Raw genomic sequence first — 57,671 nt, forward strand, 5'->3', positions numbered from 1 at the left:
GCAAAATGCTCATAACCAGCTTGAACAGAAGGTCGAGGAGCGAACACGTGAATTACTCCTGGCCAATGAGCGTCTTGTGCAGGAAATAGCGGTGCGCAAGGACACGGAAGAATCCCTGCGCCTGGCGTTCATGGAAATCAAGGAACTCAAGGACCGCCTCCTGGCCGAGAACATCTATCTGCAGCACGAGGTTGCCCGGAAGTTCAACTTTGGCGAGATCATCGGCCAGAGCGGCGCCATCTCGCAAGTCTTCGACAAGATCGAACAGATCGCTCCCCAGAATACGACCGTGCTCCTCCAAGGCGAGACGGGATGCGGCAAGGGAATCGTGGCGAGGGCCATCCATGCCCGGAGTCTGCGCAAGGATCGGCCGATGGTCACCATCAACTGCACGGCGTTGCCGGCAAACCTCATTGAAAGCGAACTCTTCGGGCGTGAAAAGGGTGCCTTCACCGGAGCAAGCGCCAGGCAGATGGGACGCTTCGAACTGGCCGACGGAGGCACTATCTTTCTTGATGAAATCGGCGAGATGCCGATGGATCTGCAATGCAAGCTCCTGCGGGTGATCCAGGACGGCGAATTCGAGCGTTTGGGAAGTCCGCGCACCATCAAGGTCGATGTGCGGATCATCGCGGCCAGCAACCGCAATCTGGAAGAGGAAATCAAGAATGGCAGTTTCAGGGAGGATCTCTACTACCGGCTCAACGTCTTCCCCATCACAATCCCGCCGCTCAGGGCTCGCAAGAAAGACATCCGCCTGCTCGTCGATTTTTTCGTCGCCAAATTCAACAAAAAGATCGGCAGGAAGATCGAAACCATTCCAAAGGAAGCCCTCGAAGCGTTGGAAAATTACGACTGGCCCGGCAACGTGCGGGAACTGGAGAGCGTGATCGAAAGGGCGACCATTATCAGTCCGGGTCCTTCATTGCGGATTCTGGATCATTTCAATGCGCCACTCAAGCCAAGCGAGCCTGCCGGTTCTGACGTAAAGGCCCTGGCGGAACTCGAGCACGACCACATCCTCCAGGTGCTCCGGAAAACGAACTGGCGCGTTGAAGGAAAAAATGGCGCGGCGGCCATCCTCGACATCAACCCAAGCACGCTTCGTGCGCGCATGCGAAAGCTCGGAATTCAGCGCAACAACACGTAACACGGCCAGCACCCGTTTCACCCAGGCCAGTCCTGGCCCTGGCATCGGCCATGGCCCCCTGCGACCGAATTCAATACCCCCACAGCTTCCTCGTCATCTCCAACCTGAACATCATGCACCCCTCCTTACGACAGCACCAGCAAGACCCAAAGGGAGGCATGATGATTTCAGGCGTTCCGTCCTGCGCGGACAGGCTGTCATATACGGCGCCTGCGCCAAATGTGACCGATTCCCGTTGACGGATTTCCAATGCCCGCGCCCATCCCGATCTCCAATATCTTTGCAATCAGGTAGTTGCGTCCAGACAAACGCCCTGTGTCGCAGGCACGAAAGTTGCGATTCAAAATACGCCGCAGTCCACACACACATGGATGCGTGGAATTCCGGGCTGTTCAACATTAACAGGCAATCCTGCTTCCATTCAATCATTCCATCCGGAACCAAACACTCCATGAACGCCTGATCATATCGAAAAAAAAAGGAGGCAGAAACGTGTTACAGAACACAGTATCACCCACCATCGAATCTCTAGCCGAACTGACGGCGGCACATCAACCGCCATGCCTGTCCCTCTACCAACCGACACATCGTCACGGCCCCGAAAACAGACAGGATCTGATCAGATTCCGTAACCTGGTCAAGTCCATGGAGTCATCGCTCAGGACAAAATACCCCGAACCAGAGACCAGACACTTCCTGGAGCCGTTTGAAGCTCTCGGGCTTGATCGCGAATTCTGGAACAACACACTGGATGGACTGGTTGTCTTGAGTGGGGCGGGCGTGTTGCGGGTGTTCCGACTCAGGAGGTCGGTTCCCGAACTGGCCATCGTAGGCAACAGCTTTCACGTCAAGCCCTTGCGGCGTTTCATGCAATACGTCGGCCGCTACCAAATCCTCGGACTGAGCCTGACCAAAATCCAGCTCTTCGAGGGAGACCTGGGCACGCTGGAAGAGATCGAGCCCGCCCGGGGAGTTCCGCGGACACTCACCGAAGCTCTGGGCTCCGAGTTGACCGAGCCTCATCAAACGGTGGCCTCCTACGGCGGGGCTGGAGGAGGCGTCGGCCCCATGCGTCACGGCCAGGGCGGGAAAAAGGACGAGGGCGACAAGGACACGCAGCGTTTCTTCCGGGCCGTTGATCGCGCGGTACTTGAGCATCACTCGCGCCCCTCCGGTCTGCCGTTGCTCCTGGCCGCACTGCCGGAGCACCATCATCTCTTCCGGAGCATCAGCCACAACTCGTTCCTCATGGAGGAGGGCCTCGATCTCAACCCCTTCGTACTGACGTCATCCGAACTGCGCGAACGCGCGTGGGAACTGCTCGAACCCCAGTACCAGGCCTGGCTGGCCTCGCTGCGCGATGAATACGGAGAAGCGCAATCTCGGGGATTCGGCAGCGGCGACCTTGGAGAAGTTTTGAGAGGGGCCACCGACGGACGCGTGTCGAAGCTCATGATCGCATCCGATCGCGAGATTGCCGGTCGAATCCTGGGTGACACTGGCAAGTATGAACTCACGGGCATCAAGGAAGAGAACGCCGCTGATCTGCTCGACGATCTTGGTGAACTGGTGGACAGGATGGGGGGGCAGGTTCTGGTCATGCCTGCCGCGCAGATACCTGGCAAGACCGGTCTGGCAGCCACCTTCCGATACTGACCGGCTGGCTGTCGGGGAAACGCGCCAGACACCGCGTCCACCGAGAGCCAGCTGTCATATTTCGCAGATTCAGATCATATGATGGATCAAATGAACGGACTTACCACCCTATATATTCGACTCAATAATTTAAATAATTAATTCAGTATATTCATACAGTTAATTTATTGATATTCAACGGAACGCTTATTGCTCATATCATTACATCACCAATATATAACAAAAGAGGTGGATATGAAAATTCTCAGATACTTTTCCGTTTTCTTGCTCGCTGGACTTCTCTTTACTGGAACGTCTTCCTGTTTTGCCCAAGGCACAACAGCAACTCCATCTCCTGATGTCGATGGATATGTATGGATGAAGTCAACCGATCCCGAAAAAAAGGCATTCCTGTTCGGAGCAGGAACAGCCGTCGCCCTTGAATACCAGATGCGAGCAAAACGCGCGGAAGAACCGTCCAAGTTCATCAAAGGATGGATCGAGGCTTTTGACAACATGAGTTGGGCGGAAATGGCCTCCAGGCTCGACAATTATTACGAATCGAACCCTGACAAGGCAAACAGGCTGGTATTTGACGTGCTTTGGCATGAAATAATCAAGCCCAACCTCCAAAATTAAGGAACCGGATATGCAAAAAATACTTCTCTCCCTCATGATACTGTTACTTTTGAGCGCTTCCGCCTGCACAAACATGTCCCGCACGCAGCAGGGCGCATTGTCGGGCGGTGCCATCGGAGCCGGAGCGGGCCTTGGAATCAGCGCCCTGACTGGAGGCTCCCTGGGTGCCGGCGCCCTGATTGGAGGCGCGCTGGGCGGAGTCGCGGGCGGCATTTACGGCAATCAGAAATAATGACTTTCAACTGTGCAGCAAGCACTGGAGTTACCATGAACGGATTTATTGAAAAACACAGGCCGGGCATAACACACGGCATATTGCTGCTCGTAACGCTGGTGATGATGTGCATGACCGCAAGCGCCGCGCTGGCAAGAACAGCCGAAGAGATCGACACGCACGCCGACATGACGCTGCAGCGTTTTTACAAAGAGGTGAACGGCGGCAAGGAGATTGCCCAGGAAGCCAAGGCGCTTCTCATTATGTCTGACGTAACCAAGGCAGGCTTTGTTCTTGGCGGGACCTACGGCCAGGGAGCCCTGCGAGCAAACGGCAAGACCACCGGATACTACAATCTCATCGCCGGATCGTACGGGTTCACATTTGGCGCGGAACAGATGGACATCGTCCTCGCCTTCATGACCCAACAGGCGCTCGACGACTTCGTCAAGATTGAAGGCTGGGAGATCGGCGTCACCGGCAACGTCGCGTTCATAGATGTCGGCGGCGGCAAGAGACTGGACACCACTTCGCTCAAAGACCCTGTCGTGGCCTTTGTGTTCAGTCCTGAAGGGCTGATGGTCGATGCGTCCCTGAAGGGCGCAAAGTTCACGAAGCTCAACAAATAAGCTGTCACTTGCCGCACAAGGCAGGATCGTGTGCCCACAGGATGCGATCCCGCCCTGCCCGTGGAAGGAGAAAACAATCATGGGACTCATACTCATCATCATTCTTGTTCTCATATTCCTTGGAGCCTTGCCGACATGGCCCCACAGCAGGAGCTGGGGATATTACCCCAGCGGCGGGTTTGGGCTGATCCTTCTGATCGTGCTCATCCTGATGCTGATGGGAAGAATCTGAAGCACTGCCGGAGAATCTCTCCGACTTGGCCGCCAGTACCCGCATGGCGTTTTTTCCAGGAATTCCTGAAAATTTAGGGGACCACCATGAACACGCAACATTCGACCTACACAAAACTCAAATCGCTGATGGAAATGCTTGAAAGCAAGGACGGCCTGGTCCGTCAGAAGGCGCGGATAGCCCTGGTGGAACTGGACGGCCCCGCCGTCATCCCTCTCTCGGACGCACTGACGCACTCGAAGCTGGATCAGACCCGTTGGGGCGCCGCAAAGGCGCTTGGCGAAATCGTCGATGTCAGATCAATCCCCGCGTTGGTGAACGCACTCGAAGACAAGAATGCCGACGTGGCTTGGCTTGCGGGTGTAGCGCTGCGAAAATTCGAGAAGGCGGCCTGGAAGCTCCTGCTGCAGAAATTGATCGAAAGCGGAGTGGATTCCGTAAGGCTGCGCAACGGAACGCGCCATGTGTTCAGCAGCCAAAAAGAGGAAGGATTCAACGACCTGCTTGAGGAGCTCATGACTGCTCTCGAAGATGCGGCGCTCCCGGAAGCCGGAGCAATCGTCGCAACGGAAATCCTGAAACGCATGCGGATCGAGGACGTGGATGCAGCCTGAGAAATGTGATCAAGCACCCGATGCCCAACCCAGAACCGGTGCATCGCTTTATTCGAGTGCCGCGTACAACATGTTACCGAAGGACAATGGAAATCAGATGATGGAAAATTTCACGAATATTATCAAGATCGTAATGTGCATGCTGCTTTTGACATCACTTTTGAGCTGCGCTGGCACAAGCCAGAGGGAAAGCACCGGTCAGTATGTTGACGACTCCGCTATTACAGCCAAGGTCAAAGCAAGAATATTTGATGAAGACTCTTTGAAGTCAATGCAGATAACTGTGGTGACGTTCAAAGGAGACGTTCAGCTGAGTGGCTTTGTTGATTCCTCACATAATGTCATCAAAGCAGGAAAAATTGCCAGGAATGTTGCAGGCGTAAGATCCGTAAAAAACGATCTCGTGGTAAAATAAGATTTTTTTTTAATTGGCACATTCACTCTGCTCATTCAAACACGGAAAACGACTTGCTGCATGAGCCGCTTTTTCAGGTCCGACAGTTTCCTCGAAATTGCGACATATAGCCTTAATGACATGCTCATAATGCATCTCTGCCGTGGTTTGCGGGCTCTGTCCTCCATTCCTTGTACGATATCGTAGTCGCGAGTCGAAGACATCATCCAGGTTGCAAGAAGACCTGGAGGAAATTTTTTTGTGCTCGTATATTTAGAGCGACCAAAGGTGAAATCTTGCAGTAGCGCCATATGTGACGCTTTCAGCTTCTTTGCTTTTCCCGCATGATATCAGAAACAATATATTTTATTATTTATAATCAACTTGTTGCACAAAATAATAAAGCAATGCCAAGTTTGGCACATTCATTGCGATACACTAATTACCCTCTGGAAACGTGTCGCCTCCCATTTCAATAAAAGTGCGAGGTTGTGAAAGAGCTGAAATATTTTGAATTTTTAACAAAAAAAGGAGAGGTGAATGAAGTCCAGCACAATAAATCAGGCGAAAGGCGTTTTCCATGAAGCCAAAGGCAATATCAAAAAAACCGTCGGAAAGATTATCGACAACCCATCCCTAGAGACCGAGGGGCTAGTGGAAAAAATTGCAGACAAGGCACAGAAAAAAATAGGACAGGTGGAAAAAGTTCTGGACGAATAACAGTCAAACACAGCTTCCTTTCTCCTGTTGACCATCCTGCGCGAGTACGAAGCATGCCGATATAAACAGCAATGCCCGGAGCACGTTAGTTCTCCGGGCATCCAAATACCATAAAATTTGATCATACAGCCTCACGGCAAACAGGAGTGGTCATGAAAACGTTAAGCATAGTCGGAATACTACTGATTGTCCTTGGAATCGCAACCTTTGCTTACCAGGGTATAACCTACACGACCCAGGAAAAAGTCGTTGACCTTGGACCTCTCCAGATGACGGCTGAAAAAACACGGACAATTCCTCTGCCCCCCATCATGGGCGCAATCGCCCTGGCGGGGGGAATCGCCCTGCTTATTGTTGGAAAGAGAAACTCCTGAAGAGAGAAGAACTGAGTTACAATAATATATATGCACACATTCTTACATTTTAATAAATAAGTGAGCAAAAAATTTTTTATACAATTGCTATAATTCTAGTAATTTTATGGCTTCTTGGGATTGTAAGTGGTTATACAATTGGATCATTCATACACATACTTCTTGTTATTGCTGTTATCATAATTTTAGTAAATATAATTCAAGGAAGGAGAATACTTTAGATTTATACAAATAAAATTTTTAATTACATCATAGATAACTCGCAATATTTTATGAAGTACAATGCAAATTCCAGCAGTTGCGATAATTTCCATCACGGGCTGCAAGCAGACGCTTTTACCTAAACCTAAAGCCGGCTCGTGAGAGAGCCTACCTAGGTGGAGATGTTTTATGAAGAGCCGTATCAATCAATCCGGAAATCTGGACCTGCTTCGCAGAAAGGCTGAAGAAATCAGCCGGAAGAGCGAAGCCGGTTCGCCGGAGAGCCATGCCGACGACCCTATCGGAGATGCCTCATGGATGGTCCATGAGCTGCACGTTCACAAAATCGAGCTCGAGATGCAGAATGAGGAATTACACAGGACGCATGAAGATCTTGAAAAAGAGCACGAGCAATATCTGGATCTCTACGACTTTGCTCCAGTTGGATATTGCACCATCTCGGAACAGGGACAGGTCATGGCAACCAATCTCACAGCCACGACAATGCTCGGCATGACCCGAAACAATCTCGTTGGCCAGCACATAAACCGCTTCATCCGTGATGAGGAACAGCACACCTTCTCCCGCAACATACGACAACTTTTTGCAACCGGGGAAGCACAGGACTGCGAACTGGGCATGAAGAAATCTGACGGGACCGACTTTTGGGCCAGCCTCAAGGCGGTCTTGAAGCTGGACATGAACATCCCCGCCTGCCGCATCATCATAAGCGACAGCAGTGACAGGAAAAAAGCCGAGAAGGCGCTGGCCGAGAGCGAACTGCATTTCAGAAACCTGGCCAACTGCGGCCAGGCGCTGATCTGGACTTCCGGAGTAGACAAGCTGTGCGACTATTTCAACGAACCCTGGCTCACCTTCACCGGACGCACTCTGGAGCAGGAGCTCGGCAACGGCTGGCTCCAAGGAGTCCATGCGGAGGATTTTGATCGTTGCATGGCCACCTATGTCTCGGCCTTTGACCGGCGCGAACCTTTCAGCATGGAGTACCGCCTGCGCCATGCCGACGGCGAATACCGCTGGCTGGTCGATCAGGGCACGCCACGCTTCGACTCCGGGGGTGCGTTCGCCGGGTACATCGGCCATTGTCTGGACATCACCTCCCGCAAGCACATGGAAGAGGTGCTCCTGGCCACAAAAAAGGCGGCTGAATCGGCGAATATGGCCAAGAGCGCTTTTCTGGCCAACATGAGTCACGAAATCAGAACCCCGCTAAACGGACTGCTGGGCATGATGCAGTTGCTCGAATTCACGGAGACAAACGACGAACAGCGCATGTACATTGAGATGGCCATCCGCTCCGGGGGCAGACTTACCCGCCTCTTGAGCGACATTCTCGACCTTTCCCGCATCGAGGCCGGCCGGATGCCGTTAGGCGAGCAGCCGTTCAGCCTGTCCGAAACGTATGCCGCCATTACCGAAAGTTTTGGCCCGCTGAGCATTCAGAAGAGTCTGCCTGTTCGCATCGACGTCGCGCCGGACGCGCCCTCGGATGTGTTCGGGGATGAGGTCCGCGTACGTCAGGTACTGTTCAATCTCGTCGGCAACGCCATGAAGTTTTGCGACCAGGGAGAGGTCAGGCTCGAGGTGTCGACGCTGCTTCCCATGCCGCCGGATACCGTTCGCATGCTGTTCTGCGTTTCTGATACGGGAGCGGGGATGAGCGATACGACGATCGAAACTTTGGGTTCCCCTTTTACCCAGGCCAGTAACGGCTTCAGCCGCAAGCATCAGGGCGCAGGGCTTGGAATCTCCATATGCAAGCGCCTTGTTTCCGCGATGGGAGGGACTCTGACCTTTGAGAGTGCGCCGGAGCAGGGGACCAGCGCCTACCTGATGCTCCCCTTCAGGCAGAGAGAGTATTCAATGCTCCCGGATCAGTCTGCCGCCGACTCCGTCTCGCCCTCGCTCCGAATTCTGCTTGTTGAAGACGACGAAACCAGCCGCGTGGCTGAAATGGAGATGCTCAAAAGGATGGGCCACTCCGTGCAGACGGCGAACAACGGGATCGAGGCACTCAGTTGCATGCGTCAGAACACCTTTGATTGCGTGCTGATGGATGTGCAGATGGAGGTCATGGATGGCCTTGAGGCCACCAGGAAAATCAGAACGGACGTCTCCAGTTTTTTTGACCCCACAATCCCCATTGTCGCCATGACGGCATCTGCCATGTCTGGCGATCGAGAGCGGTTCATGATGGCCGGCATGGATGACTACATCTCAAAACCATTCGAACTCAACAATCTTACGGAAGTGCTGGGCGGCATTGACGTCAACGACAGCAAATGACCGGGACCGCCCCGCCTGCACGTCAAACCATGCCTTCGCTACTTTGCTGAAGACAGCGTGCGGTCTTATAAATTTCAACCAGTCTGCAGCCAGGGCAAATCTCATGCTTTCGCTCTAACCCAAGGAGACCACGCGCATGAAGATGAGCAGCAACACAGGCAAGGGCGCCAGTCCACGATTCTGGACGCGTCTGACCGGACGTGGAGCATCCTTGAAAAGTCTCGAAGAGGAGCTTCCCCTCCGGGCGGAACTCTTCAGCGCGGCCCAGATGGAGCTGCACGGCAAGATTCTGGCCAATATGCACCAACTCAGAGGCAAACGCACGCAGGACCGCCTCCTGTCGCGACTGGCCGAAAACGAAAAGGTGTTGCGGGATGTACACCGCCTGCTGACGGAAGACGTCAAGGAAGACCGGCGCATGACTCCGGCCGGGGAATGGCTGCTCGACAACTTCTATGTGATCGAAGAGCAGATCCGCATCGCCGCCAAGCACCTGCCCAAGGGCTACAGCCGTGAACTGCCGCAATTGCGTGGCGGGCAGTCGGCCGGCCTTCCGCGCGTGTACGACCTCGCCCTGGAGGCGATCTCGCACGGCGATGGCCGCGTGGACCCGGAGTATCTGAGTCGCTTCGTGGCCGCCTACCAGAGCGTGACGTCCCTGAAACTCGGCGAACTGTGGGCCATTCCCATCATGCTGCGCCTGGCCCTGATCGAAAACCTGCGCCGTGTTGCGGCCCGCCTCGCCGCACGAAGGACAGACCGCAGCAACGCCGATTATTGGGCCGATCTGATGACCGAGGTGGCCACCACCGATCCCAAGAGCCTGATCCTGACCATCGCCGACATGGCCAGATCCGATCCGCCCATGGACAGTTCCTTTGTCGCGGAGCTGACCCGTCGTCTGCAGGGCCAGGGACCGGCGCAATCCCTGCCGCTATCGTGGATTGAACGCCGTCTGTCCGAATCCGGCCAGACCATCGATCAGCTGGTGCGCCTGGAAAACCAGCAGCAGGCCTCCGACCAGATCTCCATCAGCAACAGCATCGGCAGTCTGCGCTCCCTGAACGCCACGAACTGGAACGACTTTGTCGAATCCTTGAGCACGGTCGAGGGCATTCTTGGGGAAGATCCCGTTTCCATCTACGGCAAGATGAATTTCTTCACCCGGGACCGATATCGCCATATTATTGAAAAAATAGCAAAAAAATGCCCTCATGCCGAACCTGAAGTGGCACGCAGAGCGCTCGAACTGGCGCGGGAAGGCGCAGCTTCACAGAATGAAGAGCGCAAGTGCCACGTAGGATACTATCTGGTCGGAGACGGACTGGCTCAGCTTGAGCGACTGGTTCAGATGCGCCGGTCGCCCATTGCGATGTTGCGCGATCCCGGTCGGCGATTATTCGTCCACGGCGGCGGCATCGTGCTCCTGACGATCATGCTGACCGCATTCCTTGGGCTCAAAGCCCATGGTGACGGACTTGGCGGCTGGCAACTCGGTCTTTTCTGCCTACTCCTTGTGCTCTGCTGCAGCCATCTGGCGGTATCGCTTGCCAATTGGCTGGCCACGCTCCTTGGCAATCCGCACCTGTTGCCGCGCATGGACTTTTCCAAGGGGATTCCGCCCGAGGCACGGACCCTGGTCGTGGTTCCGACGATGCTCACCAACACACGCGGCACCGAGGAACTGATCAACGATCTCGAAGTCCGATTTCTGGGGAACCGTGACCGGCACCTCCATTTTGCTCTGCTCACGGACTTGGCCGACGCAGCCCTGGAAACTCTGCCTGAAGACAAGGAACTGGTCAGGCAGGCCCATGACATGATCGAGGCGCTGAACGCCAAGTACCCGAACGATGCGGGCGGCACCTTCTTCCTGCTGCATCGTCCGCGCAACTTCAACCCCGCCGAGCGGACATGGATGGGTTTTGAGCGCAAGCGCGGTAAACTCGGGGACCTGAATGCCCTGCTCAGCGGGGGAACAAAAAATGCGACGGACCGCTTCGCGCTCATCGTTGGCGACACTTCCATTTTGCCGGACATCAGATTCGTCATCACCCTGGACACGGACACGCAACTGGCCCGCGACTCGGCGCGCAAGTTCGTTGGCGCCATGACCCATCCGCTCAATCGAGCCCGCTACGACCCGGCGCGCAGCCGCGTCGTGGCCGGCTACGGCATCCTGCAGCCACGGGTTGCGGTCAGCCTGCCCGACGCGAACCGTTCGAGATATGCACGGATGTGCGCCAGCGAGGTCGGCATCGACCCCTACACCAGCGCCGTCTCCGACGTATATCAGGACATGTTCGGCGAAGGTTCGTTCATCGGCAAAGGCATCTACGACGTGGACGTCTTCAGGCAGGCCCTAGCGGGCCGCTTTCCAGACAACAGGATTCTGAGCCACGATCTCCTGGAAGGCTGCTATGCGCGGGCCGGGCTTTTGAGCGATGTGGAACTGTATGAGCAGTATCCGTCCCGCTACAGCGAGGACGTGGCCCGCAGGCATCGCTGGATCCGGGGCGATTGGCAGATCGCCCGTTGGCTGATGCCCAGGGTTCCCGGCGTGGACGGGCGTCTGTACAAAAATCCCATCTCCATGCTGTCACAATGGAAGATTCTCGACAACCTGCGGCGGAGCCTGAGCGCAGCGTCCCTTGTCCTGCTTCTGATCCTGGGCTGGACGGTCCTGCCCGCCGCACTTTTCTGGACCACGGTGGTGCTCGGCATCATTCTGGTTCCGAGCCTGGTAGACTCGCTCTCAAACGCATTCAAGAAACCCGATGACGTATCCCCGTGGCAGCACCTCGCCGCATCGGCTGGTCTGGCCCGCCAGCATCTTGGGCGCGCAATCTTCACCCTTGTCTGCCTGCCCTACGAGGCCTTCTTCAGCCTGGACGCGATCCTGCGCACCATCTGGAGGATGCTGGTCACGCATCGGCGCCTGCTGGAATGGAACCCTTCAGGCAACGCCCCAAGAGGCCCCGTCGGTTTCGTCAGCTCCTTGCGGGCCATGTGGATCGGGCCGCTTCTGGCCATCGGCATGGCAGTCACGCTTGCCGGGTCGGCGCCACAGGTGCTGCCGGTGGCCGGGACACTGCTCGCGCTCTGGCTGTTCTCCCCGGCCGTGGTCTGGTGGATCAGCCGCCCCATCCCTCGCCGCCGGGACACCCTGACCAGGGAACAGACCCTCTTTCTGCGCAGGACGGCCCGCAAGACCTGGGCCTTCTTCGAAACATTCGTGGGCCCCGAGGACCAGTGGCTCCCTCCCGACAATTTTCAGGAGCACCCCGCACCCGTGGTGGCGCACCGCACCTCTCCCACCAACATGGGCCTTGCGCTGCTGGCCAACCTGTCTGCGCTCGACTTCGGGATCATCTCGACCGGAAAATTCCTGGACCGGACCATGAAAACGCTGCGCACCATGAGCACGCTTGAGCGGTATCGCGGTCATTTCTACAACTGGTACGACACACTGACCCTGGCCCCGCTGCCTCCGCGCTACATCTCCTCCGTGGATAGCGGCAACCTGGCCGGGCACCTGTTGACCTTGAAACCGGGCCTGCTCGAACTCCAGAACCGCAAGATCCTGGAACCGCGCACGTTCGAGAGCCTGCGCGACACCCTGGGCATCCTGGAAGACACCCTGAAGCCTCTTCCGAAAGCGGCCGTGGACCCGCTCGCCAGCCTCAAACTCGAACTGAGCGCAGCACTGCGCCCCGAACCGGCGACCCTGGTCGCTTCAAGGCAGCGCCTCGAACGGCTGGCGGCATCGGCCGCGGTCCTGATCGAGAGCCTGGACGCCTCGGACACGGATCCAGACTCAAGCGAACGCTGGTGGGCGGAGACCTTTGCCCAGCAATGCGGCGATGCGCTGGCGGAACTGACCAATCTTGCTCCATGGACGGAGCTCGCCATTGTGCGCAGAAACCTGCCGGATCTTCCCGTTCTTGACCGGATCCCGACCTTGAGCGAACTGACAGCCCTGGCCGCGGCAATACTGCCGGACCTGGTGCGACGGCAGGAAACGGCAAACACCTCAGACTACAACGACTGGAGTGAACTCCAAAGCCGCATCGTCAAGGCCGGCCAACACGCCGAGGCACGGATCAGGACCAGCGAGCGCCTTGCCCTGCAATGCAGCGGACTGGCCCAGATGGAATTCGGCTTCCTGTGCGACGCGGCGAGCCATCTGCTGGCTATCGGCTACAATGTCTCTGAATGTCGAAGGGACAACAGCTTCTACGATCTTCTGGCCTCGGAAGCGCGCCTGGCCACCTTCGTGGCCATTGCCCAGGGACAGATCCCGCAGGAGAGCTGGTTCGCGCTGGGACGCCTCCTGACCACCGCCGGGGGCGAGCCGGTCCTGTTGTCCTGGAGCGGCTCCATGTTTGAATATCTGATGCCGATGCTGGTCATGCCCACCTTCGACTCAACTCTTCTTGACCAGACCTGCAGCGCCTCGGTGGCCAGACAGATCGAATACGGCAGGAAGCGCTCCGTGCCCTGGGGCATTTCGGAATGCGGCTACAATGCCATCGACGTGCACCAGAACTATCAATACCGGGCCTTCGGCGTGCCGGGACTTGGGCTCAAGCGCGGTCTCGCCGAGGATCTGGTCGTCGCGCCCTACGCCTCGGCCCTGGCGCTCATGGTCGCGCCGGGTGAAGCATGCCGGAACCTCATCCGGCTTGCGGGCGAAGGTTTTGACACCAGATACGGCTTCTACGAGGCCATCGACTACACCCCCTCGCGCCTGCCACGCGGCCAATCAAACGCCGTGGTCCGTTCCTTCATGGCCCATCATCAGGGCATGAGCCTGCTCTCCATGGCTCACCTGCTGCTTGATCGCCCCATGCAGAAGCGATTTGCTTCCGACCCGCAGTTCCAGGCAACCATGCTGCTTCTGCAGGAGCGCATCCCCAAGACCACCGCCTTCTATGCGCACACTTCCGAGCTGTCCGAGCTCCAGATGGACTCGGACAACGGGGGCGCGCATATCCGCGTGTTCTCACGTCCGGACACGCCCGCCCCGGAAGTGCAGCTGCTCTCCAACGGCCGCTATCACGTCATGGTCACCAATGCCGGCGGCGGCTACAGCCGCTGGAAGGATCTGGCCGTGACCAGATGGCGCGAAGACCGCACCTGCGACAACTGGGGCACGTTCTGTTTTCTGCGTGATCTGGACAGCCGGGAATATTGGTCCACGGCATACCAGCCGACACGCAAACAGGCGCAGCGCTACGAGGCCATCTTCTCCGAAGGACGGGCCGAATTCCGCGTGCAGGACCACAATTACGACACCCGCACGGAAATCACGGTGTCACCCGAAGACGACATCGAGCTGCGCCGGGTGCGCATCACCAACCGCGCCCGGAACCGCCGGACCCTCGATCTGACCAGTTACGCCGAGGTGATCCTGGCCAGCTCCGCTTCCGACGACCTGCACCCCGCGTTCAGCAACCTTTTTGTCCAGACCGAGATCATCCCTGCCCAGCAGGCCATCCTCTGCACCAGACGGCCGCGCTCCCAGGGAGAAAAGCCGCCCTGGATGCTGCACATGATGATCATGCACGATATGCGTCCCGTCGACATCTCCTATGAAACGGACCGCATGCAGTTCATCGGACGCGAAAACACCGTGGCCGACCCGCTGGCCATGAGCTGCAAAGGCGAGTATTTCTCCGGCGCGCTCTCGGGCAGCGAGGGCTCCGTTCTGGACCCCATTGTCTCCATCCGCTGCCGCATCATTCTTGAGCCTGAAGAATCGGTGACGCTCAACATCATCTCCGGCATCGGCGAAACCCGGGAAGAAGTCGTGCAACTGGTTGAAAAATACCAGGACCGCCGCATCGCGGACAGGGTCTTCGACCTGGCCTGGACGCACGGCCAGGTGCTGTTGCGGCAGCTCAACGCTTCCGAGGCGGACGCCCAGCTCTATGGGCGGCTTGCGGGATCGATCATTTACGCCAATGCGGCGCTGCGGGCCGAGCCGGGCATTCTCGCCAAGAACAGCCGGGGGCAGTCAGGACTCTGGAGCCACGCGATTTCCGGGGATTTGCCCATTGTTCTACTCCAGATTCAGGACACCGCCAATATTGAGCTGGTCCGCCAGCTGGTCCAGGCCCACGCCTACTGGCGCCTCAAAGGGCTGAAAGTCGACCTGGTCATCTGGAACGAGGATCAGACCGGATACAGGCAGGTCCTCAATGACCAGATCATGGGCCTCGTCGCGGCGGGGGTCGGATCCGGCGGAACCGATCAGCCCGGCGGAATATTCGTACGCTCGGCCAACCGCTTCGCGGAAGAGGACCGCATCCTGATCCAGTCGGTCGCGCGCGTAATCCTTTCCGACACCCTTGGAACCCTGGCGCAGCAGATTGACGGCCGCACGTTGCCCCGAACCAAAATTCCCCTGCTGGTGCCAAGCAGGACACATCGCTCCGAGCCCTTGCCGTCGGCACCGCAGCCCCGCCACGACCTGACCTTTTTCAACGGTTTGGGCGGATTCACCCCGGACGGGCGCGAGTATGTCATCACCACCGCCCAGGATCTGGCCACACCCGCACCCTGGGTCAACGTGCTGGCAAACCCCCTCTTCGGGAGCGTTGTCTCCGAGTGCGGCAGCTCCTGCACCTGGAACGAAAACGCCCACGAATTCCGCCTCACGCCCTGGGACAACGATCCGGTCACGAACGAGGGAGGGGAAGCCTTCTACCTGCGTGATGAGGAACGCGGTCATTACTGGTCGCCCACGCCACAGCCCTGTCGCGGGGCGGAGCCTTATGTCAGCAGGCACGGTTTCGGATACAGCGTCTTCGAGCATACCGAACGGGGAATCCGCTCGGAACTCATGGTCTATGTCGCCCTCGACGCGCCGATCAAGTTCTCGGTCCTGAAAGTGTCCAACGTTTCCGAACGCTCGCGGCGCATCTCCGCCACCGGCTATGTGGAATGGGTGCTCGGCGACCTGCGTCCCAAATCCGCTTTTCACGTGATCACACAAATCGACCAGCACAGCGGGGCCATTTTGGCACGCAATGCCTACAACCCCGAATTCGGAAGCCGGACGGCTTTTTTCGACGTGGACGACGTACTGCGCACGGTCACTGCCGACCGCACGGAATTTCTGGGCCGCAACGGCTCGCTCCGATCGCCCGCCGCCATGACCCGCACAAGGCTCTCCGGCAAGACGGGAACGGCCATGGACTCCTGCGCCGCGATCCAGGTCAGTTTCGAACTCGAAGTCGGAGAGGAGCGGGAGATCATTTTCAAGCTGGGCGTGGGAACTGACGCCGCAGACGCGCAAAAAATCATCCATCGTTTCAGGGGAGCACCCGCAGCGCGGCAAGCCCTCGACAATGTCTGGCAGCACTGGGCCCATACCCTTGGGGCCATCCATGTCGAGACTCCGGACCAATCGCTCAACGTGCTCGTCAACGGCTGGCTCGTCTACCAGACCCTGGCCTGCCGCCTCTGGGCACGTAGCGCCACCTACCAGTCGGGAGGGGCGTTCGGTTTCCGCGACCAGCTCCAGGACGTCATGGCCCTCATCCATGCGAGGCCGGGCCTGGTCCGCGAGCACCTGCTGCTCTGCGCCTCCCGGCAGTTCGAGGAAGGCGACGTGCAGCACTGGTGGCATCCGCCCCTGGGCCGGGGCGTACGCACCAAATGTTCGGACGATTTCCTGTGGTTGCCGCTGGCGACGTGCCGCTATGTCGCCGCCATCGGAGACACCGGCGTCCTGGATGAAAACGTCCCGTTCCTGCGCATGCGCGCGCTGGGTGCCGACGAGGAATCCTGCTATGACCTGCCCGAACGATCGGACCAGAGCGCGAGCCTCTACGACCACTGCGTGCGGGCCATCCACCACGGCTTGCGTTTTGGCGCGCACGGCCTGCCGCTCATCGGCTCCGGCGACTGGAACGACGGCATGAATCTGGTGGGAGAGCACGGAAAAGGCGAAAGCGTCTGGCTGGGCTTCTTCCTCCATCACGTGCTGGAAACTTTTGCCCCGCTGGCGCACACACGAGGGGACGTCACCTTTGCCGAGCAATGCCGGCAGGAAGCCGCCACGTTAAGCCGCAACATCGAAGCGGGCGGCTGGGATGGACAGTGGTATCGACGAGCGTACTTCGACGACGGGACGCCGCTGGGTTCATCAAACAATGTAGAATGCCGCATCGACTCCATCGCCCAGAGCTGGTCCGTCCTCTCGGGAGCGGGAGATCCGAAACGTGCGCGCACGGCCATGCAGTCTCTGGACAGACATCTCGTTCGCCGCGAACATGGACTGGTCCAGTTGCTGGACCCGCCTTTCGACACCTCCGAACTCACCCCCGGCTACATCAAGGGCTATGTGCCTGGGGTGCGCGAAAACGGGGGGCAGTACACGCACGCCGCCATCTGGGCTGCCATGGCCTTTGCCCGACAAGGGGATACGACGCGCGCCTGGGAGATTTTCGACATGATCAACCCGATCAACCACGCCCGCACCCCCGAAGCGACGGCCCTGTACAAGGGCGAGCCCTACGTCGTCGCCGCCGATGTCTATGGCGCGCCGCCGCATACGGGCCGGGGAGGCTGGACATGGTACACGGGCTCGGCCGCCTGGATGTACCGACTCATCGTGGAATCGCTGCTGGGCCTGAGTCTCGAAGTGGACAGACTGCGCATTGCCCCCTGCCTCCACCCGCAATGGAAGGAATTCACAGTGCACTACCGTTTCCGAGACACGGTCTATCACATCAGCGTGTCGCGGCATCACGAGAAGAAAAACGGCACGCTCCTGATCCTGGATGGCGCTGAGCAGACAGGACAGACCATTTCCCTGGTGGACGACCATCTGGAACACTGGATCAAGGTGCGCATGGACGCGAAGTACGTTGAATAGTCGGCTTCGCCAAGAGCATCATTGCAGAGAACGTGAACTCACAACCGCGAAAAGGATAAAAAATGAGTGCTCCCCAACAACAAGCTTCGAACCTGGACCCGAACAGAAGAATGTGGAGCGGAGACCGCAGGCAACAGCCGGACAGACGGCACGAGGATTGTCGACGGGAAGCGGACCGGCAGCATCCTGAGCGACCATCCCTGGATGACGGCGGTGACGCGCAAGCGGAAGGACGATCCGGAGACAGCGCGCGCAGGCGCAGGGCAACTTCGAACAGCAGGCCTGTTGCCCATACCTTGAGCGAGGATGAAATCAGATTCCTCCTGGACGACGAAGGTGGCAATCGAGAATACGCGGATGCCGGAAAAAACCACAGATGAGACGAAGCAGCGCTCCGTCTCCTATCATGTTCTTCTTGGCGCGGCGGGCTCTCCGCGAAGAATGAGGGTCCCTCGGGAGCGGTCGACCGCCTGATTCAAGCGGAGGTATTCATGTGTAAAATATGGATTGTCATCTGCATCGCAGCGATCCTTATCGCGCCGCGAATCTTCGCCGGAGACGAGGCGCAAAAGGCCCGCTCCGCCGAAGGCAAGGCGCAGGCGCTTGAGCAGAACGCGGCCTCCGAGGGCGACAAGTCCCGCCCAGCCGAGTCCGAAACCATCACGAAGCCAGAAGCGCAGGCGGTTGACCCGACCGGGGAAAACCCCCTGGACGACGCCCTGACCTGCCTCGCGCGCAGCATCTACTGGGAGGCCCGGGGCGAAGAGGCGGCCGGCATCGAGGCCATAGCGCACGTCGTCATGAACCGGCTCGGACACGAGGGCTTTCCGGACACGATCTGCGAAGTCGTCCGGCAGGGCCGCGAAGAAGGCGCCTGCCAGTTCTCGTGGTGGTGCGATGGCCGCTCCGACGACGCGCAGGAGGATCAAGCCTATTCGGCCGCCAAGGAGATCGCCCGCAAGGTCCTGAACAAGCAGATCCCCGATCGAACCGGAGGGGCTCTGTATTTCCATCAAGAAGACATCTCGCCCGCTTGGACCACAAAATATGTGAAGACGGCCAAGGTCGGGAATCACGTATTCTACAAACCTCGTGACGGCGCGCCCAAATAGGGCTCCGAACCAGCACGGCGGCCATGGCCGGGGACCTGGGCCGAACGGATCGGCAACACCGGCCAGGAAGGCCAGACCATTGCAAAGGTGGACGACCATAAGGAGTACTGCATCAATCTCTATGTCTGGCCAGCGTCCGACTCGAAAACAGAGATCCGGCGGGAAGCCTGAACGCCAAATATGACACTTGCACAACATCTGACGGGAACCACTGGCGCAATCATTCGCGTGTCATTCGGATCAATACACTTTTTGCCCGTATAATCAGCATGTTGATTTCTCCGGACGAGCATCTTGGTGCTGGCACGCCCATTGCGATGCTCCGCGTGTCGTTGCGCACAAGGAAAGTGCAGGCAGTAGTTCCGGCAAGACGAAATTCTGACTGACGGCGCCACGAAAAAAAAAGACAGCGATTCTGAAAGATTCGTCCCCGGAGCGCCAACCCTTGCACTCCTCGGGATATCAAACTGCAGAGTATGTCCGGAGCCCTTTCATGAAAATACTTCTTCTCTACCCCCACTATCCAGACACATTCTGGAGTTTCCGGCACGCCATGAAGTTTATCGGGAGAAAGGCGAGTTTCCCTCCCCTGGGCCTTTTGACCGTGGGCGCCATGCTCCCTGCCGCATGGGACAAAAAGCTCGTCGACATGAACGTCAGCCCTCTGTCCGATGATGACCTGATGTGGGCGGATTACGTCTTCATAAGCGCCATGACCATCCAGCGGGCATCGGTCATGGAGGTACTCTCAAGGTGTCGCCGGATCGGAACCAAGACGGTCGCCGGAGGACCGCTGTTCACCAGCGCACCCGACGATTTCCCGCAAGTCGACCATCTGGTTTTAGGCGAGGCGGAACTCACGCTCCCCCCGTTTCTCCACGATCTGCAAACAGACACGGCTCGTCATCTCTACGTGAACGCACAACGCGCAGACCTGAGCACAACACCATTGCCGCTCTGGGAGTTGATCGACGTCGAAAAGTATGCCGCCATGAATATCCAGTATTCGCGAGGGTGCCCCTTTGACTGTGAATTCTGCGACATAACGTCTCTGTTCGGCCGCAAATCCCGAGCCAAGGAAGTGCCGCAATTTCTCGCAGAACTGGAGCGCCTCCACACCCAGGGGTGGCGAGGATCTGTCTTCGTGGTCGACGACAATTTCATCGGGGATCGTGCCAGGCTGAAACAGACAATACTGCCGACATTGATCGAATGGATGGATGACCATGACTATCCGTTCTATTTCTATACCGAGGCCTCCATCAATCTCGCCGATGACAGCCAACTGATGGAACTCATGGTCAAAGCAGGCTTCAAGGAGGTCTTCATCGGCATTGAAACCCCAAATGAGGAGAGCCTTACCGAGAGCGGCAAAGTGCAGAACAGGCACCGCGACCTTCTCGACTCGGTCCGCCGGATTCAACAGGCAGGGCTGCAGGTGCACGGCGGATTCATCATCGGGTTCGACAGCGACCCTCCTGCAATTTTTGAAATGCAGATCAACTTCATTGAAGAAAGCGGCATCGTAACCGCGATGGTAGGCCTCCTGACCGCCTTGCGGGGCACCCGGCTTTATCAGCGTCTGAACCGGGAAGGTCGCCTGCTCGGCGATCCGACCGGAAACAACACGGCCATTGCCCTCAATTTCACGCCACATATGGATGCTGCGAAACTCATCAGTGGCTATCAAATGATTCTGAACACCATATATTCCCCAAAGAACTTCTATCGGCGCACACTCAGATTCTTTAAAATATACAGCCCGCTCTATTTTGGAAAATTTCACTATCAGCGTGGTTATATTGGAGCTTTATTCAAATCTATCCTATACATCGGCATAATTGGAAAAGAAAGATACCACTATTGGAAACTATTACTGTGGACTGCATTCAACAAGCCAAAACTTTTTCCACTTGCAATTACATACTCTATCTATGGATTTCACTTTATGAAAATTGCAGAAGAAATAAATGAACAGATTGCAATCAAATAAATTTTGCAATCATTAATCCGAGAATCAGACAATCAAAATGTAATGGAACATGCTCCGGATTACTAATGACTCCGAAAAGACTGGCAGTGCTCATCAGAAAATTATGCGACCGGCATGCTCCGTGGTGATCTCCAGAATATCACAAGCGGATTCGGCAGCAGTGAACATCGCCGAATAGAGGCGCCCGAGCATTAATAATCGTTCCTGAAAAACTCTGAAAACGATCCGTCAAGCACAAGCCTGTACCGACCGAACATCCGGTCGAAAAACGTGCCCAAGTAAGTTGAAGCACAAAAAATACAGTGTCCATATGAACTTCCGGAATTTGAAGGCCACACAGGCCATGAACTGGTTCACGAAATCGCCGATCCGACCTTTAAGGCAGTTTCGGAGCATCCTGTGATCGTTCTTGAGGTGACCTATGATTGGTCCGATGGCGCTCTGGGCGAAAACGTGCCCGTGCTTGGCGCTTCTCGTGTTCAGTCGTCGAGACCTTGCATGATTCTGGAATTTCGATGCGGGTTTCCCCTACCCAGCGCTTGACTCGGTAGCCACGGCCGCAGAGCCCCATGGTTGGGCTTTGCCCCTCGACACTCTCGACTTGGTTCAGCACTGCGGGTAAACCTCCAAGAATTGTGTGGCCCGAAGTTTCCCGGCAGGTCATTGGGCAAAAATCCAAAAAAAAGGCCTACAGGTGATTTACCTGTAAGCCTTTGCTTTTCCTGGTCGGGGCGAGAGGATTCGAACCTCCGGCCCTCGGTTCCCAAAACCGATGCGCTACCAAACTGCGCTACGCCCCGAAGAGCGCCGTATCTACACAGGCGCGCTTCACACTGTCAACAGGTTTCTCGACGGGGCTCTGGACAGGGGTTGAGGTTGGCCTTAAATACCGGCCATGCGTGCCGTCATCGTTTTGCTCACAGATTTTGGCCTCCTTGACCCCTATGTCGGACAGATGAAGGGTGTTGTCTTGCGTGAGGCGCCGGACGCGTGCATTGTGGATCTCTGCCATGAAGTGGACGCCCACAACATCATTCAGGCCGGTTTTTTGCTGCAGGCCAGTTATCGCCATTTCCCGCCTCAAAGCATTTTTTTGAACGTTGTCGATCCTGGCGTCGGCTCCACCAGGCCCATTGTGCTGGCCGAGCGGGAGAATCAGTTCTTCCTGGCCCCGGACAATGGACTGCTTTCGTTTCTGATCGATTCGCCTGCTTCGTGGTGGAGGATTGACGCGCAGGCCTTCGCCGCCGGCAACACTTTTCACGGACGGGACATTTTCGCGCCCATCGCCGCCAGGCTGGCCCTTGGCGCTACCCCGCAAACCATGGGTTCGCGCGTCGCGCCGGACACCATCATGCGCCGCGACCTCGTCTGGGCCAGGACCGGGGACCTTGCCGTCGACTGCGTGATCCTGCATGTGGACCGCTTCGGCAACTGCCTTTTGAACCTGCGCGCCGAATATTATGACGAATCGCCAAAGGCATGGCTCCTCGATGACGGCAGGACCATCGTCAAGGCCGCCACCTACGCAGACCTCGCTCCCGGACAAATCGGGATTCTGGCGGGCAGTCAGGGCGTGCTGGAACTGGCGTTAAACCAGGGCGACTGCGCCCGAACCCTTGGCCTTTGCCCCGGCCGGAACATCCGCCTGACCCAAAAGGACACCCTTCATCCGTGAATCCGCTAAAAGACTTTCTCGTGGCCCTGACTTTTCTGACCCGCCTGGGCCGTGCCCATATCACCACCAACGAAGCCATCAGCCGGTCCATGCCCATGTATCCGATGGTGGGCCTGCTCATCGGACTGATCCTGGCTCTTTGCACCCTGCTCCCGCTCTCGTCATGGGTCTTGGCCTGGATGCTGACCGGTCTCAACATCTACCTGACCCGGGGCCTGCACTGGGACGGATGGGCCGACCTGTGGGACGGATGGGGCAGCGGCGCGACGGGAGAACGCTTTTGGGCCATCGTCAAGGACAGCCACATCGGGGCCTTCGGGACCATGGGCCTGATCCTGGGCCTTGGCCTGCAGACCGCGCTCTTCGAGTCGGCCGTTTCCCGGGATGCATGGACGGCGCTCATCTTCGCCCCTGTTTTCGGCCGCTTCTGCTGCCTTGTCCTGGCCCGCATGGGCCAAAACCTGTCCCGCCCCGGACTGGGTCAAAACGCCGTGCAGGGCGCAACGCGGTCCGCGCTGATCCTGGGCGGATGCACCACCCTGCTCCCGGCTCTGGCACTTCCCGGGAACCATCTGGTCGCCACCCTCGCGCTGTCCATCGCCGCCCTGGCTGCGCTGCAGACCCTGGGCCGCAAACAGGGCGGAGTGAACGGCGATTTCCTGGGCGCCGCAATCATTGCCGGGGAGGTCTGCGCCCTTCTTCCACTTGCCTTGCCGACCTGATACGTATTGGCTCGTATTCTGTGTCCCTGAACGCCTGTTCAATACCTAATCAATCGTGCGCCAACTCTAGATGCAGATCCTTATGCCGGCAGTCCGAAGGGCCTTCATTGACCCCCCTTTTTTTTTGAGTTAGCAGCGCCACAAACGCCCTTATTAAGTGGTCACTCAAGCTCTCACTTCTCACCGACCACACGGCGCAATCCATACAGGAGAACACAATGGACTTCCCACAACTCAAGATCGGTGATCTTGTTGCAAAAATCCCCATCATCCAGGGCGGCATGGGTGTTGGCATTTCCCTTTCCGGTCTGGCTTCGGCCGTGGCCAAGGAAGGCGGCATCGGCGTCATCGCCGCCGCCATGATCGGCATGGGCGAGCCCGATATCGGAAGCAATTACCGCGAAGCGAACACCCGCGCGCTGGCCCACGAGCTGCGCAAGGCCCGCGAAGTGACCGACGGCATCCTGGGCGTGAACATCATGGTCGCCCTGACCAATTTCAGCGACCTGGTCAAAACATCCATCAAGGAAGGCGCGGACGTCATCTTCGCCGGTGCCGGCCTTCCTCTGGACCTGCCCTCCTACATCAAGGACGGAGCCAAGACCAAGCTCGTACCCATCATCTCCTCGGCCCGGGCCGCCAGCATCATCTGCAAGAAATGGCTGTCCAAGTTCGATTACCTGCCCGACGCCTTCGTGGTCGAAGGCCCCAAGGCCGGTGGGCATCTCGGCTTCAAGCCCGAACAGCTCGACGACCCCGAGTTCTCGCTTGAAAAGACCGTGCCCGAAGTCATCGAAGCCGTGCGCGAATTCGAGATCAAAGCCGGCCGGCCGATTCCGGTCATCGCCGCTGGCGGTGTCTGGGACGGCGCGGACATTCACAAGTACCTCAAGATGGGCGCGGCGGGCGTGCAGATGGGCACACGCTTCGTGGCCACTCACGAATGCGATGCGGACATCAAATTCAAGGAAAGCTACGTAAACGCCACGGAAGAAGACATCCAGATCATCAAGAGCCCCGTGGGCCTGCCCGGACGGGCAGTCGATGGGCCTTTCCTGCAGGATGTGAAGGCTGGCCTCAAGAAGCCCTTCAAATGCCCATTCCACTGCATCAGCTCCTGCGACTACACCAAGAGCCCCTATTGCATCGCGCTCGCGCTGGTGAACGCCAAGAAGGGACTGCTCAAGCACGGCTTCGCCTTTGCGGGCGCCAACGCCTACAGGGTCAACGCCATCATCTCCGTAAAGGAACTGATCGAATCCCTGCGTCAGGGATATATCGAGGCAGCCAGCGCCGCCTAGCACAAGCGGTCATTGGTTTACGCAAGCCCGGCCCCAATGGCCGGGCTTTTTTTGTGCACGCTTTTTGCTAAGATGCACCCATGGCACGTCCCTTTCTGTTCAAACTCGAAAAGATTCTGGAATACCGCAGGCAGCTCGAAGACCAGGCAAAACTGGCCTTGAGCCTGACCAGGCAACAGATCGCGGAACAGAGCCTGCGAGTCGAGGCCCTGCACAAAGACCTTGAGGCCTGCCTTCGGGAGCTCAGCGCGATCAAACAAATGACCCAGCCGGAGCTGTGGCTCTGGTCAGGCTGGCGAAAACGTCTGGAACTTGACAAAACACAGGCACAGGCGAAACTTGTCGAACTGCAGACACTGGCCGAAACCCGTCGGCTCGAGCTGGTGACAAAAGCCAAGGACCGCAAACTCCTGGAGAAACTCCGGGCCAAACAGGCAGAAAAACATGTTCAGGAAGAACAGCGAAAAGAGCAAAAGGAATTCGACGAGACAGGCACCCTCCGCCACGGGCGTACGCCTTACTAGGCTGGTCCAGGCCATCATCGCCCTCGCGGCCGTCAAGCTGGCCGCCATCTGCCTGCTCTGGATTCCGCCCACCCTTCACGAGAGTCCCTTGCTGCAGCCCGTGACCATCCGTCCGGCCATTGCCGCAAGCCAGGCCCTGGCGCAGGAACCTGCCACGCCCTCCTCCCAGGATAACACCACCGAGACCGCAGCGCAGACAGACCAGCCCCTGGACATCAATGCGCGGGAACAGGCCTTGGCCAAAAAAGAGGCGGAACTGAAGGTGCTGGAAGCGCAGGTCGACGAGAAGCTCACCAAATTGCGGGAGCTTGAAATCAGGATGCAAAACCTGATCGACTCCGCCGCAAGCATCCAGGACGAGAAGATGGCGCACCTGATCGACGTCTATTCGAACATGAAGCCCAAGCAGGCCGCAGTGGTTCTGCAAACCTTGGAAGAACCCATTGCCGTCAGAATCCTGGCGGGGATGAGCGGCCGCAAGGCCGGCGAAATCCTGTCCTCGGTGCGGGCCGACCGCGCGGCCGTGCTCTCAGCGGCCCTGACCCGGCTGCAGACCGGCGAGAACGGGAACTGAGAAATGCCGCGCATCAGGCTGACCGTGGCCTATGTCGGCACCCGCTACCAGGGCTGGCAGATCCAGGCTCAAGGTGCCACCATCCAGGGCGCCATCGAGGACAAACTGGCCCGCATCTGCGGCGAACTGGTGCGGGTTCACGGCTCCGGGCGCACGGACTCGGGCGTGCATGCCCTGGCTCAGGTGGCCCATTTCGACGTCCCCGAGTCCAAGGCGCACATCCCCTGGCAACAGGCCCTGAACTCCATGCTGCCGGACGACATCGCCATCCTCGATGCAGCAGAAGTTCAGGAAGATTTTCATGCGCGCTTTTCGGTCCGCTCCAAGCGTTACGCCTACACCCTCTGGACCGAGCCGCACTTCATCCTGCCGCAACGGGCGCCCTTTGTCTGGGCCGTGCGCGGGCTTGATTTCGAGGCCATGGGCCAGGCTGCGCAAGAGCTTGCCGGGACCCACGATTTCGCGGCGTTCCAGAACGCCGGCACGGAGATCAAAGGCACCGTGCGCACCCTCGAACCCATTCTCCGCACCCAGGGGCAGCACCCGGCGGAATGGGTCTTCAGCTTTCAGGCCGACGGCTTTTTGAAACAGATGGTCCGCAACCTCATGGGACTGCTGGTCGAAGCGGGACGAGGCGTACTGCCCCCCGGAGACGTCCGCGCCATCCTCGAAGGATGTGATCGCCGCAAGGCCCCGGCCACCGCTCCGGCCCGGGGACTCACACTGGAGGAAGTCATCTATTAATGACTTTTGAAAACCATCCGATTGGTTGATAATGTCTGTCGGAATCCGGCTGTTTCGATGACGAGCACCTGTAAAGAGGTTTCCATGGCCTTAAGCGATCTGCAGAAACTCTTCGTTGTCTCCACCGCCACCCAGATGTGGCAGCAGGACCTGCTGATGAACGCCTACTTCCAGGGTTCCTCCGTAGGCGCCAACCTGCGCGAGATGATACTCGGGCAGCAACCGGTCAAGCCCCTGACCAACCCCTTCGACGAGGCCATCACCGGCAGGCTGCGCTCGGACAGCGCCGCCATCCGCCAGGCCGGCCGCAATGTGCAGGAGGCTGGCTCCATGGTCGGCATCGCGGCCAGCGCGGTGGGCACGATCAAAAGCACCCTTGAGGAAATGCAGAGCCTCGCCCAGCAGGTGAAAGACGGCGATCTGACATACTCCGCGGATGTCGCCACGCAGTACAACGCCCTGCGCGACAAGATCACGGGCATCATCGAATCGACCGAGTACAACGGAATCTCACTGCTCGACGATACGCGATGGGGCACCGACCAGATCGACTCGGACGGCAATGTCTTCATCCAATCGTTCGCCCTGGGTGCGAACGGCGGCTTTAACGTGACCTTCCAGAAACTCGACGCCACCGGTCTTGCCGCCCTTCAGGGCACGGCCCTGGAAGACAACCCTGCCGGCAGCCTGCAAACCGAACTGGACACGCTCTCCACCCATATAGGGGACATGACCACCCTGGAAGAAATCTACGCCCAGCGCGAAGACGGGCTGACCTATCAGGCAACGGCCATCGACTCGCAAGCCGACCTGCTGGACCAGGCCGTGGCGGCTAGGAGGCAGACACCGACCCTGTCCCTGGAGGAAATCCTGATCCGTCTCCTCATGCGCGATACAGGCACCCTGCTCGACGAAACGAGCTGACGCATTGCGCCTCAGGCATCGCGCGCCGTCCATTTTTCCCTTGCCCGCAAGCCCCGATCGGACCTAAAGTGTTTCATCCAATAATCAACACTGGAGGCCCCATGTCCATACGTGTCCAACTGCCGAACCTGAAAACCGCCTGCGTCTTTGCCCTGATGCTGCTTCTTGCCAGCACTTCCGGGTGGGCCCAGAGCAATCTCCTGCAACAGGGGCTGGGGCTCATCTCCTCGGGCGGGGCCAAGACAGGCTCCCTGTCCCAGGGTGAAATGGGTGACGGCCTGAAGGAAGCCCTGCGCGTGGGCACCGAGAATGTGGTCGCCCAGCTTGGCCAGGCGGGCGGCTTCTATTCGGACAAGGCCATCCGCATCCCGCTGCCGGGCCAGCTTGCCACGGTGCAAAAAGCCCTCAAGGCCGCTGGGTATTCGAGCCTGGTCGATGACCTGGAGCTCAAGCTGAACCAGGCGGCCGAGCAGGCCACGCCCAAGGCCAAGGCCCTCTTCGTGGATGCCATTTCGGCCATGACCATTCAGGACGCCCAGAAAATCCTGAGCGGTCCCGACGACTCGGCCACCCAATATTTCCGCAAGTCCATGGGCCCGGGCCTTGCCACGGAAATGAAACCCATCGTCGATGCCACACTGGCCGATGCGGGTGCGGTGCAGGCCTACGACGCCATGATGGGTCAATACAAGGCGCTGCCCTTCATGCCCGACGCCAAGGCCAACCTCTCGGATTACGTCGTGGAAAAGGGGATGGACGGCATCTTCCACTACGTGGCCGAAGAAGAGGCTGCCATCCGCACCAACCCGGCCGCCAGAACCACGGACCTGCTCAAGAAGGTCTTCGCACAGTAGCGCCAGCAAAGAGGGCGAAGCCCCACGGCCTCGCCCTCTTCCGCCCCAGGTCCCCCGGGTCCATCCAGTCCATCCAGTCCACTCAGTCCATAGCGTCCACAATCCCCAGAATCTCCTTCGTCCTCTCCTCCATGAGCGCCCTGTCTCCGCGAGACTCCACGTTGAGGCGCAGCACCGGCTCGGTGTTGGAAGAGCGCAGGTTGAAGCGCCACTGCTCGAACTCAAGACTCAATCCGTCGGTATCGTCACGACGCCCCCCCTGCCCTGCAAACCGTTCCTCCACGGCCGCGATGGCAGCGCCTGCGTCCTTTACCCGGCGATTTATCTCGCCGCTGGCCGGGTATGCGGCCATGGCCTGATCCACCAGTTCGGCCAGGGACTTCCCCGTTCGCGAAATCTGCTCCGCCACCAGCAGCCACGGGATCATGCCCGAGTCGCAGTAGGCGAAATCGCGAAAGTAATGATGCGCGCTCATCTCCCCGCCGTAGACGGCATCCTCCAGACGCATGCGCTCCTTGATGAAGGCGTGTCCGGTCTTGGACATGATGGGCCTGCCCCCGGCTGCCTTGACGGCGGCGATGGTGTTCCAGGTCAGACGCGGATCGTGGATTATGCCTGCCCCGGGAAACTTGCGGGCGAACGCTTCGCCCAGCAGGCCCACCAGATAGTAGCCTTCGATGAAGCGTCCGCTGCCGTCAAAGAAAAAGCAGCGGTCGAAATCCCCGTCCCAGGCCAGCCCCAGGTCCGCCTTGTGGTCGATCACCGCCTGGGCGGTGAGGGCCCTGTTCTCGGGCAGCAGGGGGTTGGGCACTCCGGCCGGAAAATTGCCGTCGGGCTTGTGCAAGAGCTTGTGAAACTTGAAGGGCAGCCTGCGCTCAAGCAGGTCCACTATGCTTCCGGCGCCGCCATTTCCGGCATTGACCACGATGGAAAGGGGGCGGAGCGCCTCACGGTCCACATAGGACAGAAGGTGGTCGATGTAGCGGGGACGCATTTTCAGTTCATGCAGCTGCCCGCTTCGCTGCGCGACCTTGAATTCCCCGGCCGCCGCCAAGTCGCGGATGGCGAAAAGGCCCGTGTCGCCGCTGATGGGACGAGACTCTTCCCGTACAAACTTCATCCCGGTGAAATCCTTGGGATTGTGACTGGCGGTGACCATGATGCCGCCGTCCAGGCCCTGATCGAAAACCGCGAAATACACTTCCTCGGTTCCGCTCTCGCCCAGGGAGAAAACATCCACCCCCGAATCGCGCAGACCCTGTGTCACGGCTGCGGCCATGGACGGACTCGACAGGCGGATATCATGCCCGACAACCACCCGATCGGGATTCAGGAACGCCGCATAGGCCCGGCCAATGCGATACGCCAGGGCCTCATCCAGCTCGTCCGGAACCCGTCCGCGAATATCGTAGGCTTTGAAGCAGGAAAGATTCATGGGTAAAACTCCTGAAATGATGACATGCAATGAAACATCCCGGCCAAAGGACCGGCCAGACGGCTACCAAGGCCGGACCGCCCGAGGCAAGCAAAAAGACGGATTCCGCCGTCGCGCCGAACACCAGATGCTGTTATGCCCTCCGGCCAGGCATGTCGACATGGACTTGCACCCCGGAGCACGCAAGGTGTGTGCCCCTTTTACGCAAAACATCTCCGCTGCCTCGATAAATCGAATCAAAACGGTTTGTTGAATACCAGGGCCATGCTGGTGCCCAAAAAACAGATTAATGTTGTAAGAATTCCTGCTTTCGAATACATTAACAGTATTCTTTATCAAAAACAGGGAGACGCTCATGCTTGATTCGAAATATCGCGCCTTTCACAACGCGGTGGCCGCCTTCGTCCCCATCGCGCGCATCATCACCGACCCCTTGCGTCTGCTGGCCTACGGCACCGACGCCAGTTTTTACCGCCTCGTTCCGAAAATCGTCATCAATGTGGAGTCCGAGGACGAGGTGGCCCGCATCCTGCGTCTTGCACACAAGAGCCGCATTCCGGTGACCTTTCGCGCAGCGGGCACCAGCCTCTCCGGCCAGGCCGTGACGGATTCAGTGCTGATCCGCCTCGGAGATGGCTGGCAAGGCTGTCGCGTCTACGACCAGGCCCGCCGCATCGATCTCGAACCGGGCATCATCGGCGCCCACGCCAACCGCACCCTGGCTCCCTTCGGCAAGAAGATCGGCCCGGACCCGGCCTCCATCGACAGCTGCAAAATCGGCGGCATCCTGGCCAACAACGCCAGCGGCATGTGCTGCGGCGTGGCCGAGAACAGCTATCAGACCCTTGAAGAACTGCGCCTCATCCTCGTCGACGGCACCATCCTGGACACGGGAGACGACGAGTCCAAACGCAAATTCAGCGAAAAGCATCCGGAAATCGTGAACGGACTGGCCGACCTGCGCCGCCGCGTCATTGCGGCCCCGGAGCTTGAGGCGCGCATTCGCCACAAGTTCAAGATCAAGAACACCACCGGCTACAGCCTGAACGCCCTGGTCGACTTCGAGGACCCCTTTGATATCCTCAAGCACCTGCTGGTCGGATCCGAGGGGACCCTGGCATTTATCTCCAAGGTCACCTATCGCACTGTGACCGAGCACGCGCACAAGGCCTCGGCGCTGATGCTTTTCCCGGATATCCGCACTGCCTGCGAGGCAACCATCATTTTAAAGAAACAGCCCGTGGCCGCCGTGGAACTCATGGACCGCCCGGCGCTCAGGTCAGTGCAGGACAAGGACGGCATGCCGCCCTATCTGAAGGAACTGAGCGACACTGCCGCCGCCCTCTTGGTCGAGACCAGGGCCGAGGGCAAGGCCGGGCTTGACGCCCAGATCGAGACCATCAAGACCGCTCTGTCCGGAGTCTCCATGATCCGCGACATCGAGTTCACGCCCGTGCCCCAGGAGTTCGCCAAACTCTGGAACATCCGCAAGGGCCTCTTCCCGGCCGTTGGCTCGGTGCGCGCCACCGGAACCACGGTCATCATCGAGGACGTGGCCTTCCCCATCGAACGCCTGGCCGACGCGACCCTCGAACTGCAGGGGCTGCTCAACAAATACGGCTACTCCGAGGCCATCATCTTCGGCCATGCGCTGGAGGGAAACCTGCACTTCGTCTTCACCCAGGATTTCGGCGATCCAAAAGAGATCGAACGCTACAGCAAACTCATGGACGACGTGGCCACCATGGTCGTCGACAAGTATGACGGCTCCCTCAAGGCCGAGCACGGCACGGGCCGCAACATGGCTCCCTTCGTGGAGATGGAGTGGGGCCAGGACGCGTACCGCCTCATGCAGGACGTAAAACGCATTTTCGACCCGCTGACCCTGCTCAACCCCGGCGTCATCCTCAACCCGGACCCGAAGGCCCACCTGAAGGATTTGAAGCCCCTGCCCGCCGCCCATGAACTGGTGGACAAGTGCATCGAATGCGGCTTCTGCGAACCCATCTGCCCTTCCAAGCACATAACCCTGACCCCGCGCCAGCGCATCACGTCCTGGCGTGAAATCCAGCGTCTGAAAGGAAAGGCCGAGCACAAGGCGGAGCTGGCCAAACTCCTGAAGGCCTATGGCTACCAGGGCGACGGGACCTGTGCCACCGACGGACTGTGCGGCACGCGCTGCCCCGTGGGCATCGACACGGGCAAGATGACCAAGGCCCTGCGCGCCGAAAGCGCGACCATACGGCAGAAAAAGGCCGCCGACTGGATCGGGGAGCACTTCGCGGGCGTGGCCAGGACAGTGTCCGGGGTGCTGCAGGTCGTGGATGCGGTGCATGCCGTGACCGGAACCAGATTCATGGACGTGTCTTCCGAGACCCTGCATCGCATGACGGGCAAGCGCGTCCCGCGCTGGAACGAGCGGATGCCGGCAGGGATCAGCCGCATCCGACGCGAGAAGGTGAACGCGGACAACCCGCTCAAGGTCGTCTATTTCCCAAGCTGCATCGCCCGCAACATGGGGCCGTCTCGCGGAGAAAAGGTCCGTCCCCTGCCCGAGACCACGGTGAGTGTGCTGCGCAAGGCCGGATATGAAGTGATCTTCCCCGAGAACATGGACGCGCTGTGCTGCGGGCAGGCCTTCGAGAGCAAAGGCTTCGTGGCCCAGGCGGACGTCAAGAGCGCCCAGCTCGAAGAGGCGCTCCTGGCGGCAAGCCAGAACGGGGCCCTGCCCGTGCTGTGCGATACCAGCCCCTGCCTCAAACGCATGCAGGAGGTGCTGGACCCGAGGTTGAAGATGTACGATCCAAGCGTGTTCGTGCTGGAATTCCTGCAGGACAAGCTGTCCTTCACCAAAAAGGACAAACGCGTGGCCCTTCATGTGACCTGCACGTCCCGCAAGCTTGGGCTCGACGGCAAGCTGCTGGAGTTGGCCAAAAAGTGCGCCGTCAATGTGGTCGTACCGGAAGACATCTTCTGTTGCGGCTTTGCCGGGGACAAAGGCTTCTCCGTGCCGGAGCTGAACGCCTCGGCCCTCAAGACCCTGGCCGACAAGGTTCAGGATTGCACCGAAGGCTACTCCACCAGCCGCACCTGCGAGATCGGCCTGGCCCTGCACGGAGGCATCCCGTACCGCAACATCCTCTATCTGGTGGACGAATGCACGGCTTAAGACAATCCAGGGGCATTGCTTAATAATCGCAAGAACTATAAAAAAACTATCTTGGCCCGGCTAATGTCCGGGCCAAGATGTGTCAGCGACCATTTTTCCAGCACCTCTCGCGGAGGCTCTCATGTTCGGAATAGGCGTTCAGGAACTGCTTGTCATTCTAGTCATCGCCCTTTTTGTCTTTGGGGCGAAAAATCTCCCGCTTCTCGGCACCAACATGGGGCGGGCCATCTCCAATTTCAAAAGAGGACTCAGCGAACCGGAAGTGATCGACATCACCGCCGAATCAAAATCCGGGGACGCATCCGGAACGAACCCGTAAAATTCAGGACGGCACCCCGCTTGCCACAGTGCTTCTTGAGGCCCCTCTTCCTGGCACGCAGCACACAAAAGCGGGCCTCTTTGACCAAACAAGACCACTGTCCATCCCGAATGACATGATCCCCGCAGAGCTCCGTTTTGCGGGGATCATCACTTTTCCCCCAGTGCAAAAACCTGAGTATTGGAAAGTCATTTGCAGCGCACGCAGCATCTTGCTATTCTTAATACAAATTTCCATGAACTGACCGACAATCCACAGTCCCAGAGCAGCCACTTTCATTTATAGAGACCTGACTCAAGGAGTCTTCATGACCATCAGAATCGTATTCACTTTCCTTCTATTTTCGTTGCTTGCCGGCAACGCCCTGGCCATAGAGGCCTCGGACAGCGCGACCTCACACCCCCTGCCCGTGGGCAGCTCCATGCCGGACCTGCTCCTGCGCGGAGAACTGAGCCAGGAGCACCTGACCCATCTGGGGCTCGAAAGCCCCGCGCCGCGGCATCTTTCCGAACTAAGCGCCAAGACAGTCATTCTTGTCGCTTTCAGCATGTACTGTCCCCACTGCCAGCGCGAAGCCCCGGCCCTCAACGAGTTGAACGCCCTGATCGCAAGCCGGGGCCTGAGCGAAAATGTCAAGCTCATCGGAGTTGGCATCGGCAACTCCGACTTCGAGGTGCAGGTTTTCCGCGACAAGTACGCCATCACCTTCCCTCTCTTTTCCGACCCGGACTTCACGGTCAACAAGGAGATCGGCGAAGTCGGAACCCCGTTCTTCTACGTGCTGTCCATGAACCCGGACAAAAAGGAAATCCGTGTCGTAAAGACGCTGCTTGGGCGCATGGAATCAGCGGAGAGTTTTTTTGACCAAGCCATGAAGGCTTGCGAATAGAGGAAACAAAAAATGACACGTCCCCTGCCCTCCAGCCTGCTCTTCGTTGCCCTGCTGCTTTTCCTGCCAACCCAACTCCCGGCCCAGGAGGCGTCGATCCCGACAGAGCGGATCTACGACAAAGGTCCGCTCAAGCCTGTGGACAGCACGCTCAAAGTCAAGGTCGGGGACCCGATGCCCGCCTTCTCTCTGCCGACCATTGACGGGCGCAACATCACTCTTGCCGAGTTCCGTGACAAAAAAAACGTCGTCCTGTCCTTTGTCCCGGCGGCCTGGACTCCGGTCTGCTCCGGACAATGGCCCGGCTACAACATCGTGCAGGACATGTTCGACCAGGCCGAAACCCAGCTCATCGGCGTAAGCGTGGACAACGTGCCCACCCTCCACGCCTGGGTGCAGGAAATGGGCGGGGTGTGGTTCCCCGTAGCCTCGGATTTCTACCCGCACGGCAGCTTGGCCGAGGCGCTGGGCATTCTGCGTTCAACGGGCGAGGCCGAGCGTTCCCTGTTCCTGATCGATAAGCAGGGCATCATCCGCTACATCGACGTGCACGACATCAACTCGCGCCCGGACCTGGGCCCGCTGATCAAGGCTATGCAGGAACTGAAGTAGTGAAGGATCCGTTCAAGAATACCGCGCCTCGTTCCCGTTACGCCGATGCTGACCGACGAACGGAATTAATGATGTAACAAAACCAGAAGGGAAGCACGAAGGCCCCGGAATTTCGCCCACGGCAAAGAACCAGCTTCCCGGTTCGTTCCGGGCAAGGGCCGGCGACTGTCTGACTGAGCCAGGCCCTGCCCGGACCGAACCGGAACGCGGCCGCGCTGCCACGTAAGGCGTAGTGCGGCACCCCATGTCTTCATCCTGCATTCACAAATCACTATTCACTTTCCTTCCTCCCCCCAGGCCTTGCGGCTGCGGACGATCTTTTTCCGCGTCGTCTCCCAGGTATGCATCTTCAGAAAAGAATCCGGATATCTTTCGAGCATATCGCAGAACATCCCCCATGGCACGGTGAAGGACAACTCGTCGGTCTTCAGAAATTTCCTGGCCGAAGGGTCCCAACCGCCAATCACGGCCCTGTTTAGGCCATGTTCAAGATACGTGCGGGGCCAGGTGACGATGCCGCCGCAGGCTGCGGCCCAGGGTGAAGCAACCACCTCGGGATCGTTGGTCACGAAGCAGGCCAGCTGGTGCAGGCCGCACAGGGATTCGGGGCGGGCAAAGAACATGACGACCTCCGGCTCGTCCCCGGCCTCCAGCATGGTCACCGGCTTGACCACGCAGTATTTCGCCTTCGCCGGCACGGGATCGATGATGTCAAAAATCCTCTCAAGGGCCTCAGGAGACTCACAATAACGTTCCCCCTCGCTCCACCCAGGGATGCCCGAGGACACGTAGCCGATGATGGCGCGCGACTGGGGCTTGTGGAAGCCCAGAAAGAAGCTCCCGCCGGGGCAGCCGTAGCGTTCGGCCGAGAAATACGATGCCTTCTGCTTGCGCCGCGCACGCCAGATATGCCCCATGACACAGGAGAAATTGCCGAAGACCTCCTGCCAGTTGACCTCCCCGCGCTCCTCGCGCTCCCGCGTGGGCGGCTGTCCCGGATCGGGGGCGGAGCCTTCGGGTTCGTCGTCGGTCCAGCACAGGACCATGGGCACCTCCGTCAGTCCCAGCACTTCCAAAAATTCAGGCAACTTCTCCTTGCGCAAACTCTGCATGTCGTCCTCCTTCGCGTTTTCGGCCATTTCCACTTGGCATCATGGGATTCGGGATTTACAGTGAGAACTGTAGCCTTGATTGGGAATACCCTGCAACATGAGAGCAAGGAGAAACATGATGGAACTCCTGGACGCCATCCACACCCGCCGCAGCATTCGCAAATACCTCGACAAGCCCGTCTCGGACGAGATGCTCAACGTCGTCATCAAGGCCGCCATGAGCGCGCCTTCGGCCGGAAACCAGCAGCCCTGGCACTTCATCGTCATAAGGGACAGGGCCAAACTCGACACCATCCCAAGCTTCCATCCCTATAGCAAGATGGTCCTGCAGGCCCCCGCCGCCATTGTGGTCTGCGGAGATCCGGACGGCAAGAAATGGCCAACCTTCTGGGATCAGGACGCAAGCGCGGCCACCCAGAACATCCTCCTGGCCGCCCGGGACCTCGGACTCGGCACGGTCTGGGTCGGAATCTTCCCGGAAAAGGACCGCATGGACGGCTTTCGAAAACTCCTCGGCATCCCCGAAAACATCATCCCCTTCTCGCTGATCCCGGTGGGCTGGCCGGACGGAATCTTCGAGGCCGTAAACCGTTTCCGGCCGGAATTGATCCATCACGAGATCTGGGGCTCCAAGTAGACAAGGCGCTCCATGTAAAAAGCCCCGGCTCCTCGCAATGCAGGAACCGGGGCTTTTTCATGATCGGCGAGTCGGTCTGGAGCTCCAGACCAACACTCGGCACAGCCGCGAACGGCGCGGCCACATAATACTGCGATGCACCATGTCTACCCGGCAAAACGGCGTGTACGCGAGTCCATGATCTTCTCGCCGCAGCGCCCGCAAGGCAGGCTTTCCAGGATCTTGGGAGGCCGAGGGGCCCTGCTCCACCTGCGTGACGCAGAACATCTCATCAAGGGATGGAGACATGAAGCGCTGCTGCAGACTGCCCATTCAGTTCCTTTAAAAGATCACTTCGCGCCATGCGGCAAAATTTTGCCGCAAAGAAATCATGCCGAGTCCATGAAGTCCGCGGCATCGGCATGGAAAATCTTCAAACAGCTGGAAAATAATGTATTTCTGAATCGAGAAAAAAGGCGTGGAAAAAGGAATCAGTTCAGCTTGAGGTCGTATTCAGCCAGCTTGTAACGCAGGGTGCGGGGGCTTACGGCGAGGATCTCGGCCAACCTGGCCTTGCTGCCCCCCGCTTCGGACCACCCTCTGATGATGGCCGTGACTTCAGCCTGACGCACGGCTGCTTCCAGTGTCATGACGCTCTGGCCGCACTCCGTTGCCGGCAATCCAGTGGCCAGGCGCATTTCCAGGGGCAGATGGACGGGTTCGATGAGCGGATCGGCGCACAACAGGACCAGCCGCTCCGTCAGGTTGCGCAGCTCGCGCACGTTGCCCGGCCAGGAATAACCGCACAGGGTATCAAGGGTGGCCGGAGCCAGGCGCACATCCGGCTTGTGGTAACGGTGCCGATACATGGCCAGGAAATATTCGGCCAGGGGCGGAATGTCGTCGATGCGCTCCCGCAGCGGCGGAAGGGTCACGGGGATGACGTTGAGGCGATAATACAGGTCGGCCCGAAACTCTCCGGCCACGACCATCTTGTGCAGCACCCTGTTAGTGGCCGCGACGATGCGGGCGTCAAAGGGCTGGGTCTTCTCCCCGCCCAGGCGGCGAAAGGTCTTTTCCTCCAGGACGCGCAGAAAATCCACCTGATTGGGAGGCGGAATCTCGCCCACTTCATCGAGAAACAGGGTCCCGTCGGCGGCCATCTCGAAGCTGCCCTTGCGCTGACGCTGCGCCCCGGTGAAGGCTCCGGCCTCGTGCCCGAAAAACTTGTCGGCGAAAAGCTCACCCTTGAGCACTCCGCAGTTCACAGGAATGAACGGTTTCGATCTGCGGCCCGAAAGCTGGTGTACGAGCCGGGCGAAGAGCTCCTTGCCCGTGCCTGATTCGCCATAAACCAGAATGGTTGCATCAGAACCGGCGACTTGCGTGGCCAGACGATAGAGATCACGCATTGTTCTGGACTGGATGACGAACTTGCCAAGTCCATCTTCGGTTCCAAGCTCCAAAATCTCCGCAGCGGAAGAAGCCTCCGGAACTTTCGGCAATTTCTTGCCAGACTGAGCAAGCCTTCCGGCTCTGGCTTTTTTTCCATTATCTGCTCGAAATTCCATCGATTTCATCCTTTATTTCACACACCGGAAAATCGGAATGCCTGCTTAACAATTATCTACCGAACCGAGAAATTATTTGAGAAAAAAGGCACAAACTTGCCGATTGCGGCAATATTTTGCCGTTTACTCCCTGCGCTCACACACGTCAACATACGGCTGGCCTGCATTTCCGCACTGGCATGCTCCTTGCCTAGATAGGGGGTCGGATGCGTTGTGCATCGTGGTGCTAAATCAATCAATGCTTGAGGAAACGTGTAAACGGGAGCGAAACAGGAATGAAACTGAACACGAAGTGGATGCGAATTCTGGGAGGGGCCGCAATGGGCGCACTCCTGTTGGTCACTTTGGCTTGGGCGAGCAATAACCCCGAACTCGCGGATGAAGCAGCCAAACAGCTGGCGGAAGCCACGGGCACATCTTCAACCCTGCCCTGGTGGGCCTGGCCTACCATCTTGCTGTTTTTCTGTTTTGTGCTTGGCATCATCGCGGTTCTTGCCGGTGTTGGCGGCGGTGTACTTTACGTACCGCTGGTCAGCGGATTTTTCCCCTTTCACCTTGACTTTGTGCGCGGCGCGGGTCTGCTCGTAGCCCTGGCAGGAGCCCTGGCCGCCGGTCCCGGTCTGCTCAAACGCAACCTGGCCAGCCTGCGCCTGGCTCTTCCGGTGGCGCTCATAGCCTCCAGTTGCGCCATCGTCGGCGCCTTCCTCGGCCTTGCCCTGCCGAACCACATCGTCCAGATGTGCCTGGGCGGCACCATTATGGGTATCGCCATCCTGCTCCTGCTCTCCAAGAACACGGCGCGTCCCGTCGTCGAAAAGCAGGACGCCCTGAGTTTGGCCTTTGGGATGAGAGGCGCCTACATGGAACCCGCCACTGGCGAAATCGTTGAGTGGAAAACCCACCGCACCGTCATGGGCCTTCTGCTCTTCATCGTCATCGGCATCATGGCCGGCATGTTCGGACTTGGCGCCGGCTGGGCAAACGTTCCCGTGCTGAACCTGCTCATGGGCGCCCCGCTCAAGGTCGCCGTCGGCACCAGTAAATTTCTCCTCTCCATCACCGACACCTCCGCCGCCTGGGTTTATCTGAACCAGGGTTGCGTCATTCCGCTCATGGCCATTCCCTCCATCGTGGGGTTGATGATGGGTTCTTTCGTCGGCGTGCGCCTGCTTGCCATCGCCAAGCCCACCTTCATCCGCTACATGGTCATCGGCGTGCTGCTCTTCGCGGGTGGAAAGGCATTGGCCAAGGGCCTGGGCTTCTAACATATTCCAGAATCAAGGAGAAAAGACATGAATAAACCCGATACCAACGCGCCTGCCGAACAGATAGCATACGCAAACATCCTCTTCTACGGATGCTGGGGCGGCCTCGCGCTCATGCTTGTAACATACGTGCTCTACGTCTCCGGCATCATGGACCCCTACGTGTCCATGGATAACGTTATCAAGTACTGGGGATTGCCCGTTGGCCAGTATCTCGCAGACAACAACGTCCCCACCGGCTGGGGCTGGACAACGCTTCTGTCCAATGGCGATTTCCTGAACTTCCTTGGAATCGCGCTCCTGGGGGGCCTGACCATCGTGGCCTACATCCCGGTCACCCTCACCTACTTCAAGAAAAAGGACTTCGTGTTCGCCATTATCGCGCTTCTTGAAGTTCTGGTCCTTTGCTTCGCAGCATCCGGAATCGTCGGAGGCGGCGCGCACTAAAGGAGAGGCTCGTGCTCAAACGGATTGAAGACCTGATCGGCACCGATTGCCCGGACCTGCCATCCCTGCTGGATGGGCTGCCCGTTGGGGTGGTCCTTCTGGACAACAAGGGGCATGTCCTCATGCTCAACAAGGCCCTCGAAGCCCTGACCGGTTACAGCCGGGAAGAAGTGCGCGGACTGCCTTGCCGGCACGTCCTGCGCAGCCGGGCCTGCCTGCAGGACTGTCCACACGGGAGCGAAGCGGTTCCGGGTGTCGGGATCGAGACCGATTGCATCAACCGGCACCATCGCAAGATTCCCGTCCGCATCACTCCGGTACGCGTTCTGGATGGAAACAACCGTCCGATCTGCGTGCTGGATGTGGTGGAAGAGCTGACGGCCTTGCGGGAAATCGAAGCACGCCTGTCCCAGGTGGCGGACCATGGCCAGATTGTGGGGCGCAGTCCGGCCATGAAAAAGATTCTCGGCCTCGTGCCTGTCATCGCCCAGCACGACACTGCCGTGCTGATCACGGGCGAGACCGGCACAGGCAAGGATCTTCTGGCCGAATCGGTCCACAAGGCTTCGCCCAGATCTCGCGAACCCTTCGTGCGATTCAGTTGCGGCCCCATGCCCTCAGAACTGCTCGATGCCGAATTGTTCGGACGCATGCAGGGACCAGACGGAAAGCTCAAGCCTGGCCGGTTCCAGCAGGCTCAGGGAGGAACCCTCTACCTGTCGGAGATAGCGGATCTGCCACTTGCGCAGCAAAGCAGCCTGGTCAGATTTCTGGACGAAGGCACCATCGTGCCTGTCGGCGCGGAAAAACCCATGCGGGCCAACGCCCGGCTCATGGCTTCCACAGCCGAGACACCGGAGAAACTGGTGCAGGAAGGACGTCTGCGGGAGGATCTTTTCCATCGCATTGCAGCCATCCGCCTGCACCTGCCGAGGCTCAAGGATCGCGGAGAGGACCTGAGTTTTCTGCTGCATCATTTCATGGGCCATTATGCGACGCGTTTCAAAAAGGACATCACCGCCATAAGCCCAAGAGCCCAGCGCCATGTATATGCCCACGATTTCCCGGGCAACGTTCGTGAACTGAAGAACATCATGGAATTTGCCGCCATGGTCTGCAATGGCGACACCATCCTGACCGAGCATCTTCCCATGCATTTGACGGACGGCGCCGAAACCGAAGCGCCTGTCCGGCCGGTGGAGAAAAGCCGCAAGGCCGGTCGCAAGAACACGGAGGAGCGATAGCAATGGAACGTCGCGTGCTGATCACCGTCGCCAAGGACGAAATCGCCCCCCGCTTCGATCTGACCACCGAAGCGCTGCTGCTGACCATTTCCGAAGGCGGAGAAATCGTCTTGCGCAAGTCCTTTCTTCTGGCTTACGCTTCCGGAGACGAACTTTGCGATCTGGCCCTTTCGCGGGACATCGGCACCATCGTCTGCGGAGGCATTGAGGACGAGTATTACCACTATCTGCGCTGGAAGCGCATCGACGTCATCGACTCGGTCATGGGTCCGGTGGAACGCGTTGCCTCCCGCCTGACGGAAGGAACACTCAAAGCCGGAGACATCCTCTATGACCGGGCAACGGAAACGACATGAAAAAAATCCTGTCCGGCCCCATGGAAGCCATCAAGGCCGATCTGGCCACGGAGATCAATTCTCCCGACCGCTACAAGCTGTTGCGGCGCAAGATAGTCTCGCTCATGGCCCTGGTCACCCTGTTGCCGCTGCTTTCGCTGGCTGCAATCAATTATTACGAGCACCAGAGCTCCATGTCGGCCGAAATCCAGGCCCCGCTGCGAGCGCTGGTGGGCAAGGCCAAGCACTCGTTTGAACTCTTCCTGGCCGAAAGGACCTCGGCGGTAAGTTTCATCGCATCGGCCTACTCCTTCGACGAGCTTTCCAACGATGCCAATCTGCAGCGCATCTTCCAGGTCATGCGCCGGGAATTCACCGGTTTTGTCGATCTCGGACTCATCGATGCCGCCGGCAACCAGCTCAGCTACGCCGGCCCCTACGATCTCAAGGACCGCAACTACACTTCCCAGGACTGGTTCCATCAGGTCCAGTTCAAGGGCACCTACATAAGTGACGTGTTCCTGGGTTTTCGCAAGTTCCCGCATGTCGTCATCGCCGTTCGGCACACCACCGAGAGCGGTCAGTCATGGATTCTGCGGGCCACCCTCGACACCATGCATTTCGACCGCATCATTTCGGCCATGGGTCTGGAACCGGGTAGCGACGCCTTCCTGGTCAACCGCAGAGGCGTCCTGCAAACCGAGTCCAGGCGCTACGGAAAGGTGCTGGACATGTTGCCCTTCAGCCTGCCGCCCACGAATTTCGAATCCAACGTGCAGGGCATCCGCGATCCCGATCAAAACGACATCTACATCGCATCGGCCTTCATCGCCGACTCGGACTTCGTGCTCGTGGCCGTCAAGCTCAAGCCGACGTTCTTCAGCACCTGGTACACGGTACGCCTCGACCTGCTTGTCATCTTTGTATTCGGGGTCATCTCCATCTTCATGGCCGTATACCGCCTGACCAGCGTGCTCATCAACCGGCTGCAGGAAAGCGATGAGCAGCGATTGGGCGCCATTCACCAGATGGAGCATTCGCAGAAGCTGTCCTCCATCGGCCGTCTGGCCGCCGGAGTCGCCCATGAAATCAACAATCCCCTGGCCATCATCAACGAAAAGGCCGGACTCATGCGCGACATCATGGATCTGCGGCCCGACTTTCCGGACAAGGAAAAATTTTCCAGACAAATCGAGTCCATCCTCAGATCCGTGGATCGCTGTCGGGGCATTACCCACCGCATGCTCAGCTTTGCCAAGCGCATGGACGTCAAGATCGAGATTCTGGACCTGAACGCCGTGCTTGAAGAGACCTTGGGTTTTCTTGAACGCGAGGCCCAATACCGCAATATCGAACTCAAGCGCGAACTCTCAAAGAACTTGCCGAACATCGCCACCGACCACGGCCAGATTCAGCAGGTCTTTCTGAACATTCTGAACAACGCCCTGGCGGCCGTGCCCGACGGCGGAAGGATTCTGCTGTCCAGCTGGAACGTGGATGATCACTATGTCGCCATTTCCATCGAGGACAACGGCTGCGGCATGTCCGACGAGACGGCCAAAAACATGTTCGAACCGTTTTTCACTACCAAGAAAGAAAAAGGCACCGGGCTTGGCATGTCCATCACCTACGGTATCGTCAAACGCCTGGGCGGAGAGATCAAGGTCCAGAGCAAGCTGAACGAGGGCACCACCATGACCATCCTGCTGCCCAAACACCCTGTGGAAGGTTAATCATGGATATGAAAACATGGAACATCCTTTTGGTAGACGATGAAGTCGATTTCATCATCACCCTGGCCGAACGACTGGAACTCAGGGGCGTCAACCCCCGCGTTGTCCATGACGGAGAATCGGCCCTCAAAGCCGTGGCCGACAATGTGCCGCAGGTGATCGTGCTGGACGTCATGATGCCGGGAATGAAAGGCATCGAGGTACTGCAGAAGGTCAAGGGTGAACATCCGAAGGTCAAGGTCATCCTGCTCACCGGGCAGGGCAAGACGCGCGACGGCATCGAGGGCATGCGCCACGGCGCCTTCGCCTATCTGACCAAACCCCTCGATCTTGAAGAATTGATCCGAACCATCGACGAGGCCATAAATTTACCCGAAGGATCTCCAAATGCTTGAAATCCCAAAAGAAGCACGCTTCATGGGTGCTGTCACGGCGCAGAACATGCACGAAATGCAAAATATTCTGGCCATCATCCGCGAGTCGGCGGGACTCATGGGCGATATTCTCAAGGTCAACTCCAGGGTCGACTTCAAGCACAAACCCAACATGGAGCGCACCCTTGAGAACATCACCTTCCAGGTCGACCGGGGCAAGGGGCTGCTGGACGCCACCAGCCGGCTCGCCCATACGCCGGATGCGGATCTACTCGAATGCTGCGATTTGACCGCCTTCGCGAAAATTCTGGCCCAGCTCGCCGATCGTTACGTACGCTTGAAAGGCGTGGCCCTGAACCTGTCAGTCCCGTCCAACGCCCTGCCTGTTTCCATGGGCGCACTGCAGGTACTCATGAGCGGCTACAAAGCGCTGCAATGGGCGGTGGGCACGGGCACGAAGGAAGGGATCTTGCGTGTCGACCTTGAAGGCGGAACAGACTTTCATGTTCTGACCATTTGCCCTCCCGAAAGTGTGACTCCCGACCGGGACGGAGTCGCCGCGCTGGGAGCGATGCTTGAGCCGGGACGCGCGGAGTGGGACGGCAGTCGGCTACGGCTCTTTTTTCCCGTTCAGCCTTGAGACCACAATTGCGGTAGGAATACATGGACGAACCCAGCATTTTGCTTATCGATGACGAAGAGGCTTTCGTGACCACGCTGCAAGAGCGGCTTGAGATGCGCGGATTCACGGCCAGAGCGGCGCTTGACGGCCAAAGCGGACTGGACATGATCGCCGAGGAGCCACCCGATGTAGTCGTGCTCGACCTGCGCATGCCAGGGATTAGCGGCGTGGAGGTATTACGACGCATTCGCAAGCAGTGGCCAGGCCTCCCCGTGATCATGCTCAGCGGACATGGATCGGACCTGGACTTTGAAACATGCTCGCATCTCGGAGCGGCGATGTACCACAAAAAACCCCTGGATATCAATACCTTAATAGACAGTGTTCACACCGTCACCCTAGGCAAGCAACATCTTCTGCGGTGAGGCGATATGGTACGAGTCCTGGTCGTTGACGACGAACGCGATTTCACGGACCTGCTCTCCGAGCGGCTGCGCACGCGCGGCATGGAGGTCCGGACAGCGTACGACGGCCAGGAGGCACTGGAGGTCGCGCGGACCTTTGCGCCGGAGGTCGTGATCCTTGACATCACCATGCCGGGCATGAGCGGGCTGGAAACCATGGACATCCTGCGGGCCGAAAAGCCGGCGCCGGAAGTGATTCTGCTCACGGCGGACACCACGCTGGGCACGGCTGTCGCCGGCATGAAGGGCGGCGCCAGGGATTACCTGACCAAACCGACGGACATAAACACCCTTGTCGCAGCCATCGGCGAGGCCGAAGGGCGTCGGATGGAGACCATGTCCAGACAGCGCATGGCCGAGACGGCCAAGCTTGCCGCCATGGGAGAACTGGCCACGGGCGTGGCCCACGAGATCAACAACCCGTTGCAGGTCGTGCTCAATGAGGTTGGCTGGATCGAAGAAATCCTGGACGAGTCGACCCTTGAGAACAACAGCCGGGAGCAGATTCTCGAATCCATCGACCTGATCCGGCGCCAGGGCCTGCGCTGCAAGGCCATCACCTCCAAGCTGCTGACATTGCGCTGCGCCTTGGACGAAAAGGGGGCGACCACGAATCTCCCCGAACTGGTGCAGGAAGTCCTGGGCGCTCGCAGGAACAGGGTCCAGCAGATAGGCGCAAAGGTCGAACAGCTCTGGCCTGCACAGTTGCACAAAATTCAGCTGCCGAATTCGGAATGGGGCCAGGTCCTGGGCAACCTCGTCGACAATGCCCTGGACGCGCTCGAATCGACGCCCGCCGAAGAACGCCTGTTGCGCCTGCAGGGCACACTCGAAGACGCCTGGTTGAGTATTTCGGTCCAGGATTCAGGCTGCGGCATCGAAGAGCATCTGCTGACACGAATTTTCGAACCCTTTTTCTCCACCAAGGATGTGGGCAAGGGGATTGGACTGGGGCTGGCTATTTGTCACGGCATCATCGAGGCCATGGGAGGGAGCATATCCGTGCGCAGCACGCCTGGGCATGGCTCGACCTTCACCATAACGGTGCCCATGGCCGTGCATGAACACAACGAACATAACGGGCCGGAAGAACCGGCATCTGCCAAGGAGGAATGAACATGAACAAGATGAAGCTTCTGATCGTTGACGACGAGAAGGATCTCTGCCGCATTCTCGCCGACCGCCTGAATATCCTGTACGGCGTGTCCCCGGACGTGGCCCACACAGGTGACGACGCCCTCGAGATGGTCAAGAAGAAAAGCTACGATGTCGTGGTTCTCGACATCGAGATGCCCGGCATTGACGGCATCGAGACCCTCAAACAGATAAAGGCCATCAACTCCAAGATCCAGGTCGTTCTCTTCACCGGACACGGCAGCGAAGAGACCCGCCGTCTGGCCGAAGTCATGGGCGCTTTCAGCTATGTCGACAAGATCGACGGCCTGCCCAAGCTCGCCCCAATGATCGAAGGCGCCTTCCGTCTGCGCAAGGTGCTCGAAGACACCTACGCCGACGCGGCCATGAACGAGTACAACTAGTCACGTCGCGATTCAGGGGGGCGGCCCGTCCGTCCCCCCTGCCCCATCAGCTCGTTCCGTCCGTGCACGCCCGGCGGGATCCGCCCCGGTTCACCGACCTGCCGCACGGAACCCGTGCTTGCCGGTCGGCACTCACCCGGACGCTGCCCCCGCACCATCGGCCGGACCATTTTCCTGCCGCCCTGCCTCTGAGCTCGGGCCCATGCCCTGACCATGGACCCGCCCCTGTCTTTCCAGCCATTGCGGCGACCACTCTTTCATGTCATCATGCACAATATCAGCATCATGAAATCGCCGCCTTTCGCAACGCGAAAGGAGCGTCCCGCCGACCGGCTCCAAATCCTGCAACGACGGGGGCATCACGATGAGAGGACTCATTCTCACGCTCGCGACCCTTGGGATCCTTCTCGGGGCGTGCGGCGAGGAGGCCCAGGTTCCAAACCCGAAGCAACGGGTCTACTATTCCCATTACTGGTCTTTCGAAGGCACGGCCGGGTCGGGCATGGAGGAGGCCGTGGCCAGCTACAACGCCGCGTCCAAAACCTATGAACTCATCGGCAACGCCCTGGACCACGAGGCGTTCAAGACCGCCATCACGGCCGACCTGGACGCCGGCCGCCCCGCCGACATCTACAGCTACTGGGCCGGCATGCGCACCTCGACCTTGGTCGACAAGCTGCAACCCATCGACGAACTCTGGGAAAGAGAGCGGCTCGGCGAACACTTCAGCCCCTCGCTGGTCGAATCCGCCGTGTCCTACGACGGCCACAAGTACCTCCTGCCCATCACCCAGCATCTGGTGGCCATGATCTACGACAGGAAGCTGTTCCAGCGCCTGGGCCTGAACCCACCCGCAACCTGGGACGAGTTCCTGCGCGTGTGCGAGACCATCAGGTCGAACGGCGTAACGCCGCTGGCCCTTGGCGCCCGGCACAAATGGCCCTCCCAGTTCTGGTTCGACTACCTGCTGCTGCGCACGGCAGGCCCCGAGTACCGCCAGCACCTCATGCTGGGCAAGGCGGCCTACACGGACCCGCAGGTCATGCGGGCCTTCGCCCTGTGGAAGGAACTCGTCGACAGAGGCTTCTTCAACCCAGACCCCATCGGGACGGACTGGGACACGGGCGCAGGCCGGCTGCTCGTCGAGGGACGGGCCGCCATGACCCTCATGGGCAGCTGGCTGTTCGGCTACCTGTCCTCAGAGCAAATGGGCTGGGTCCCGGGCAGGGACTTCGGCATGTTCCCCTTCCCGGCCATCGAACCCGGCCTGCCCATGGTGTCCGTGGGCCCCGTAGACGGGCTCATCGTCCCCAGGGATGCCAGGAACCCCGAGGGGGCCATGGACGTCCTGCGCCACTTCACCCGAGAGGACGTACAGCTCATGATCAGCAGGACCGGCGGCAACATCGTGCCCCGCCTGGGTGTCGATCCCGGCAAGTACCCGGAGGCGCAGAAGATCATCCTGCCGCTCATCGGTAAGGCCCCGTCCTGGGCCTTCAACTTCGATCTCGCCGCACGTCCGGACGTGGCCGAACTCGGGCTGAACGCCTTCACGGAATTTCTGGCCTTCCCGGATCTGGCGCCCCAGATCCTGCAGAGGCTCGATGCCAAGGTCCGCAACCTCCCTCATGAATAGCAAGACGCCCGACTCCCTCCCCGCCGGCGCGGACGGCCTGTGCCGACGGTTCGCCTCGATGCCCATCTCCACCAAGCTGCTGCTCGGCTTCGGTCTGCTCGTGGCCCTGACGGTCCTGATTTGCCTTGTCAATGTGCTCGCCTACCGCCAAACACAGCACCTCGGAGACACGGTCATCCTGACGTCGAGGACCGCGGACATCGTCGACGAGATGGAGCCTCTCATTACCTGGTACGCCCGGACCGCGGACATCGGCGTGGCCGAGAAGGCCGCCGCGCTCATCGAGGAGGCCCAGGCCCTGCTGTCCGTCGCCGCCCCGGAAACCATGTCCGGGCAGAGCCCCCGTCCTGGGGATCTCACCGGACTCCTGCGCGCCCTGCGCCTGACACTGAGACAATCCGTGCTCCTGAGCGACCAGCGCAGCGCCCTGGAGTCGGCTGTGGCCAAAAGGCAACGGGATCTCGTCGAGGCCATCGCGGAGGTGCCGGGCTCCGAGATCCGGGCATCTCTTGCGGCCATTCTCGGCAGGAAAACGGATGGAGTCGAAAGTTCAGTGGGAAACATCGGCGCGCTTCCGGAACGGCTGGAAGCCATCCAGAAGGCGGCATCACGCCGCGAGGGTCCGGAGGACGACACGGCCATGCGCATTGCTCTGTTCGGGGTGTACAGCGCCGCAGCCGACTGTCTGGCCAATGTCCGCAAGCTCGAAAATGTGCACGGGCAGGCTGCCACTGTCGCAGCTTCCCTGACCGAGTCCCATGCAGTCCTTCGCGAACGTGCCCGGAAAAGCCTGCATGACCTGCAGGACGCCCAGGAAGCCGACTACAGGATCAAGAGCCTGCTCTATACGACCACGGCGCTGCTGTTGGTCGTCCTCCCCCTGTTCTTCACCTGGTACCTGTCGAAAATCATCGCCGACCCGCTGAAGCGGCTGGTCCAGGTGACCCGCATCATGGCCGCCGGCCAGCGCACGGAACCCATACCCGTCGCGTCGGCGGACGAATTCGGCGATCTGGGTGCGAGCTTCAACGCCATGATCGAACGGGTGGTCGAGGATCAGACAAAGCTGGAGAACATGGTCGCGGCGCGAACCGGTGAACTGCGGGCCGCCAAGGACGCAGCCGAAGAGGCCAACAGGGCCAAGAGCGTGTTCCTGGCCAACATGAGCCACGAGATCAGAACGCCCCTGAACGGCCTCCTGGGCATGCTCGACATCCTCAAGGCCACGAACCTGGACCAGGAGCAGGCGCGATCTGCGGACATGGCCATCAGATCGGGCCGCAGGCTGTCCCGGCTGCTGAACGACATTCTGGACCTGTCCCGCATCGAGGCCGGCCGCATGCAGCTGGCCGAGAAGCCCTTCGACCTCGACGACGTGCTGACGGCCCTGACCGAGACCTTCGGCCCCTTGAGCCGAAACAAGGGCATCCCGCTGGTGCTCGAGGTGGACGCGGGCGTGCCCAAGTTCCTGATCGGGGACGAAATGAGGGTCCGACAGATTCTCTTCAATCTGGTGGGGAATTCCATGAAATTTTCCGACCACGGGGAAATCCGGGTCGGGGTGAGCGCCCTCAGGCCCCTGAACGAAAACACGGCCCGCCTGCTCTTCGTGGTCTCGGACAACGGCATCGGCATCCCGGACAACCGCCTGAGCCACCTGGGGAAACCCTTCGTGCAGGTCGCCGGCAGTTTCACGCGCAGGGAACAGGGAGCCGGCCTGGGGCTGTCCATCTGCAGGCACCTGGTCGACGTCATGGGCGGGACGCTGGCCCTGGACAGCGAGGAGGGACAGGGGACATCCGCGTACGTCATGCTCCCCCTGGCCGTGAACACGGCCGAAGAGTCCGGGACGAAGCCTCCCTCGGAGACAAGCGGCGAAGCCGTAGACAGCCTCGATATCCTTCTGGTGGAGGACGACGAAATAAACCGAATGGCGGCCTCGGCCATGCTGCAACGACTCGGACACAGGGTCCGGACCGCCACCAACGGTGCCGCGGCCATGGACATGCTCCGCGAAGCCCGCTTCGACTGCGTCTTCATGGACATCCAGATGGACGTCATGGACGGCGTCGAGGCCACGCGGCGCATTCGCGCGGACGCGTCCGGAGACTTCGACCCGGGCATCCCCATCGTGGCCATGACCGCCTATGCCATGCCCGGCGAACGCCAGCTTTTTCAGGAAGCGGGCATGGACTTGTACCTCTCCAAACCCGTGGAGAGGAAAATGCTGCAAGATACGCTGCGCAGGCTTCAGGAAGCCGTGCGCCGCAGGCACTCGTCAGAGCGCCCTTCTGCGTGACGTGACGGCCGGTCCGCCACCGGATCAGCCGATCAGACCAGTCCGGATATCCGCCTGAGCCTCGTAACGACCTGCTCGCCGTGTTCGCTTGTCGGCATGGCGGGCACCGCGCACAGCACTCCAAGGCCTTCGCTGTCCTCATGAAACGCGTCCTCGCCCATGTCCGTGATCACCACGGTGTTGAGCATGGCGTTGACGCGCAGCAGATCCATCAGAAACGCCTTGTAGTCCATGCCCGGTGTCATGGCGTCGACGACGACGCCTCCCCAGTTCCCGGCTCCGGCCCGGTTCAGGACATCTGTGGCTTCTTCCGCCCAATCGATGTCCACACCGAGGCCGCGGACGAAATCCTCCAGGGATTCCCGGCGCCCGGTCAGAATGACCACCTTCATGGCTCCCTCCTTGATTCGGGAAAAAAGGCCGGGCCTCCGCAGGCAAGGACCCGGCCAGGGAGGATGGCTAGTGTCCGCCGCCGCAGGTGTATTCCTGGGTGAAGGGAACCAGCGCGCCCTTCAGGAGCGCGTCCACGGCCGTTCCGACACTCGGCGCGCCGGCACCGTAATAAACCTGGATGCCGACCTGATTGAAACCCATGAGCGGGCGCATGCCCATGCCGCCGGCGATGAGCAGGTTCACGCCGTTGCCGGCCAGATGCTGGACCGGGGCCATGCAGCCGCCCTGCTGGTGCGGCACGTTGGGTAGAGTGCTGACCGCAGTGACGGCACCGTTTTCCACGTCGATGATGGTGTAGAGGTCACAATGCCCGAAATGAGCGCCGACCTCCGCTTCCAGCCCCCCGGGAACAGTAGAAGGGACCGCGATTCTCGCCTTTTCCATACTCTCTCCTTATTTGTGAATTATCTATTCAAAAGCCCTTGGATGGTCGTCCAGGCATGTCGCACATGGAGACCGAAATCTGTATCGCCGCCTTCCGTAGCAGCCTGACGGCGGACCATGGCCCTGGTCACCTCGTTGTCGTGGGGCAGGCGTCCGGCCAGCGTGTAGCCCATTTCCCGGCACAAAGTCTCGATGCGCGCGGTTTGTTCAGCGTTGAGGTCAAACTTGTTGACGATCACCGCGACCTTGATGCGGAAATGATCGCACAGGGCCGCCACGCGCTCCAGATCGTGCACACCCGACGGCGTAGGTTCGGTGACGATCACGGCCAGGGTGGCTTGGGACAGGGAGCTGATGACCGGGCAGCCGATGCCCGGTGAGCCGTCACACAAAATCAGGTCATGGCCGTACGCCTCGGCCAATCGCCGCGCCTCCTTCTTGAGTTCGTTGACCAGCCGCCCGGAATTTTCCTGGCCCGGAAAAAGCTGGGCGTGGACCATGGGCCCGAAACGCGTGTCGCTCACATACCATGCGCCGCAATGGCGGGACGGAAAATCGATGGCCGTTTCCGGGCAGAAGGCCACACAGACCTTGCACCCCTCGCAGCGTGCAGGATCGATCCGGTATGCATCGCCGTCGGCCGCCACCGCGCCAAAACGGCACATGGACAGACAAGTTCCGCATCCGGAGCAGCGATCCTCAGCAATGACGGCCTCGTGCCCGGAATAAAACGCCTCCTCGCGCACAACCTTGGGAGCAAGGAGCAGGTGCATGTCAGGGGCGTCCACATCCAGGTCGCAGATGACCTTGTTCTCGGCCAGATGGGCGAAGGCCGCCGTGAGGGAAGTCTTGCCCGTTCCTCCCTTGCCGCTGATCACGACAATCTCATGCATGATCCCCCTCCTTGGTCAGGCTCGCCAGGATGCTGCACAGTCCAGCGAACTGCTCCTTCAACCCCTCGTCAAGCTCGGCCAGAACGTGGCCCCTGGAATAGTGTTCCGCGATGTCGCGGCGGTAGGGAATCTCGGCCACGATCGGCAGACCGTGCTCCCGGCAGAAGTCGTAGACCCGCCCGTCGCCCAGACCGGCGCGGTTGACGACCACGGCCATGGGCTTGCCGAGCGGCGAGAACGCCTCCCAGGCCAAGGTGAAATCATAGAAGCCGAAAGGTGTGGGTTCGGTGACCAGCACGATGACATCACTGTCGGCCACGGCGCACATGGCCGGGCAGCTCACGCCCGGAGGCGCGTCGATGAGGATGTCCGCACCTTGAAGCTCCGCCTCGGCCGTCACGCGCACCCGCACATGGCGCATGAGCGGCGGACTCATGGCCTCGCCGACGCGCAGCCGCCCGGTCAGGCAGGAGATCCGGCCCCTGGCCGATCCCCGCTCCATGACGCCCAGTTCACGGGTGGTCACCCCGATGGCCCCTTCTGGGCAGATCGCCATGCACCCGCCGCAGCCGTGGCACATCTCGGGAAAGGTCAGGATGGCTTTGCCCATGACCGCGATGGCCTTGAACTGGCACAGCTCGGCGCACGCACGGCAGAATGTGCACCTGGTCTCGTCCACTTCCGGAACTTCCAGAGTCACAGTTTCGATTTCCGTGATCTGCGGTTTCAAAAACAGATGCAGATTGGGCTCGTCCACATCAAGATCCACGGCCATCACGACTTTCGGCCACGACACGGCCAGGGAGGCCGTGACTGTTGTCTTGCCTGTGCCGCCCTTGCCGCTCGCGACTGCTACAATCATGAGCGCATCCTATTTGTTAGGGGCATCAGCGAAGTCGACCTTGCCGTCCCTGTAGAGGGCCACGGCCTCGGCCACGGTCATGTTGTCCAGATTCTGGCCGATCTTGACCCCGCCTGCCTTGAGTGCGGCGAAAGCCTTGGGGCCGACATATCCGGTCAGCAGCACTCCGGCCCCGGCATTGACAATGTTCTCGGCGGCCTGGATGCCCGCCCCATGACTCATGGTCTGGGAGGCGCCGTTGTCCACATAGGTCGAAGCCATGGTTTCAACGTCGACAACGACAAAACCCCCGGCCCGTCCAAAACGGGGATCAACGCGATCGGTCATGTTCGGGCCTTCGCTGGTTACTGCGATTCTGGTCATATAAAGCTCCTTGTCGCGGGCCGCGATACGGTCCGGGTATAGTTGCGCGCATGACACGCCGGCATCGTTGGCGATGTACAAAGCCAGGCCCTCGACCAGGGCCCTGGCTACGGTGCGCCGGGCATCGCCGAGAATCCGCCCGAACGTGTGACGGGACACATGCATGCGCTCCGCGCCATCCTCCATGCCCAGGCCCTCGTAATCGGAAAGACGCAGGGCCTCGAACCCGTCCATGGGCATATACACTTCCGTCAGTTCGCGCAGGGGAATTCCCTGCGGTTTGAAAAACGACGCCTTGGGGCATCCTTCAATGCGGCGACATTTTCTTGGTCGTGGCATGGCACCTCCGTTTTGCTCAAACGAGCATTTATTCCTCGGACTTCACTGTGTCAATCCCCGGAGAAGCCGAAGCCTTGTCATCCGTCAGACAGGATCCGTCACGACGCCCGCGCCCCTGTCCGGCTCCACCCTGGGCGCCGGCTCCGGCGCCGCACCCGGGACGCTTTCCGCGACATCCACCACCCTGTCCGCCCTGGCCTCGACCGCCCTGGCCTCGTCCACCGCCGCCTTGTCCTCGTCCACCACCCTGTCCTGTTCGTCCTGGCATGATCGCGCTCCCTGAATTTGCCCCATACCCTTGGCGCAGCTCTTGCCACGCGTGCAACATGGGGTCGTTTTTTCAAAATCCACACCCGTGACGGTGTGCTCTCCGTCAATATCTATGCGTATGGCCCAGCCACGCGAGAGGGCCCGCGCCGTCTGGGTCCGGGCCTCTCCTAGAATGCGGCACAGGGTTGGCCGGGAGACCTGCATCCGCGCCGCGGCATCCGCCTGGCTCATCCCTTCGCCGTCCACCAAGCGCATGGCTTCGAAACCATCGAGACCCAGCACCACCCCGTGAAGTTGCCCCATGGGAACACCCACGGGCTTGAAAATCGTCACGGCAGGCACATCGGCCACAAACCTGCATTTTCTCCTGCGTCCCACGCGCCCCCCCTTGTTTTATAATGAAACCATGTTCAAAATGCCCCCGCCAACCCGGTATGTCAACAGGCACGTCAACAAAACCGGACTCACTTTGCAAAAAATGACTCTCCGACCGGAATTCAATTGAGGAAGGCTGGGCGGTAGTAAACGGCAAGATATCGACGAAGGGGAACTGAAAAGATCAAAAAGAAAACAATGCGAGGTCAGTCAAAAAAATGGGCGTCGCCCCGAATTGTTTCGGGAAGAAGAATGTCAAACCGCTCCAGTTGCTTCCGGCTGAAGTAAAATTGTCCCACTCTGTCCGTCAAGAATGGAGCGCTCTGAGGCAAAAACGTTCCTTCCAGAATTCCACGGGCTATCTCCCCGGCGAGGCGCCCATGCTCCGTGCCCAACAGCACCAGTGCGCCGGTGAAACCATCTTCACCGACAGTGTAATCCTGATTAGAGAAGACCGGGACCGGACTGTTGGCGGATGTCCACGAAACCACGACCGGGATGTCGATATAGCCTTCAGGTCCCCGCAAAGCGTGAAAAGTGGGCGTGAGCAAAAAATCATAATCCGAAGCCTTGCGAACCCGATCTTGCCAGTCGGCCCAGTCCGAGGCCACGTGAAATTCCACGTACAGCTTTCCGACGTGGATAGACGCGCGGCCCTGAAAAACCAGATCTATAATGGAATCCGAAGTCAGGCTACTGTCCAGCAACACGAGGACGCGACGGGCCAGGGGCATGATTTCGGTCAGATGCCGCAGCCAGGGGGTCACCGGGGTGCGTTCCAACACCCCTGCCATATTGCGGGGCAGTTTCGAAAAGTAGTTGCGCGGATTGTTGTTGATGCCGAAATAGACAATCGGAGTGTCTGTTTCCGCCACTCGCGGACCGAGCATACTCAATGCGTCGTCGTCTCCGAGCATGACCAGATCGGGTTCGATGCTTTCAAAAGCTTCCCAGGCCCTGCTCGCGCTCAATGCAAAATCCGATTCGGGAATTCGCTTGGTATCCATGAAGAAGGAGCGGACATCAAATCCTCCGCCCAGGGCCTTGCGAATGCCTTCCTCACATTGGGCGGTCCAGGTCAGCACAGGGTGATAACTTTCGATGATCAGGACCACTGGCGTCCGGGCCAGGGCGACCGTTCCAAAAAAAACGAACACAAGGCAACACGCCACTCGGACACCCAGCATGGACGCCTCCATTTTTACTCCGGGCACGACCAGCTTGAGGAGGTGCCCGAGGAAAATCTACGCATATTCAATTTTTACAGATTTAAAAAAAATTTAACCTTTCTGTATGGACAACGCAAGAAGAGGTCTTCTTTTTTCACCGCACTTCGCAACTTTTAATGCCGAAGCAACGAAAGTTGCGAGGAGCTCACTGCGTCGTTTCCAGGGACCCTGCTGTATGAAGCCGCGATTTATCAACAAAAGTTGCTTTATCGCTTCCCGATTCTACCAGAACCACGCATTGACCATAAAATCAGCCTGCCGCAAAAAAACTGCCGACAAGCACTTAATTTTCTGAAATTATTCAATATTAATTTACGTTCGCACACTATCCGAAGCCTTTTTTGCACGACTGCCTCCTTTTGGCACGAACCTTTCTAAGAGGAGAACATTCCCGCACACGACGAAAAAGGAGCAATCATGTTTGTCGGGCTCAAAATGCTTAATAATTTCATAGCGATGCCACCTGAAGCACTCGTCGAGGACGCACAGCGGCTCATGGATGAGCAGCAACTCTGGATGCTGTTCGTGGTCAAGGACGGAAAACTGATCGGGTACGTCCGCACCGAAGACATCAGCGCCGCCATGCCCTCCCTGGTCACGGGCCTGGACAAACACGAGATCAACTATCTCCTGTCCAAGCTCACGGTCGGGCGGATCATGCGCAAGGACATCACGCCCGTCACCCCCGAGACGGAGATCGAGGCCGCGGCCATGCTCATGCACGCCAAGAACCTGGCAGGTCTGGCCGTGGTAAACGCCGACGGCGACCTCATCGGCTACATCAACCGTACCATCATGCTCGAAGTGCTGGCCGAAGAGATGGGTTACGGCAAGGGCGGTTCGCGCATCGTTTTCGAAGTCGTGGACCGTCCCGGCGTGCTGCGTGAAGTCTCGGGCATCATCGACTCCATGGGTTATTCCATCATCTCCACCGGCACCTTCACGCACCGGGAGCGGCGCATGGTCGTCATCCGCGTGGACACGCCCAACCCTTCGTCCATCGCGGCCGCACTGCAGAAAGCCGGATACGACGTGGTCGGACCCGAGGATTTCAAGCATGAATGGCAGTAGCGCCCTGCTCGAAATCAAGGAGGTCAGCCTGGCCTTCAAGAACGTGGCGGCCCTGTCCCGGGTCTCGTGCTCCGTTCAGAAGGGCAGCATCACCTCTCTCATCGGGCCTAACGGCGCCGGCAAGACCAGCATGCTCAACTGCATCTCCGGCCGCTACACCCCGACCAAGGGCAATATCAGCATGGACGGCCGGGAGCTCACCGGCGTGCCCGCACACAAACGCACCGGATTCGGTCTGGCCCGGACCTTCCAGAACATCGCCCTATTCAGGGGACTCTCGGTCCTGGACAACCTCATGGTCGGCCGACATTCGCGACTGGGCTACGGCCTGCTGGCCTCCATCTTCTATCTGGGCAAGGCCCGCGCCGAAGAGACCCGTCATCGTGAACGCGTGGAGGACATCATCGATTTCCTGAGCCTCTCCCCGTACCGACACCAGATTGCCGGGCACCTGCCATACGGCGTGCAGAAAAAGGTCGAACTCGGCCGCGCGCTTGCCGCCGAGCCCGAACTGCTGCTGCTCGACGAACCCATGGCGGGCATGAACCTGGAAGAAACCGAGGACATGGCCCGCTCCATTCTCGACATCAACGAGGAGTGGGGCGTGACCGTTTTCCTGGTGGAGCATGACATGGGCGTGGTCATGGACATCTCGGACCATGTCGTTGTGCTCGATTTCGGCCGCGTCCTGGCCACTGGCACGCCAGAGGCAATCCAGAACAATTCCAAAGTCATCAGCGCCTATCTTGGCGACGATGACGGCCTGTATAAGGGACGCTGAATGACCGCTCCGTACGATACCACCCTGCCAAGGCTGCTCCTTGAAAACAGCCGCAAGCGTCCCGGCCGCACGGCCCTGCGCGAAAAGACCCTGGGCATCTGGAAACCCGTGACCTATGCCGAATACTGGGCCATCACCTCCGAATTCGCCGCCGGTCTCAAGACCCTGGGCCTTGGCCGGGGAGACATCATCGTCATCATTGGCGACAACCGCCCGGAATGGCTCTGGGCCCAGCTGGCCATCCAGGGCCTGGGAGGAGTGTCCCTCGGCCTGTATCAGGACTCGCCCGGAGAAGAGATCGGCTATGTCTTCGAGCTCTCCAGGGCGCGGCTGGTTGTGGCCGAGGACCAGGAGCAGGTCGACAAGGTCCTGTCCATCCGGGGCGATCTGCCACTGCTGGAATACATCATTTATCACGATTCCAAAGGACTGATCGGCTACGACGCGCCGGGGCTCAAATCCTTCGATGAGATCCGCGCCCTCGGCAAGGACCGCGCGCAAGAATTCGAGCAGTGGATAGAGAACGTCTCCCCCGACGACACGGCGCTC

The 57,671-nt window shown here is 59.2% G+C and carries 52 protein-coding genes, 1 tRNA gene and 2 pseudogenes (2 of these 55 running past the window's edge); 42 read left to right on the forward strand and 13 right to left on the reverse strand.

Annotated features, from left to right (window positions below):
* The 8 genes from CVU60_04855 to CVU60_04890 form a co-directional block, all read left to right on the forward strand.
* Window positions 1–1,150 carry the 3' portion of a Fis family transcriptional regulator gene (locus CVU60_04855; protein ID PKN42694.1) on the forward strand. It extends 578 nt beyond the left edge of the window, so the window shows 1,150 of its 1,728 coding nt (coding positions 579–1,728); the start codon falls outside the window, past its left edge; its stop codon occupies window positions 1,148–1,150.
* Window positions 1,151–1,669: 519 nt separating this feature from the next.
* Window positions 1,670–2,806: a hypothetical protein gene (locus tag CVU60_04860; protein PKN42821.1), complete on the forward strand. Its 1,137-nt coding sequence runs from the start codon at window positions 1,670–1,672 to the stop codon at window positions 2,804–2,806.
* A gap of 357 nt (window positions 2,807–3,163) precedes the next feature.
* On the forward strand, window positions 3,164–3,424 hold the full coding sequence (locus CVU60_04865; protein PKN42695.1) for a hypothetical protein: 261 nt from the start codon (window positions 3,164–3,166) through the stop codon (window positions 3,422–3,424).
* A gap of 10 nt (window positions 3,425–3,434) precedes the next feature.
* A complete protein-coding gene (locus CVU60_04870) occupies window positions 3,435–3,656 on the forward strand; it encodes a cell envelope biogenesis protein OmpA (protein ID PKN42696.1) in 222 nt (73 codons plus the stop codon).
* 35 nt (window positions 3,657–3,691) lie between these two features.
* On the forward strand, window positions 3,692–4,267 hold the full coding sequence (locus CVU60_04875; protein ID PKN42697.1) for a hypothetical protein: 576 nt from the start codon (window positions 3,692–3,694) through the stop codon (window positions 4,265–4,267).
* 76 nt (window positions 4,268–4,343) lie between these two features.
* Window positions 4,344–4,499 (forward strand): DUF3309 domain-containing protein, encoded by a 156-nt coding sequence (locus tag CVU60_04880; protein ID PKN42822.1) that lies wholly within the window; start codon window positions 4,344–4,346, stop codon window positions 4,497–4,499.
* Between the two features lie 86 nt (window positions 4,500–4,585).
* Window positions 4,586–5,113 carry a hypothetical protein gene (locus tag CVU60_04885; protein ID PKN42698.1) on the forward strand — a complete coding sequence of 176 codons (528 nt, stop codon included), beginning with the start codon at window positions 4,586–4,588 and terminating at the stop codon, window positions 5,111–5,113.
* A gap of 100 nt (window positions 5,114–5,213) precedes the next feature.
* Window positions 5,214–5,528 carry a transporter gene (locus tag CVU60_04890; GenBank protein ID PKN42823.1) on the forward strand — a complete coding sequence of 105 codons (315 nt, stop codon included), beginning with the start codon at window positions 5,214–5,216 and terminating at the stop codon, window positions 5,526–5,528.
* 35 nt (window positions 5,529–5,563) lie between these two features.
* Here the strand turns inward: CVU60_04890 and CVU60_04895 are convergent, their stop codons facing one another.
* The gene (locus CVU60_04895; protein PKN42699.1) at window positions 5,564–5,818 is read right to left on the reverse strand and encodes a hypothetical protein; all 255 of its coding nucleotides are present in this window, start codon (window positions 5,816–5,818) and stop codon (window positions 5,564–5,566) included.
* Between the two features lie 229 nt (window positions 5,819–6,047).
* On the opposite strand from CVU60_04895, the gene CVU60_04900 reads away from it, so the two are divergent.
* The 6 genes from CVU60_04900 to CVU60_04925 all read left to right on the forward strand — a co-directional run bounded on the left by CVU60_04900 (window position 6,048) and on the right by CVU60_04925 (window position 21,101).
* Window positions 6,048–6,227 (forward strand): CsbD family protein, encoded by a 180-nt coding sequence (locus CVU60_04900; protein PKN42700.1) that lies wholly within the window; start codon window positions 6,048–6,050, stop codon window positions 6,225–6,227.
* A gap of 152 nt (window positions 6,228–6,379) precedes the next feature.
* Window positions 6,380–6,601 (forward strand): DUF3185 domain-containing protein, encoded by a 222-nt coding sequence (locus CVU60_04905; protein ID PKN42701.1) that lies wholly within the window; start codon window positions 6,380–6,382, stop codon window positions 6,599–6,601.
* A gap of 390 nt (window positions 6,602–6,991) precedes the next feature.
* Entirely contained in the window at window positions 6,992–9,109 is a 2,118-nt protein-coding gene (locus CVU60_04910) for a PAS domain-containing sensor histidine kinase (protein ID PKN42702.1), read from the forward strand.
* A gap of 136 nt (window positions 9,110–9,245) precedes the next feature.
* The gene (locus CVU60_04915; GenBank protein PKN42703.1) at window positions 9,246–17,996 is read left to right on the forward strand and encodes a cyclic beta 1-2 glucan synthetase; all 8,751 of its coding nucleotides are present in this window, start codon (window positions 9,246–9,248) and stop codon (window positions 17,994–17,996) included.
* 491 nt (window positions 17,997–18,487) lie between these two features.
* Window positions 18,488–19,108, forward strand: coding sequence for a cell wall hydrolase (locus CVU60_04920; protein ID PKN42704.1), 621 nt, complete (start codon window positions 18,488–18,490; stop codon window positions 19,106–19,108).
* A 493-nt stretch (window positions 19,109–19,601) separates the two neighbouring features.
* A complete protein-coding gene (locus tag CVU60_04925) occupies window positions 19,602–21,101 on the forward strand; it encodes a B12-binding domain-containing radical SAM protein (GenBank protein PKN42705.1) in 1,500 nt (499 codons plus the stop codon).
* Between the two features lie 228 nt (window positions 21,102–21,329).
* Here CVU60_04925 and CVU60_04930 read toward each other — a convergent pair.
* Both CVU60_04930 and CVU60_04935 read right to left on the reverse strand, forming a co-directional pair.
* Window positions 21,330–21,723, reverse strand: a pseudogene (locus CVU60_04930) (IS5/IS1182 family transposase).
* Between the two features lie 101 nt (window positions 21,724–21,824).
* Window positions 21,825–21,901: transfer RNA gene (locus tag CVU60_04935), tRNA-Pro, on the reverse strand.
* 95 nt (window positions 21,902–21,996) lie between these two features.
* Between CVU60_04935 and CVU60_04940 the strand changes: the two genes are divergently transcribed.
* The 8 genes from CVU60_04940 to CVU60_04975 all read left to right on the forward strand — a co-directional run bounded on the left by CVU60_04940 (window position 21,997) and on the right by CVU60_04975 (window position 28,422).
* Entirely contained in the window at window positions 21,997–22,779 is a 783-nt protein-coding gene (locus CVU60_04940) for a hypothetical protein (GenBank protein PKN42706.1), read from the forward strand.
* Window positions 22,707–23,501 carry an adenosylcobinamide-GDP ribazoletransferase gene (locus CVU60_04945; protein ID PKN42707.1) on the forward strand — a complete coding sequence of 265 codons (795 nt, stop codon included), beginning with the start codon at window positions 22,707–22,709 and terminating at the stop codon, window positions 23,499–23,501. The genes CVU60_04940 and CVU60_04945 overlap by 73 nt, the downstream gene beginning before the upstream one ends.
* 218 nt (window positions 23,502–23,719) lie before the next feature.
* Window positions 23,720–24,802 (forward strand): nitronate monooxygenase, encoded by a 1,083-nt coding sequence (locus tag CVU60_04950; protein ID PKN42708.1) that lies wholly within the window; start codon window positions 23,720–23,722, stop codon window positions 24,800–24,802.
* An 80-nt stretch (window positions 24,803–24,882) separates the two neighbouring features.
* Complete coding sequence (fliJ, locus tag CVU60_04955; protein ID PKN42709.1) at window positions 24,883–25,326, forward strand: flagellar export protein FliJ; 444 nt, start codon at window positions 24,883–24,885, stop codon at window positions 25,324–25,326.
* Window positions 25,327–25,414: 88 nt separating this feature from the next.
* Complete coding sequence (locus tag CVU60_04960; GenBank protein PKN42710.1) at window positions 25,415–25,900, forward strand: hypothetical protein; 486 nt, start codon at window positions 25,415–25,417, stop codon at window positions 25,898–25,900.
* Window positions 25,901–25,903: 3 nt separating this feature from the next.
* Window positions 25,904–26,644, forward strand: a complete 741-nt coding sequence (locus CVU60_04965; protein ID PKN42711.1) for a tRNA pseudouridine(38-40) synthase TruA — start codon at window positions 25,904–25,906, stop codon at window positions 26,642–26,644.
* Window positions 26,645–26,728: 84 nt separating this feature from the next.
* Complete coding sequence (locus CVU60_04970; GenBank protein ID PKN42712.1) at window positions 26,729–27,568, forward strand: hypothetical protein; 840 nt, start codon at window positions 26,729–26,731, stop codon at window positions 27,566–27,568.
* A 119-nt stretch (window positions 27,569–27,687) separates the two neighbouring features.
* Window positions 27,688–28,422 (forward strand): DUF4197 domain-containing protein, encoded by a 735-nt coding sequence (locus CVU60_04975; protein ID PKN42824.1) that lies wholly within the window; start codon window positions 27,688–27,690, stop codon window positions 28,420–28,422.
* 82 nt (window positions 28,423–28,504) lie between these two features.
* Here CVU60_04975 and CVU60_04980 read toward each other — a convergent pair whose 3' ends face one another.
* Complete coding sequence (locus CVU60_04980; GenBank protein ID PKN42713.1) at window positions 28,505–29,857, reverse strand: phosphomannomutase; 1,353 nt, start codon at window positions 29,855–29,857, stop codon at window positions 28,505–28,507.
* Window positions 29,858–30,212: 355 nt separating this feature from the next.
* Between CVU60_04980 and CVU60_04985 the strand changes: the two genes are divergently transcribed.
* The 4 genes from CVU60_04985 to CVU60_05000 all read left to right on the forward strand — a co-directional run bounded on the left by CVU60_04985 (window position 30,213) and on the right by CVU60_05000 (window position 34,846).
* The gene (locus CVU60_04985) at window positions 30,213–33,026 is read left to right on the forward strand and encodes a 4Fe-4S ferredoxin (protein PKN42714.1); all 2,814 of its coding nucleotides are present in this window, start codon (window positions 30,213–30,215) and stop codon (window positions 33,024–33,026) included.
* Window positions 33,027–33,147: 121 nt separating this feature from the next.
* Entirely contained in the window at window positions 33,148–33,345 is a 198-nt protein-coding gene (locus CVU60_04990) for a twin-arginine translocase TatA/TatE family subunit (protein PKN42715.1), read from the forward strand.
* Window positions 33,346–33,652: 307 nt separating this feature from the next.
* Window positions 33,653–34,234, forward strand: a complete 582-nt coding sequence (locus tag CVU60_04995; GenBank protein ID PKN42716.1) for a TlpA family protein disulfide reductase — start codon at window positions 33,653–33,655, stop codon at window positions 34,232–34,234.
* 12 nt (window positions 34,235–34,246) lie between these two features.
* Entirely contained in the window at window positions 34,247–34,846 is a 600-nt protein-coding gene (locus CVU60_05000; GenBank protein ID PKN42717.1) for a peroxiredoxin, read from the forward strand.
* Between the two features lie 275 nt (window positions 34,847–35,121).
* Here the strand turns inward: CVU60_05000 and CVU60_05005 are convergent, their stop codons facing one another.
* Window positions 35,122–35,958, reverse strand: a complete 837-nt coding sequence (locus CVU60_05005) for a hypothetical protein (GenBank protein ID PKN42825.1) — start codon at window positions 35,956–35,958, stop codon at window positions 35,122–35,124.
* A gap of 118 nt (window positions 35,959–36,076) precedes the next feature.
* Here CVU60_05005 and CVU60_05010 point away from each other — a divergent pair, with 118 nt between their 5' ends.
* On the forward strand, window positions 36,077–36,595 hold the full coding sequence (locus tag CVU60_05010; protein ID PKN42826.1) for a nitroreductase family protein: 519 nt from the start codon (window positions 36,077–36,079) through the stop codon (window positions 36,593–36,595).
* Between the two features lie 470 nt (window positions 36,596–37,065).
* Here the strand turns inward: CVU60_05010 and CVU60_05015 are convergent, their stop codons facing one another.
* Window positions 37,066–38,145, reverse strand: a complete 1,080-nt coding sequence (locus CVU60_05015; GenBank protein PKN42718.1) for a sigma-54-dependent Fis family transcriptional regulator — start codon at window positions 38,143–38,145, stop codon at window positions 37,066–37,068.
* 275 nt (window positions 38,146–38,420) lie between these two features.
* On the opposite strand from CVU60_05015, the gene CVU60_05020 reads away from it, so the two are divergent.
* From CVU60_05020 to CVU60_05075, 12 genes are all read left to right on the forward strand, one after another.
* Complete coding sequence (locus CVU60_05020) at window positions 38,421–39,410, forward strand: hypothetical protein (protein PKN42719.1); 990 nt, start codon at window positions 38,421–38,423, stop codon at window positions 39,408–39,410.
* A gap of 27 nt (window positions 39,411–39,437) precedes the next feature.
* The gene (locus CVU60_05025) at window positions 39,438–39,857 is read left to right on the forward strand and encodes a DUF1634 domain-containing protein (GenBank protein ID PKN42720.1); all 420 of its coding nucleotides are present in this window, start codon (window positions 39,438–39,440) and stop codon (window positions 39,855–39,857) included.
* Window positions 39,815–41,101, forward strand: coding sequence for a Fis family transcriptional regulator (locus CVU60_05030; GenBank protein PKN42721.1), 1,287 nt, complete (start codon window positions 39,815–39,817; stop codon window positions 41,099–41,101). Before CVU60_05025 ends, CVU60_05030 begins: the two co-directional genes overlap by 43 nt.
* Window positions 41,102–41,103: 2 nt before the next feature.
* Window positions 41,104–41,457, forward strand: a complete 354-nt coding sequence (locus CVU60_05035) for a dinitrogenase iron-molybdenum cofactor biosynthesis protein (protein PKN42722.1) — start codon at window positions 41,104–41,106, stop codon at window positions 41,455–41,457.
* Complete coding sequence (locus CVU60_05040; protein ID PKN42723.1) at window positions 41,454–43,169, forward strand: two-component sensor histidine kinase; 1,716 nt, start codon at window positions 41,454–41,456, stop codon at window positions 43,167–43,169. The genes CVU60_05035 and CVU60_05040 overlap by 4 nt, the downstream gene beginning before the upstream one ends.
* Window positions 43,170–43,171: 2 nt before the next feature.
* On the forward strand, window positions 43,172–43,564 hold the full coding sequence (locus CVU60_05045; protein PKN42724.1) for a response regulator: 393 nt from the start codon (window positions 43,172–43,174) through the stop codon (window positions 43,562–43,564).
* Complete coding sequence (locus CVU60_05050) at window positions 43,557–44,183, forward strand: hypothetical protein (protein ID PKN42725.1); 627 nt, start codon at window positions 43,557–43,559, stop codon at window positions 44,181–44,183. The genes CVU60_05045 and CVU60_05050 overlap by 8 nt, the downstream gene beginning before the upstream one ends.
* Window positions 44,184–44,206: 23 nt before the next feature.
* Window positions 44,207–44,590, forward strand: coding sequence for a response regulator (locus CVU60_05055; GenBank protein ID PKN42726.1), 384 nt, complete (start codon window positions 44,207–44,209; stop codon window positions 44,588–44,590).
* A gap of 6 nt (window positions 44,591–44,596) precedes the next feature.
* Window positions 44,597–45,745, forward strand: a complete 1,149-nt coding sequence (locus tag CVU60_05060) for a hybrid sensor histidine kinase/response regulator (protein PKN42727.1) — start codon at window positions 44,597–44,599, stop codon at window positions 45,743–45,745.
* Window positions 45,742–46,167: a response regulator gene (locus tag CVU60_05065; GenBank protein PKN42728.1), complete on the forward strand. Its 426-nt coding sequence runs from the start codon at window positions 45,742–45,744 to the stop codon at window positions 46,165–46,167. The genes CVU60_05060 and CVU60_05065 overlap by 4 nt, the downstream gene beginning before the upstream one ends.
* A 364-nt stretch (window positions 46,168–46,531) precedes the next feature.
* A complete protein-coding gene (locus CVU60_05070) occupies window positions 46,532–47,803 on the forward strand; it encodes a hypothetical protein (GenBank protein ID PKN42729.1) in 1,272 nt (423 codons plus the stop codon).
* Window positions 47,772–50,102 (forward strand): hypothetical protein, encoded by a 2,331-nt coding sequence (locus CVU60_05075; GenBank protein ID PKN42730.1) that lies wholly within the window; start codon window positions 47,772–47,774, stop codon window positions 50,100–50,102. The genes CVU60_05070 and CVU60_05075 overlap by 32 nt, the downstream gene beginning before the upstream one ends.
* 32 nt (window positions 50,103–50,134) lie before the next feature.
* On the opposite strand, the gene CVU60_05080 is transcribed toward CVU60_05075, so the two are convergent.
* The 7 genes and pseudogenes from CVU60_05080 to CVU60_05110 form a co-directional block, all read right to left on the reverse strand.
* Window positions 50,135–50,494: a hypothetical protein gene (locus CVU60_05080; protein PKN42731.1), complete on the reverse strand. Its 360-nt coding sequence runs from the start codon at window positions 50,492–50,494 to the stop codon at window positions 50,135–50,137.
* Window positions 50,495–50,561: 67 nt separating this feature from the next.
* Window positions 50,562–50,939, reverse strand: a complete 378-nt coding sequence (locus CVU60_05085) for a dinitrogenase iron-molybdenum cofactor biosynthesis protein (GenBank protein PKN42732.1) — start codon at window positions 50,937–50,939, stop codon at window positions 50,562–50,564.
* Window positions 50,940–50,959: 20 nt separating this feature from the next.
* Window positions 50,960–51,832 (reverse strand): (4Fe-4S)-binding protein, encoded by an 873-nt coding sequence (locus CVU60_05090; GenBank protein ID PKN42733.1) that lies wholly within the window; start codon window positions 51,830–51,832, stop codon window positions 50,960–50,962.
* Window positions 51,825–52,694, reverse strand: coding sequence for a (4Fe-4S)-binding protein (locus tag CVU60_05095; GenBank protein PKN42734.1), 870 nt, complete (start codon window positions 52,692–52,694; stop codon window positions 51,825–51,827). Before CVU60_05095 ends, CVU60_05090 begins: the two co-directional genes overlap by 8 nt.
* Window positions 52,695–52,703: 9 nt before the next feature.
* Window positions 52,704–53,396, reverse strand: coding sequence for a hypothetical protein (locus tag CVU60_05100; protein PKN42735.1), 693 nt, complete (start codon window positions 53,394–53,396; stop codon window positions 52,704–52,706).
* Window positions 53,397–53,834: 438 nt separating this feature from the next.
* Window positions 53,835–54,044 (reverse strand): annotated as a pseudogene (locus CVU60_05105) (hypothetical protein).
* Window positions 54,045–54,247: 203 nt separating this feature from the next.
* Entirely contained in the window at window positions 54,248–55,240 is a 993-nt protein-coding gene (locus tag CVU60_05110; GenBank protein ID PKN42736.1) for a hypothetical protein, read from the reverse strand.
* A 447-nt stretch (window positions 55,241–55,687) separates the two neighbouring features.
* On the opposite strand from CVU60_05110, the gene CVU60_05115 reads away from it, so the two are divergent.
* The 3 genes in view from CVU60_05115 to CVU60_05125 are tightly spaced (each overlapping or abutting the next) and all read left to right on the forward strand, a layout consistent with a single transcriptional unit that may run on beyond the window.
* Window positions 55,688–56,341 carry an acetoin utilization protein gene (locus CVU60_05115; protein PKN42737.1) on the forward strand — a complete coding sequence of 218 codons (654 nt, stop codon included), beginning with the start codon at window positions 55,688–55,690 and terminating at the stop codon, window positions 56,339–56,341.
* Window positions 56,328–57,122 carry an ABC transporter ATP-binding protein gene (locus CVU60_05120; protein ID PKN42738.1) on the forward strand — a complete coding sequence of 265 codons (795 nt, stop codon included), beginning with the start codon at window positions 56,328–56,330 and terminating at the stop codon, window positions 57,120–57,122. The genes CVU60_05115 and CVU60_05120 overlap by 14 nt, the downstream gene beginning before the upstream one ends.
* Window positions 57,123–57,671 carry the 5' end (the start) of a long-chain fatty acid--CoA ligase gene (locus tag CVU60_05125; GenBank protein PKN42739.1) on the forward strand. 1,347 nt of this gene lie beyond the right edge of the window, so the window shows 549 of its 1,896 coding nt (coding positions 1–549); the start codon lies at window positions 57,123–57,125; its stop codon lies beyond the right edge, outside the window.

Source organism: Deltaproteobacteria bacterium HGW-Deltaproteobacteria-18 (genome assembly GCA_002841885.1).
In the GTDB taxonomy this organism is placed as follows: Bacteria; Desulfobacterota; Desulfovibrionia; order Desulfovibrionales; family Desulfomicrobiaceae; genus Desulfomicrobium.

Excerpts from the sequence above, each read along its gene's own strand:
- CVU60_04985 (PKN42714.1), top strand. The coding sequence starts at position 30,213 with ATGCTTGATTCGAAATATCGCGCCTTTCACAACGCGGTGGCCGCCTTC.
- CVU60_05060 (PKN42727.1), top strand. The coding sequence starts at position 44,597 with ATGGTACGAGTCCTGGTCGTTGACGACGAACGCGATTTCACGGACCTG.
- CVU60_04900 (PKN42700.1), top strand. The coding sequence starts at position 6,048 with ATGAAGTCCAGCACAATAAATCAGGCGAAAGGCGTTTTCCATGAAGCC.
- CVU60_04950 (PKN42708.1), top strand. The coding sequence starts at position 23,720 with ATGGACTTCCCACAACTCAAGATCGGTGATCTTGTTGCAAAAATCCCC.
- CVU60_05110 (PKN42736.1), bottom strand. The coding sequence starts at position 55,240 with ATGGAGGCGTCCATGCTGGGTGTCCGAGTGGCGTGTTGCCTTGTGTTC.
- CVU60_04905 (PKN42701.1), top strand. The coding sequence starts at position 6,380 with ATGAAAACGTTAAGCATAGTCGGAATACTACTGATTGTCCTTGGAATC.
- CVU60_05090 (PKN42733.1), bottom strand. The coding sequence starts at position 51,832 with ATGCATGAGATTGTCGTGATCAGCGGCAAGGGAGGAACGGGCAAGACT.
- CVU60_04980 (PKN42713.1), bottom strand. The coding sequence starts at position 29,857 with ATGAATCTTTCCTGCTTCAAAGCCTACGATATTCGCGGACGGGTTCCG.
- CVU60_05095 (PKN42734.1), bottom strand. The coding sequence starts at position 52,694 with ATGATTGTAGCAGTCGCGAGCGGCAAGGGCGGCACAGGCAAGACAACA.
- CVU60_04920 (PKN42704.1), top strand. The coding sequence starts at position 18,488 with ATGTGTAAAATATGGATTGTCATCTGCATCGCAGCGATCCTTATCGCG.
- CVU60_04925 (PKN42705.1), top strand. The coding sequence starts at position 19,602 with ATGAAAATACTTCTTCTCTACCCCCACTATCCAGACACATTCTGGAGT.
- CVU60_04965 (PKN42711.1), top strand. The coding sequence starts at position 25,904 with ATGCCGCGCATCAGGCTGACCGTGGCCTATGTCGGCACCCGCTACCAG.
- CVU60_04915 (PKN42703.1), top strand. The coding sequence starts at position 9,246 with ATGAAGATGAGCAGCAACACAGGCAAGGGCGCCAGTCCACGATTCTGG.
- CVU60_04865 (PKN42695.1), top strand. The coding sequence starts at position 3,164 with ATGAAGTCAACCGATCCCGAAAAAAAGGCATTCCTGTTCGGAGCAGGA.
- CVU60_04995 (PKN42716.1), top strand. The coding sequence starts at position 33,653 with ATGACCATCAGAATCGTATTCACTTTCCTTCTATTTTCGTTGCTTGCC.
- CVU60_05040 (PKN42723.1), top strand. The coding sequence starts at position 41,454 with ATGAAAAAAATCCTGTCCGGCCCCATGGAAGCCATCAAGGCCGATCTG.
- CVU60_04890 (PKN42823.1), top strand. The coding sequence starts at position 5,214 with ATGGAAAATTTCACGAATATTATCAAGATCGTAATGTGCATGCTGCTT.
- CVU60_05085 (PKN42732.1), bottom strand. The coding sequence starts at position 50,939 with ATGGAAAAGGCGAGAATCGCGGTCCCTTCTACTGTTCCCGGGGGGCTG.
- CVU60_05120 (PKN42738.1), top strand. The coding sequence starts at position 56,328 with ATGAATGGCAGTAGCGCCCTGCTCGAAATCAAGGAGGTCAGCCTGGCC.
- CVU60_04910 (PKN42702.1), top strand. The coding sequence starts at position 6,992 with ATGAAGAGCCGTATCAATCAATCCGGAAATCTGGACCTGCTTCGCAGA.
- CVU60_05080 (PKN42731.1), bottom strand. The coding sequence starts at position 50,494 with ATGAAGGTGGTCATTCTGACCGGGCGCCGGGAATCCCTGGAGGATTTC.
- CVU60_05020 (PKN42719.1), top strand. The coding sequence starts at position 38,421 with ATGAAACTGAACACGAAGTGGATGCGAATTCTGGGAGGGGCCGCAATG.
- fliJ (PKN42709.1), top strand. The coding sequence starts at position 24,883 with ATGGCACGTCCCTTTCTGTTCAAACTCGAAAAGATTCTGGAATACCGC.
- CVU60_05115 (PKN42737.1), top strand. The coding sequence starts at position 55,688 with ATGTTTGTCGGGCTCAAAATGCTTAATAATTTCATAGCGATGCCACCT.
- CVU60_04870 (PKN42696.1), top strand. The coding sequence starts at position 3,435 with ATGCAAAAAATACTTCTCTCCCTCATGATACTGTTACTTTTGAGCGCT.
- CVU60_05050 (PKN42725.1), top strand. The coding sequence starts at position 43,557 with ATGCTTGAAATCCCAAAAGAAGCACGCTTCATGGGTGCTGTCACGGCG.
- CVU60_05005 (PKN42825.1), bottom strand. The coding sequence starts at position 35,958 with ATGCAGAGTTTGCGCAAGGAGAAGTTGCCTGAATTTTTGGAAGTGCTG.
- CVU60_05055 (PKN42726.1), top strand. The coding sequence starts at position 44,207 with ATGGACGAACCCAGCATTTTGCTTATCGATGACGAAGAGGCTTTCGTG.
- CVU60_04895 (PKN42699.1), bottom strand. The coding sequence starts at position 5,818 with ATGGCGCTACTGCAAGATTTCACCTTTGGTCGCTCTAAATATACGAGC.
- CVU60_04990 (PKN42715.1), top strand. The coding sequence starts at position 33,148 with ATGTTCGGAATAGGCGTTCAGGAACTGCTTGTCATTCTAGTCATCGCC.
- CVU60_05010 (PKN42826.1), top strand. The coding sequence starts at position 36,077 with ATGGAACTCCTGGACGCCATCCACACCCGCCGCAGCATTCGCAAATAC.
- CVU60_05045 (PKN42724.1), top strand. The coding sequence starts at position 43,172 with ATGGATATGAAAACATGGAACATCCTTTTGGTAGACGATGAAGTCGAT.
- CVU60_05065 (PKN42728.1), top strand. The coding sequence starts at position 45,742 with ATGAACATGAACAAGATGAAGCTTCTGATCGTTGACGACGAGAAGGAT.
- CVU60_05070 (PKN42729.1), top strand. The coding sequence starts at position 46,532 with ATGAGAGGACTCATTCTCACGCTCGCGACCCTTGGGATCCTTCTCGGG.
- CVU60_05075 (PKN42730.1), top strand. The coding sequence starts at position 47,772 with ATGCCAAGGTCCGCAACCTCCCTCATGAATAGCAAGACGCCCGACTCC.
- CVU60_05100 (PKN42735.1), bottom strand. The coding sequence starts at position 53,396 with ATGCCACGACCAAGAAAATGTCGCCGCATTGAAGGATGCCCCAAGGCG.
- CVU60_04970 (PKN42712.1), top strand. The coding sequence starts at position 26,729 with ATGGCCTTAAGCGATCTGCAGAAACTCTTCGTTGTCTCCACCGCCACC.
- CVU60_05000 (PKN42717.1), top strand. The coding sequence starts at position 34,247 with ATGACACGTCCCCTGCCCTCCAGCCTGCTCTTCGTTGCCCTGCTGCTT.
- CVU60_04875 (PKN42697.1), top strand. The coding sequence starts at position 3,692 with ATGAACGGATTTATTGAAAAACACAGGCCGGGCATAACACACGGCATA.
- CVU60_05025 (PKN42720.1), top strand. The coding sequence starts at position 39,438 with ATGAATAAACCCGATACCAACGCGCCTGCCGAACAGATAGCATACGCA.
- CVU60_05015 (PKN42718.1), bottom strand. The coding sequence starts at position 38,145 with ATGGAATTTCGAGCAGATAATGGAAAAAAAGCCAGAGCCGGAAGGCTT.
- CVU60_04885 (PKN42698.1), top strand. The coding sequence starts at position 4,586 with ATGAACACGCAACATTCGACCTACACAAAACTCAAATCGCTGATGGAA.
- CVU60_05035 (PKN42722.1), top strand. The coding sequence starts at position 41,104 with ATGGAACGTCGCGTGCTGATCACCGTCGCCAAGGACGAAATCGCCCCC.
- CVU60_04940 (PKN42706.1), top strand. The coding sequence starts at position 21,997 with ATGCGTGCCGTCATCGTTTTGCTCACAGATTTTGGCCTCCTTGACCCC.